The following is a 55654-nucleotide window of genomic DNA, read 5'->3' as shown; positions in this document are numbered from 1 at the left end:
ACGAACCGAAATAAGCTTCGGTTTTTGCTGCAGTTCAAAATCCAAGGTCTTCTGGCGGGGATCGCTAAGAGTTTTCTTCTTTCTTCCCATTGTTGTTCCTCCTTAAAAAAAGGAAATCTCACGAAGAGACTCCCGTTTTTTGAATTCTGGACACAGCCAGGTATATATAATTTTTAGAACGGCAAGTCATCATCACTAACATCGATTGGCTTACCATCTCCGTAATAAGGATCATTCATTTGATTCCGCCCACTAGAATAAGAAGTCCCGGTAGGTCCTCCAAATGGCCCTCCAGTAGGTCCAGCAGATGGTCCACCTGAAGATCCGTTTCTTCGTTCGGATTGGTTATTTCCTCGAGCTTGGCTACTATTGCTAGAGTTGCCACGAGATCCAGAATGAGAGTTCTCATGATGCTCCGGATTTTTGTCTTGTTGAGCTTGATTAGATTCTAAGAAGCGCACGTTGTCGATGATAACCTCAGTGACATAGACCCTCTTACCTTCGTTGTTTTCATAATTACGTACCTGCATTCGTCCTTCAACTGCTACCAATCGTCCCTTTTTCAGATAATTGGCGCATGTTTCTGCAAGCTGTCTCCAGGCTACGATAGGGATGAAATCTGTCTCACGCTCACCATCATTACTTGTGTATGGACGATCAACGGCAAGCGTGAATTGACAGACAGCGACTCCTGCAGGGGTATAACGCAATTCAGGATCACGCGTAAGTCTACCGATTAATATAACTCTATTTAACATATTTTTGTCCTCCTTAATAAATTCACCCTAGGCACTTTGACCAGGAGATTCTTTTATTTCATTCAAATAAGATTCATAGCATGCCTCGACCCACTCACGCACGCCCGCTGCCCACTTCGGTGGTTTATCACCACTTCCGTACGCTTCAAAAGCATCAATAAGCAAATCGTGACCTATTTCCTGCGACATCTCTTTTATTTTTGTGATTGCGATAGGATAAGCATCTACCTTAATTCCATACATGAGATAGCCAAGTGCTTCTCTTTGTTTTTTTCTTAAGAATCCTCTCCATAGTGACCAGACCCAATCTAAGGACTGCTTCCGGTGCCCTGGTTCCAATTGCTGGAATGAAGACGGCCAAGAATCAAATCCTATGAGTTTCAGTTGGGTTGTATATAGGCGTTCCGCTGGATGTTTGCGTGCACGGTTACGCTGGTAATTGGTTTCATTAATACCGGCTGATTCGCGTAGTTCTTTCAAAACCACTTCCCTAGACTTTTTCTCTAGAGTGGTAATGAAATCTAGCGTGCCTCCATTAAGATGGCAAATGAAGCAGCGAAATAGTCCCTTTTCTCGATTGAGTGTTAATTTAAACTTCCCTTTAGAGAGGGTATCCCCGCACCACGGACAAACAAAAAATGTTTGTTTCTCCGATAGGCTATCTCGTCGGACGTTCAAGTTTTTTGAGAGTGCATACTCAACAATATCAGGCAGTATGTTCGTTCCGTTTTGTTGATTCATCTTCGTTCACTCCTGCTTGAGGTATGGGGATTTGCCTCCATTCCTCCGACATTTTTACTTTTCGGTTAATCGAAATGACTGGCGCTGAATCAAGCTCCCGCTTCCACCAAAAAACATCTTTAAGGGTTTGAGCAGCAATTTCAGTGTGCCAGCATGATTTTCGGGTTCTACTTGCTGGGCATTCATGCCCAATTACAATTTGTCCATTTAGTAAGGATGCACCGGTTAAATACATTCCGTTTCCAGAAGATGACGGCAATGAAACGATGATAGAAGTTTGGCCGCTAAGTGTGAACAATGCAGCTGCTATTCGATTTTTATTAACCATGATTTTGGACCACGTTCACCATCCGTGTAATAATCCATTCTTTGGATGGACGTTGCTCGAAAGTCATATTGTATGGTTTTCTAATTTCAAAATCATCACTATCAATGAATTCCAAAATTTCATCAACAGCAAGCGCTTCAAACTCATTGTCGTTATCGACCTGTTTTAAATGGATACGGTAGTATGGAACATCAATACGGTCGAATGTTTCTGCTTTGAGATTTAATATCCTACAGCAAAAATAGCCTTCCTCGGCTTCTTGAGTGCGTTGTTGGCGTTGGACATCGTTACGAGTCTGACGATCTCGTAAACCGCTGTTTCCTGATTTACCTGTATCTCCCGCTGTGTCAGAGACCGAACTAGGTTTATATTCTACAGCTTGGTCGTGTCTGTGCACACTCTCTTTTGACTCGAGCGGAGCGTGATCAATTCCCTTAGAACGGGTTGATTCTTGCTGTTTTTGAGAAGATCTTGATTTTTTCATTTCTTCATCGTAACTACGCGCAAGTAAAATTTCTTCGGCACTGGCTATGCCAGTTCCAAGGAGTCCATACCCCATAAATCCAAGAGCTCTTCCGACCGCATTGGTTTCGACATTTTGAATATCACTTCCGCTCCCACTCCAGTTTTTATTTGCTGCCCACATAGAGTGGCCTGTCGTGGTTCCATACATTTCGGAGGATATGGTACAGACAATGGTGTTTCCCTTGGCTTCAGAAACGATGTCCAGTCTTTTTTTCATTTCTCTATGCTCTTCACGAGCCCAAATGACACGGCCATCAACACCGAGGTAAGGTTCCTGTATTAATACAAAGGTTCCTTTTTCGTTATGTCCCATTTGGTGAGCTCTTGCGTTCTCATCCAGAGGCACATGTTGTGTAGTAAGAATGCGTTCCTTTGGAATTAACGCTAAGTAACCATGGTACTTTTCTGGAACCTGAGTTCGGGCACTTTCATACTTTTTCTGAGTTTCTGAAAGATACACTTTTGCCATTTCTACTAAATAAGATGGGGTTTGTTCATTTTCCATCCTGGTGTCCTCCTCGAAACATTTTTATCTATGTAAACCGATTCTCTCTAGAATAGAGAAGATCCGGACATTTCCTATTTATAATAAAAAAAAGCCAAGATCCCTAGATAGGGTCTTGGCTTTTTGTGTATCATTCCATGGAATGATGATTATTAAAATATTCGTTGTCAATTACAAGCAGATCACTAGCAGTATAGTCTATCATCGTACGCTCACGAAATTTTCGTCTTCGTCAGCAATGAAAGGTTACTTACTACTTATGTTGTCTTCGTCCTGTCGGTAAGTTACGGGATCCGAGAGTTCGTACACAACTTCATCAACGTTTTCCTAGCCTGTGGTAAATTACCCGATACACAAGCGAGTCCTTTTCGTCTCAATAATTCAGGTTATCTTCGTTTGCTAAAACGTTCATAACACAATTGGACGCCAAAGTTGATGCATATAAAAAATATACTTTTATTATATAGGCATCACTTTTGAATTTCAAGAACTAAACCTTCATTTCGTACAATATTATCAAATAATGTAATAAAAAACCGTTTCGATTAACTCGAAACGGTTTAGAAATCTAGCTATCTGAAGCCGGAAGTAATGGTTGATCATTTTCATTCCGAACACTATTCGCATCAGTCTCGACACGTATCTCAAAATGAGCGATGTATTCCTCTTCCCATCCTTCTTTCCCTGCTTTCCAAAAACAATGTGCCAGACTCTCTTTAAGCAAGTTATGATCCGTGGTTACGCGGAAAAAGTCTGACTGCTTCTTCAACTCTAAGAACATATTTGCATCTGGCCAATCGGGAACAACTATAAGTGTTCTCATTTTTTCTTCCATTACCTTTAGATGCTTATAAACACGATCACGCTGGAACTTATCACGTAATACGGCCACCCGAAATTGCATGTCCTGTATATAGAATACACCATCGAATGGATCGGGAAATTCCTCTAGCGTGGTGTTTGGATCCGTTTGATAGAATCGAAGAAACATTTGTGCAACCACAAGTCGCCGAAGCACACCAGATACATTGCTACGTGCCCCCTTTGGCAGTGTCATTAAAGCACGCATTGGATTAGAAAGGGTATAAAAGGATATATACCGACTATTACTGAAGGCTACGAGTTGATGTTGGACCAGATATCCTTTATCACAAAGCGCATCTACATTCTTCTTTCCCTTTCGGAGATTTCCGGGGTTGAGAATCAATGCGAGTTGATTTTTAGTAGCCCATTGCAGAGACTTCAGAACCTCTAATACCTTTTTCTGTCCTGTGTTTAAGAAACGAACCGGGAGAGCTGTATTCTCCGGTGGTTGATGCCCCCATTTTAAAATATAATCATTCCCGTTATTGCTGAATGGCGATACATCATAAGACATTCCTTTGGTTCACCTCTCTTTCCTGTATTTCGCCCAGTTATGTGTCCGTAGGATCTTATGCTAATCCTTACAGCTTGGCTTTGATCTGCCCAGTCATTCGTTTGGTTTCTGTTAGAACCTCACGAATTCGTACCTTTACTTTATCGCCCTTCCGAACTTTTCCCACATTAGGCGCAGGATGCGTGCAGAGTACGTCTACACCAGCCTCGAGATTTACAAATACCCCATAAGCTACAATTCCCGACACTTTACCGCCATACTGGTTGTTTTTTGCGTAACGTCGTGTGCAATCCGGCCAAGGGTTAGTGTACAATGCTTTGGCACTTACCTTCAGCGTACGTTTTTCTTTGTTGACCTCCAAAACTTTAACTTCAATATCGTCTCCCTTGACGTATAAATCGCGGAGATCATCGATCCATTGGTAGGAGACCTCGTCTACGGCGAGCTCAACGTCCAAAGCTCCAACATCCAGGCGCAGAGAACGTGTATTAACTCGGGTTACGGATCCTACTACGATCGTACCTTCACTCACCATATCGAGCGTAAGGCCTTGAAGGTGGTCTTTCGCCTCTTTAACGGAGGCTACAAATGTTGCTGCTTCCTTGTCTAGACCAAGAACTTTAAAATATATTTCCTGGCCTACAGCATCTTTAAGGTATTGGGTTTTTTCAAAGCCCGTTTCTTCGAATGGGATAATTCCTTTGATATGACCGATGTAGACTATAGCGCAGAGCTTATCACCGATAGTTTCTGTGGTGCGAAGTTCTGCCCTTAAGATACTTCTATTTTGGCGGGCGCTATAAACGAGTTGCCACTGCTGAGACTCTCTTTCTTCCTGGATTTCTTTTTCGCTGCGATTGACTATACGGACAAGAACATCTGTTTCGTTTAGAACGGTTGTTTTCATATAAATTCCTCCTGAAATGAGATTATGATTTGCTACTAAATTTACCCCAGAACGCATTCTCCCCTGTGCCAGGCTTTGCCTGTGATGGTTGATGCGGGGATGCTTGTTTAGAAGGAGCGGGTTGTACTTTTTGTTCTGAATTCACATTAATGTCTGGCAATCGTTTAGGCTGTGAGGCACTCTTAACTGTTTGTAAATTCACACGTGGATTGTTCTGCTTTTTCTGGTCTCCCGAAGGTGCTTGAGAGCTTCTGGATGGCGGTCCGTATGGTCGGCTGATATAAGGAGGCTCGGGTGGTAAAGGAGGCAGCCATGACTCATCAGGGACGTTGCGGTTCTCTTCTTCTTTTTGAGTCGTTGAAGAAATTGATTTTCCATGTGATCGATCATTGAAAGGCACCTGCAAGTCTGAATCAGCTGGTGGCAAATCCTCAGTTGGTAAGTCAAAAGTTATAATGAATCCTTTATGTTTCACCTCTGAGACATCCTGATCCGTCTCAGTTCTGGTTGCTTGAAAAGTCTCTTCTACATTCTCGTCAGCAGGAATCAAGCTCACTTCTGCAGGTACTTTGTTTTTATTACCTTTAATCTTATTACGAATCCACTTAATTGCTGAGTGAATATTCTCTTTCCCTTGTTCAGCTGCATCTTGTGCAAACCGCATACGATCGTTCCATCGTTCATTACGATCTTGAATATCGTACTTAAAGTCTTCCCAGGTATATTCCCTTGCAACTGGAGATTGAATATTAGACATTACTTTTAAATACATAAGCATAATTACTATACAGAACAGAAATGCAATAGCAGCTAGTAACCGAGGTACGATTGATTCACTATCTGGACGAAGACGTTCCATTGCACGCGTTAAAAAACTTCCAACCATCCAATCTACAGAGAAGACACATGCCATTAACGAGAGATACCCTACTCGCTTGCGAAAGTAATAGCTGACCAGATGGCCTGTAGCTGCAAAAAGCCAAACAATGAAAGGAATTCCAAAGCCTGATGGCGCAAGATTAAGATACATCATTAAGCAACCGAAAATTGATATAAAAAAGAAAACTGGGTTATATAAGCGTGTTAAGAGCGGGATGTATTTATCAAGATATTTCACTTCATTAACTCAGTCCCCCTTGTTCCTGAATTTCAATTCGGAAGTCCTCTCCTCCAGCTTGAAGCGCTTGAATAATACTGACCCATAGTCCAATACCGGCTCGTAGCTCCTCTTTGAGCGACTTTATTAATATTTCTTGGCTCGAAGTTGATAAGCTAGCGCAACGTGTCGCCAAATCATCATCGTCTGTAAACTCTACCAACTGCTGCAATGGTTGAATAAGGCAACCGTTTGATTCCAATCGGATTCCTCCTTCCTGGTAAATAAAAAGGCGTACATAAGCGAATGAGGATTATTCCACATTGCTTCTATGCACGCCGATGTTTCGGTAGTGTAAGAAAAAGTATTCAGCTAGACGAGGGAGATAGGAGTTGAACCTACACTAGCAACTCTCAACGAATTGCTGTTCTACTTTAAACTACACCCTCTGAGCTCTACAGATTTCCATATAGGATTACACCTATTTGAAAATATATATTCACATTATGATTATATCGATTGCCTGATTTTCTGTCAACGAATAAATACAGTTTTCGGATTATATCGATGAATAATCCTTTACAAGAATAGATAGTTGATGTTCGAATCCATCAATTTCTGCGGTACCTGTAAAGTCAATTTGTTGATTAACGACTAGCTGTTCAATTTTTTCAATATCCTCTGGTGTGTGTGCGAAAATTTTAATCCTTCCTTCGCCAGATTGATCAGAAACGAGAAGGTTCCCTATTTTCTTTCCCGTTATTCGCATGTTGATGATATTTATTTCAGTGATGGTAGCTTTTTTAATATGCATACAACGACTTCTTTTGATTTCATTTAACCGATTATAAGTAGTCATTTGACCCTCCCTTAGTACTGAGCAGTTTGCCGGCTCAGTTCTCTTTGGATAAGCTGGATTTTAAGTGTCGTTTTCTCTCTAACGTCTGGGTTTTGTAGTAACATACGATAAGATATCGGATCAAATCTGCGCAAGGCATTTTCAGCAATACGTTTGCCAAAAACCAAGTCTAGCGCATCGGATGCCATACCTTTAGACCATGTATGGTCAAATGGAATAGAATGTTTTATTAGCTGTTTACGTTGCCCTTCTGACATGGGATTTCGTCTCCAAAATGCTTCTTTTAAGAATAAATTTCGTTGCAGCGATTTTAAAAAGGTTTCAGCTACCCCCTGAGCGTACTCGAGATCCAATGGCTCATGATACAACGGATATAACTTATTATCTGAATGCTCGAATAGAGCCCACCATTCATGAGTACTTTCTTTTAGAAGAAAACAAGCTCTTTTATCACCTAAACCAATATAGTAAGAATTTTCACTTGCCTTTACCCAGCTGAAGATGGTTTTATCAGTAAATAAGCTGACTTCATATGCCATTTGGCCTTGAACTCGATGGGTTTCTTCTTTACGCTTCTGAAATGAGATTACGGATTCATCATCCTGAAGGTCCAGCTGAGTTTGTGTCACATTATCCGTCTCAGGCTTTTCGATTGGAGGGAATAGTTTAGATAGTGTCATAAGGGAATTGGTTTCTGTTACTCCTACAATGTCTAGGATCAGACAATTGGCTTTATCCGGATGTAGTCTTGTTCCCCTACCTACAGACTGAATATATAGACTCTCACTTTTGGTTGGTCTTGCCATGATGATACAGCTGACACTAGGTTCGTCAAATCCCTCCGTTAACATCATACAGTTCACGATGACCCGGTATTCATTTCTTTCAAAACTTGATAGAATGCGTCGGCGCTCTTCATCGTTAAGAGATCCGTCAATGCCAGCTGCCAGAATTCCATGATTACGTAAAGACTCTGCGATCTGATACGTTTGTTTCACACTGGCCGCAAATACGATTGTCTTCCTTCCTTCCGCATGTTCAATATAAGCATCTACTACAGTTTGTATGGCGCTTTCTTGAGACATGACTTCACCGAGTTCCATCTGATTGAAATCGCCAGCAACGATCTTGAGACTTCCCAAATCCAAGGATTCAGCGACAACTCTTTTCGCCTTAATATCACACAAATAACCAGAGACAATCATTTCAATTAACGATTTTTCATAGACTACTTCTTGAAATATATCACCTAGACCTATCTTGTCTGCTCTATTTGGGGTTGCGGTTATTCCCAGGAGAGGAGGACCGTCGGGATCAAAACATCCTAGGCTTGTCAGAATACTTTTTGATCCCTTTGAACCACAATGATGAGCCTCGTCATAAATGACAAGTCCGGGGTCTACTATCTTCCTGCCTCGGACTAAGGTTTGTGTGGAAGCTACGATAATTTCTGCATTTTGATGATTTGCCTGCCCTTTTACTTTGCCAACCTGTACGCCATTCCAAACCAAATTCATTTTTTTTGAGGTTTGCTGGAGAAGTTCTTCCCGATGTGCGATAAATACAATGGGCTTTTCGTTCATAACATTCTGGTAAAATCGCTTTGATATATCGGCAGCTACAACGGTTTTTCCTCCGCCGGTAGGCAATACAATGAGTTGACGCTTGATACCTTCATGCAGCTTCCTGAAAAATGAGTCTGATGCCTCCTGTTGATAATCCCGCAAAGCTATCCCCATGATCATGTTCTCCTTTCATATTGTAATGGTAGATTTAAAAATGAAAAGATAGAAATTAAACAGAATTATTAACCTCCATTTGATCTAGCAAATACCTAATAGCTTGCAACTCATAAAGCGACAAAGCAATTCCTTTTTTTCTGCCATAGTCTTCAATAAAATCATAGAGTTCATGATAAGCTAAGGCATTTTTCCCATCTTGGATTAGAGACTTGCAATGGAGAAAACAATGAATTTGACGAACTGAAAACATATCGTTTCCCCTTATGTGAAATTGCCAGTCAGTGTAGAATTCGATTTTTAGAGGGTCATAATGTACATCAGACAGATTTAATTCGATTAGTATCTCCTTTTTTTTCTGTTCAAGAGCTGACCTTTCTTCATTCATGCAGGCTAAATAGCTTGAGTCATTTCTATGTGCTTCTAGAAACAACTCTCGATTCGTCACTCTTTTATTAAAAAATATGAATCTCACCACACACCTCCTGGATTACTTTTTTATAAAATGTTTAGAATGTTTGTTATATACAAAAAAAGCGTCCGAACACTTCCCATATTAAAAATGGAAAGTGTTTCAAACGCCTTATTTTAAGGTGGTTTGGTTTTTTATGAATTGCATATTCCTACACTATTAGTATACATGGATACCATTTTCGTTGAAAAGTACACTTATGTATACTTTTCAACGAAAATGACCTGTTATTTAACTATAGTTCCGTATGTTACGTTAGGTTCTTTAATGTTATATACAGAATTGAACAGATTGATATCTTTTAAGACAGTTTGTATTTCATTGAGCGTTATTCCAAAGCTCGTGTCATCACCCGATCCAAAGATAATACTAGCTACTTGACCTTTAGAATTAATGACTGGACCTCCTGAATTCCCGTGATATATTAGTTTGTCAAACAGATCGGTTGATAAAAATACTCCCTTAGTTGAATCTGGGATTTTAGTTACTTCTATTGGAAGTACTGGTGAATCAATTTTTTTAGCGGATAATACATCCCAAGTCTTAAGCGTACTGCCATTAAAGAGATTGAAGTTTGTTTCCTTCTTTTCCTCTCCCGGCTGTAGAATGTTATTAGGCACCACTGGATTACCGATAACGGTAACAAAATCACCTTTTTGAAGTGGTTCCGAGCTAAAATCAAAATATGAATGATTCACTTCATTCGTCGACAATACAGCAATGTCCTTGTCAGGGTAAGCTTTTACCAAGGTGGCCGTATTGTATTTACCAGGTGGTTTTTTTCCATCTTTATAATCTTGGTATTGGATAGTTTTTTTCTTACCTGTTCCAGATATTACGTGATAGTTTGTTAGTATGTACCCACCTTTAATGAAGAATCCGGTTCCACCATTTTCCTCTTTCTTATTATGTTTGTAGCCATCTGACTCAATAATAATCTCATCATAAGTGATAATGGTATTGATTCTGGTTACATTATATTTCCATGATTCTATCATCTGGGCTGAAGGAGCGGTTTGAATGAGAGTAGTTGATGTTAGAGATTCTTCTGCTTCTGTTACTGCCGTACTAGCTATTCCCATAATGAACATAGTTGTTAATAGAATTTTTTTTAGCACTTTTAACATCTCCTATTTTCTAATATAAGGTATTAAAGAGTATTATTCCCTCGCTCTTAATTCATTGTAGTATGACTTTTGAAAAAGAAAAGCCCCGGAGGGCTTTTCTGGTTTGTGAAGTATTTTCAATATTATAAATTTTATAGTGCAAAAAAATCACTATCACCAGGATCATCATTAGGATCAATATTATATCGGTTTCTCATTTCATCAAGTTCTTCGGAAAAGTCTGGGTCTCCCCAGCGAATCCGACTTGTATATTTATTTTCTTGATAGTACCAAATTTTATCAATAATGGCCGGATCGAGATAGTCTGATATTACTAAGGCTTTATCCGGATTAAGCCGGCGTACTTCATCAGGAGTCATCGCAGCACGCTCTGCAAAGGATTGCATCTTTTGTTTTGGCATAAATGAGAAGAAGCTCCTTGTTATATTCTCCTGAGCGATTGTTGCCGTTCCGCAAAAGCTTGAGGCATACTCACAGGAAACAAGTGATAATCCTGAAAGAAATACCTTAGTCTTTAGATTGTTTAACAGATTGTTGGCCTTATCTTCTCCATACTTCTGATTGAGCTGTTCAACTCCCTGAAGCCCTATCGCAAGTCCCATACGACGTGAACGAGCAGTTGCAGCGACTGTATCAATTATTGGTATTATTCCGATATTAGCGAACTCATCCAGAAGGAAGAGAACTGGAAATCCATCAATGATATCCTGCAATCGCTGAAGTAACTGCTGATATATGACGGCCATAAGTGGTGCAGCATATAATGACTTTGTTTCTGGCACTGAAACAAAAAGAACAACTGGTTTTTGATTAGTTCCATCTAACCCATGGCGCAAAAATGAAGGATGCAGGTCATTTCGCTCAGCGAATTTTACGATCTTATCATCCATAAAAAGCTGCATATTCGTTGCAATAGTAACCTTAATACTAGCTAGTATTTTTTCGGAGCCAGCTGCTTGTTTAAAAAGATTAAATTCCCGTCTTGCAATCTCCACTTGATCAAAGACCGCTTCCATTTCATCCATATCGAGATAAAGGATTTTCTCCATCGCTTTTCCGATTTTTGGACACCCTGGTTCCATCTTTTTTTCGTACAAAAATGCAGCAACCAGAAGGGGAAGTGACATATTAAGCCAAGTAGCATCTCCCCCACCTTTCCCTTGCATCTCAAACGCCAGTCCACCGTTCATAAGAATGAGTTGTGCTATTTCCTTGATTTCCGCATAATCTTTTGCAACTGCAAGCATGTTATAACCAGGATAAAATCGTTCAAACGGAGCTAATCGTATTGTATCAAAACCACGTGCCCTCAAGTCCGCTCCTGTCTTCCAATACAACTCTCCTTTTGGATCTGTCACTACTGCGGACACGCCTAATGGTAATTCCATCAAATTTGGTATAAAAAATGTGGCCGATTTACCAGAACCTGTTGGTCCTATCAATCCTAGATGTTCGTATGACTTTAGAAGGCTCATTACTGCACCTTTACCGAGAACAAAACCTCCTTTGCCTAGGACTGGCCTTAATGCGCGCTTGTCCTGAATAAGGGACGAGCCCTTATTATTTTTATTTAAGAATCTGGTTGCTCCCATAATTCTCCTCCTAATAGCAGACAAAAAAGGCGTTTGAACACAAAGCTCAGATATTTACTGAGCTTTATGATCAAACGCCTTTTTCGGGTAGCCTGATTTTGTATTTATTTGGTTACAGATAAGTATATACAAACCAGAAAGAAATGAATAGTACACTTAAGTGTACTTAATTATCTAATAATGCACGAAACCACCTTATTGCCGGCTGCCTATTTCACTGAGAATCTCCACGTCCAAATCATCTATCTAGTAGTGAATGGATATCCAGCAGGTCTTTAGATCAGCGAATGCTAATTCGCAGCTGTAAGTAATCCTCTATATATGCATAATGGAAGCGGGTAATATACTCATTTCATTACTGCTTATTATCCTTCAACATAGCTTCTGCATTAATAGATTTTCTTTTGAAAATATTTTTGGACAATTCAACAGTTTCAAGAAGAACAATAAGTGCGATTAGCATAATACCCATATTAACCCAAGGGATTGGACTACCAATAAGCTTTGAAAGTATAACTACACAGATTAAATAGGCAAAATAATTCTTTGAGTAGAAATGTAATTTATCTTTGACCCATGATTTCTTCATCCCTATCACTCCCTCCTTAACCTTAATGAAGACCGATTTTTGGAATCAGATAATACCCAGTCTCAGGTGAGGACTGTATCGGTTGCAACTGTTCGGCTAAACGGAATTCAGTGGATTGCCAGTCAGGACGTGTTCGTAAGATTGAGAAAAGATCATTTGAGAAGTCGGGTGTCTCATTCGAATTTGGATCAGTGTATACAACCCACTGTTCTACAAGCATACCCTTATCCAGAAAATTAAAAAGAACAATATCTGTTCTGTCCGGACCTGCAAATTTCAGGTCGTGTTCATGAGAATGGAATGTGCAATATACTACCCGCTTATCATCGAAACTACTCCCCATATAGACAGGTGTTTGAATTATGATTTTTTCCATTATAAACCCTGCAGCGTTGAATACAGGCTGACCACATTTTTCTCCTGATGAAAAGACATACTCTGCACGTACATTGTTCTTCAAGCATGCTTTGGCTTGTGAGCGCCAAATTTGGTACATGCGTGCATAACCGGTTCCCTTTTCCTTAGAAGTGAATTTCTCAGCTTCTGCCGTTTTGAGAAACTCGCTAAATGTAAAATAGGGGATCCCCATCTCCTGCATTGGTATGAGTTTCAGCTGCATATCTATTTCTTTAAATGCACGAGCATGGGATCTGAATTCTACATTTGGTTCATGTTCAAGTATATTTCGAAGTTGTTTTCGAACTTCTATCTTTTCTTTTGAACGAAGGCTGGCCATCAATAAAAACTCATCATATTCCCAGAATTGTAGCATTGGAGGAACTAATTTTGTCAAATACTCTTTGTTCTTGGAAAGTACGATAAACCGAAGGTCTGCCAGTTCTGACAGATCAGCCATATCCAAGCTGAGATTTGTCTGTACTTCGTAAATTTTGCACAACATCGGGCTAAATACAAGAGTAATGGTCGTCGTTCGGCTATTTATCAAATTGTACTCAACAGATACTACCTTAATTTCCTCAGATTCGGTTATTTCGTTAAAACGAATATTATAACAATCAAGGTGCTGATATATTTTCATGATCTATTCTCCTCTGAATATTATCAGAAGTGAAGATCACCACGAATTATTTTATATTTGTGTAGAGAACGCAACACAATGTGTTCTCTTCCCCTTTGGGGCATTGAGCAGTTTAAGTCATTTTTCGGGCTAGCTTTCATCTTCTATACAAAAAAACTATTTTTGATTCTGTAGAGTTTTTAATATATTCCATGCCTTAGCAAAAACACGCTCTACTTCATCTGTTTCTGAAGAAGTCATCAATGGGTTTTTAAAGTTTTGAAAAAAGTCAAAACAATCGTGAAGCTCGTAAAGAACTTCTGCCATTGCTGGAGCAGCGGCAAACAAATGCGCCAAACGTTGTGCATCTGAATAAGATTGTTGAGTTGAAACTGGCAAGACAGCTACTTGAAATGATTTATCGGGTACTGCTGCTTCATGTGTGTTTTGAAACGTTTCTGCATCAGTTTCAACTAACTTTCGAATGATCGTGTGATTGTCCGGATCGACGGATAATTTAATGGTAGGGATAATGGTGCTCATAGTGTTCCTCCTAAAATGAGTTTTGCCACTTGAATAGTATTACTTAGTGGTCTGGAAAATAGCATACATCCATCTTATAAAAACACAACTTTTTTAAGCCAAAAAGTTGTGAATATCACTCCAGGTTGTAGCTACCATTAGGAGAACGAGTACAATACTACCTGCTAAGTTTATAAGACTCTCTTTACTAGATTCCATCGGCTTACGACGTATAGCTTCCAGTATGAGAAAAAATATACGTCCCCCATCTAGTGCCGGAAACGGAAGAAGATTAAATATCGCTAAGTACATATTTATTATACTTACCCATACCAAGAAGGCTTTAAGACCTTGTTCTTTGACCGTGTAATAACTCTCCATAATTAAACCCGCAGGACCAATAGTTTTATGCTGAATATCATCCCCGATAACCGTTCTTTTGAATCCGTTAATGAATAGGGATTCATGTGAATAAGTTTCTTTTATACCATTTTTTAAAGAATAAGCTGAGCCACTTCCTTCTTGAGATGTAATATTTGTATGTGACTCTAATTTATCCTGTTTAATGACTACCGTCGATTTTTCAGGCATACCAATAGAAAAAAGTATTCCTAATACAATGAAAAAAGAAAATACAAGATTTGCCAATGGTCCTGCTGCAAAAATGCAAATCCGCTGTGAGATGGTTTTGCTTTGAAATAACACATGATCTGGTAGTAGAGGATAACGTGAATTTCTAGCTGTTACAATCGACGCGCTTGGTAGAAACTTTAAAGTATATTCATCTGTTTGATCAAGTGATCTAAAAGTGACGTTCCCTGCTTTAGGATCAACTTTAATGAGATTAACAGGATATGAATTTTTATTTTGCACTTCATAAATATCACTGAGCATCCCGTTAGTATGATGTATGTAAACTGTTTTATTGTACCAATAGGACCAATCATCTCTCCCAGCCATTCGTAGAAATCCGCCAATAGGTAAAATCCTGAATGAATAGTATGTGTTTCTAAAATTGAAACCATAAAGTTTAGGCCCCATACCTACCGAAAACTCGTGACAATATACCCCTGCTCTTTTTGCGAGGATCAGATGTCCAAGCTCATGTAAGGTAACCATACTAAGAAAAAGAAAAATAACAGCGATTACTTCAATCATGATTCACCCTCTATTCTTTAATCGGTTAAATAGGTTGGAAGATTTATTGATTTATGAATTTAAAAGGTCTGGCGGATGATGTTCTTTATCGGATGAATTTAATTCTACCTAATAAATGTTAATGCTGTTAATGATGAAAATTGACTCCCATAATACAACTCCATAAATAAACTCCATAATCAAATACAATAAATGAATACAATAAAACAATACCATTAGGACATTTATGAAACTGCATTTAATCTATGTATGACAAGGGTTTGCGCAACAAGTGTTTTTTTTATTAGAACGAATTCGAGCAAAGTTCCATTAAAGAAAATTTGAATTCATATTTAAGTGATGATTAACCACCTTAGTTATTTATGTATTCAATTCATTATAATCTCTATTAAGAATTTAAAAGCATGAATTAAGATAGTAAAACTAAAAGAACACAAGCAAAAAAACATTATCCACAACCTTAGAAGGCAAAAAAAAGAGTAGAAATACATTACCTGCTTGTAAATTGAAGATAATCAGTGATTTTCTAATTTCATTGGATGAAGATAAGAGTGAGATTGTTGATTTTACATGAACTAAAAAGTAAAATTGCAGCACAAATAACCATACCCCCCATACTAAAAAATCAATAAAGGTACTATGGCATTACTTGTTTGAAATTAGACATCAAATATCCACCCAATTCTCTCATATACCGAGTAGCTGATGAGAAGAACCTATCATTTTGTACAATTTCATCTTTAAATGAGTGCCCAGTTACACATCGATCTAGCCACAATGTTTCGATTTTTCGAAGTTTTTGAAGTTGTATTTTTTTTAGCTCCGTAAAAGCATCAAGTAGTGAATAAGAAGTCTTATTAGACCCGATAGACGTTTTTCCGCTTTGTTTCTCAGTTTCATATTCTATCCGGTTCGTATATTCTTCATAAGTTTCAGTTAAAAATTCCGCGACTTCACGTTCAGCTATTCCTTCTGCCGTTTTCCGGAAATACGCACTTAAAGAATTAAGTGTCGTGGTGTCCTCAGACGCTCCGATCCAGGTCGCTTGTTCAACCCCTTCAGGAACAATATGTGAAAGGTTTCCATCTAGTGCCATCTGACCATATGCCTGGTGAATATCTACATATAGTAAATTACCGAAAGTTGTATCATTTTTGAGTAGAACTAATGTATGGGAGATGATGTGGGAGGCAAGTTCATAACCAAGCTGACGATAATAGTATTCCATTACCTTAGCTAGGGCTTCCAGTCTAGGCTTGGTGATAGCTCCAACATGGTAAGAATGCTTTTGAAGAGCATTACAAATCCAAAGCACATTTCCCTCACTCTCATGTACCCCTAACTCAAGCATTTCTGGTCGAATTCCATATACCTGAACCATTGGTTCTGATTTAGTTGAAATGTGTTTTAGTGATTTAACAATTTTAAGATCTAAAAAAGCAGAGGCTTCTTCAATAACCTTCTTCATTTCACCAATACTACGTATATTAAATAAACCAGTAGTTCTTTCATAATCACTATTATTGAGTATCATATTTCGAAGAGTACAAGTATATACTTTTAGCCCTCTATGCATTTGACAGAGTACATCTAGTACAAAACGCTGTGCTCGAACACTAACACGTTTGAATGCATCAGATGATAGGAATTTATAATGTTTTAGATAATAGTCTTTGTTTTTATCAGCCTTTGAATAATCAACCGATTTAAAGTCTATATATTTCTCCGGATTAGCGTATAACTTATCGTTCCGATAAAACAGAACATTCTGTGTCACAGCTTCAGCGATTGCTCTCTTGGCTGCTAGCCGTCCAACACCAAGTTTTTCGGCTATTTCCTTTACATCTACTGGGATTTCACCGTCATAAGCAGCCAAATCACCAACAAGGCATTTTAATCTTAATAATGTTGGGGTATCGTACTGGGTTTCTGCAGCTGTAAATAAAGAAGTGGAGGCTTTCATGACGCATCCTTTCTGACGCGCACGGGGAAAAAAGGCAGTAAAAAAGAAGGGAACCACTTGGATTAAAAACATAAGTATGATATTATTTATATAACTAATGTTTTTCCTTGTGATCCTGCCATTGTCACATTTTCATCGAGGGCTAAGTTTGGAGACTGCCGACCTCTTTGGAAATGCCCCGGGCTAGGGTCTTTTTTTTATTTATCTATCTATCTAATCTAAAAACACCAAAAACGGCCACACACGCATTATCGCATGTGTGACCGCATCCTGAATAAGGTACGTTAGCACTTTGCCAGAAAATGATATCACGACCCTTAAAGGGACACTAATTCATTCGGCTGACAGGTTAGCGATTTTGCGTCGTAAAAACTAAAACTTTTTCACAGCCTGCCTAAAAACCATTTGAAATTGTCCCATTCCTATTTTATAATAAGGGTATCAATTTCATATGCGATTTTTGCGGATCCTCCTTGTTGGTAGCAAGGGGGATTTTTGCTGTTAAAAAAGAAAATTTCAAAGTGAAAATGGTAGAATTACTTCGACTATAAAACTGATAATATTACATCGTTCTTTATATTTCTATTTAGAGATAATTTTACTCCAAGATTTCTCATTTGTATATCACAACTTATTTTTGTTTGTGAATTTTGTCTGACTGAATATATGTATGTCGCTCTTGAGTTAAATAAGAAATCAATTATAGAATGGATAATTCCCCACTCGTTACATATTGTTATGTATCTAAAAGTCAGTGTCATCTTCAGAAAATTGAACATCATCAGCCAACCATTCTCCTGGTTCCTGCTCGATAAAAGAAACGCGTGCTGTTACAGAACGATCGAAATGTTCATTGGCATCAATACCTTTTTCTTTAAGGTGAACTAACAATACAGCAGATTTTCCTTCTATTTTCAGATCATCTATAGTAGACGTAATCTCATATGGTTCTATTACAATTCTTCGGCCAGCAATAATCGTTTTTGTGCGTTTTGCATTTTCTTTTAAAGCGGTTTGGTAACCCTTAGTAAAGTAACTTAGATCGCCATATCCTGGATACTCTGTATCTTTATACGTGACTGACCGATAGTTCTTAATTAAGGGTGGACCTAAACTCAGAAGAATGTCTTCTTCCTCTTTTATCTTTATAGGGCTTTGAGATGGAACCAAAGTTGCAACTGGTTCTATCTGATTATTTACCTTTTGGGCTTCTTGAATCCCATCTTCTTGTGATGTGGCCGATGGATAGCTTGTCCCTAGCTGGTTTTGAATTAATTCTTTTTGATTGTCTACAGTGGCTTTATCGAGTTCACCAGCAAAAGGACCTTTCAACTGGCATCCTGTCAAGATGACAGTTAAACAGGTAGCTGCTGCCGCATAAGGAAGTACTTTTTTCAGCCTCAATTTGTTTCACCTCTTCACCGCAATACTATCAAAAAATACATTAATCTCTCTTTGATATTGTAAACAATGGTATACAGAAAGTCAAACGATTTTAAAACAGTATTCAATGTAATGCTCCGGACAAGCTGCTTACAAGTACATTAATATACTACATTTCGAACTAATCAAACGTATTTTTTTGAATCATTCCCTCCATTGATTGAACATATCGCATGTATTCCTGATGGGATCACGCATTTAACCGTACCCCTTAAAATCAAAATCCGGTATGCATTTATTCCTTGAAGCTTCAGAATAGATTTTTTTCGGGGATGTAATCTATCAATTTCAATGGCCAATGTAATCCCATCTTTATGTGCGACTATATCAACTCGACCCTTTTTTCCATCACCACGATCGTTAATGAATAATTCATTTTTACAGCTCCAACCTTTTTTCTTTAAAAAACTCGTAATTTTGGTCTGCGTTTCTTTTGCATTTAATGTCGGGTTTAGAGGGGGGGCATTTTCAAAAAGAAATTGAATCTGTAAAGGTAACGGGTTCTGAATAGAATTTAAAACAAACATTTAAGTTCCCCCTCGGATTCATCTTAGATGAGTATATAACATTGTTGGAAGAGGTGAAAATGTCGAATAAATGGAATTAACTGGAAGGACGGTAACGCTTTGTACCATGACTTTGTTCTTTTAATTCGTCACTACATGGAATTTAAATTCTATGTAGTATTACAAAAAGACATCATTACGACTCTCCGGCCGCTACGCTACCTTCGAGTCTAAAAAAAAGCCCCCCTCCCCCTTAATCCCCCTCCCCCCAGTCCTTCAAACCGTCAACGCTCCGATTTTAATATTAGATTCATGCTCCAAGATAAGGCTGCAGCGGTCAGCAACTATCGTTTCTCCGGACTTAGATAGCCTGGTATGGCACCCCTGAGGTTAAGCCACCGGCATTGATTCGCTTAGCAGACCCCAGACTTTCACCTCTTGGTTATTAGATACGCAGCACACATCATTAATTACCTATATGATCGCCTCACATTCAGTAATCATGACGCTTAGTTCTTTTGATAAATCTCGCTCAAAGTATGGATTGAGTTTATTTCCCTCTGCATCCTTAAATACTCTTACTAATGGACGTTGAGGATAATTGTGATCATTTCCAACTACAACTGCTGCTTCATTAGTATTTAGAATAACGGTGACTCCAATCGGATATAACGCTACAGATGCGTGAAATGCTTCTATCACTCTTTTATCAAATTGTGTATGACACCCCGCCCAAATGATCTCTATAGCATCATGTGGAAGCATAGCATTCCTATACACTCTATGTGAGGTTAATGCATCAAAAACATCAGCAACAGCCAAGATACGGCCAAATAGATGGATTTCATCACCTTTTAATCCACGCGGATAACCAGTACCATCCAGCTTTTCGTGATGTTGATATGCACAATGTGCAATGATAGAAGATACTTCGGGTTCTTTTCGAAGAAACTCAAAACCGTATTCGGTATGACGTTTCATTATTTCAAATTCAGCTTCTTCCAATGCCCCCTTCTTGCTGAGTATGTATTGAGGAATGAATAGTTTGCCGATATCATGGAGTAATGCCCCTACCCCAAGATTTTGTAACTGTTTATACGTTAAACCCATCTTTATACCCATAGCAACTGCATAGAGAGTTACATTTAATGAGTGCGTAAATAAACATGTATCTTTAACATTAATCTGAATTAGTAAATTCAATAGCTGTTTTTTTTGACGAAATTCAGCAAGTATCATATCAAATACTTGCTGAATTTCTTTAACCATAAGTCCACGTGTCAGAGTCTTTGATTTATGATTGCCTTCTCTAATAGCACTAAAAGTGTTCTCTATCGTCCGAATTGCTTCTACACGCTTCTGATAAGGAATGTCATCTTCAATAACAATCCCATCAGTGACATAATCCCCGTTAATATATATTGTGTTAATATTTAAAATTTCTAGTCTTTCTATTAATGCATTCGTAAGCTTGGTACTTTCACTTAAAAGCATGTTTCCACGATCATTAAATATCGGTTGGGCCAAAATCATTCCAGGCTCACACCGATTCAAACCTAATAATCTCATTCTCAAATCCCCATTCTAATTGCTTTGATCTTTAACTGAAAGCTAAATGGCTTTCTGAGTCATGCCGGAGGAAGCAATGAGTGAAGATCTGTTTTCTTTGACATCATAGCCTCAAAATCTTTTGCTTGAATTGATACGCTAAAATAGTCACCTTGCATCTCACGGAAGCCCATTTCATATAGCATTTTTGCTTGTTCACGCGTTTGTATTCCTCCGGCGAGCAAACGAAGGTTTAAGCTTTGACTAAGCGAAACGATTGCAGTAGCTATAGCTGCAGTATCCGGATCTGTAGTGATTTCGTCTACGAAGGACCGGTCCATTTTAAGTGTATCAATAGGCATTTTTTTTAAATGCATTAATGTGAAATTTTCTTTCCCAAAATCTGAAATAGTCAATTTAACACCTATATTTTTGAGTTGTTGTAAGCAAGCTATTGTCGTTTCCAGATTTACCATTGCTAAACTATCAGTGATCTCAATCTCTAACAACTCAGGTGCTATTTTTGTCTCTTGGAGCAATTTTGTGAGATTTTTCAAAAATAATGAATCAATTAGTTGAGCCAGCGATATTTTCACACTTATATTAATAGTAGAAAATCCTTTATCCATCCAAGCCTTTCCTTGAATACAGGCTGAACGTAACAACCACCACTCTACTGATGGAACAAGTCCAGATTCTGATGCTAAAAGGTATATTTCTTCTGCATTACGAATCCCTTGGTCCGGTACGTTCCATTGGATTGTTGCTTCTACCCCTGTTATCACTTTTTTCAGAATATCTATTTTAGGTTGAAAAAGAAGTTGTAATTGATTATTTTCAATCGCTCTTGTAAGAAGGCGCTCCATTTTTCTTTTCCTGATATTAGACGAAAGTAATTCTTCATCATAGAAGACATACCCGTTTTTCCCATTTTCTTTTGCCTTGTACATCGCTATATCCGCATTCTCAATAATCTCTTCAGTATGTCTCCCGTGATCCGGATAAATAGCAATCCCTACACTTGCTGAGATTTCCAATTCATGTTCACCAATTTTAAATGGAGTGGCCAAGGCTGCAATGATCTTTTCCGAAAGTGATTTCAAGAGTTGCGGAGATCGGTTATTTGGTAGAATTACCGTAAACTCATCACCGCCTATCCGAAAGAGAAAAAACTCTTCATTTTTACGAAGAGTACACATTCGTGCGCTAACTTGGCATAAAAGATCATCACCATATTGGTGTCCATAAGTATCGTTCACTTGCTTAAAATGATCGAGATCAAGAAACATTAACGCTACTTTTGAATCTGAATTAGAGGCATTTTGAATGGACTGCTCTAAATACTCATAAAACAGCGATCTATTAGGCAATTTGGTTAAAGGATCTTGGTTAGCCTGGTGGAAAACATCTTGTTGATAATCCTTCATTAGATTGAGAATGCTATTTATGGAAGCTCCCATTAAAGTAATTTCATCCTTCTTCAGGGGTAGCGGGAATCGTAAATTGATATTCCCGGTTAATTGAACATGATCGAGATGCTCCCACAAATTTCGTAGTGGCTTAAAAAGAAGAGCATGTAATACAAAAGCTTGTATCACTAGCATTGTTACTCCAACCAAGATCTGCAATGATACCCTACCAGGGATCATTTCATAGATTGCTAAAGCGCAGCTGTTGATAATAAAAATAATAAAAATTATTCGATATTGAAGTTTCATTTCTTATCACCTTCTATGTTGCGTCTTCATTCATCAGATAATGTCTATCTGCAGTATCCCCACCCAAATAAATAAAGCGTCCATCGTGTACTCCCGCTTCCAGGTACTGACAAAGTGCAACATATAACTTTGGCTTACCTGAGATAAAGTATTCCACTTGTTCGCCTTCTTCAGAAAGTGCAGTTGCGAGTTTAATAGCGATTTCACGAGCACTTTTAATTCCTGAACTAAGATAGGTGTCTACTTGTTGGGCATACAAAAAGAAGACAGGTTCAAGCACCGAAGGCTGAGAGAACAAATCCATCTGAAAATATGATTCTTTCATATTCATCCTCCTTATCCCCAAAAATCGATAAACGATTTTAAGAATTGGAAAAGTTACTCTGTTTTAAAAAAAGTGAAATCATTAAACGCTAACAGACCTTCGAACTCTACCTTTCCATCAAACAAAACGTTTCCTTCGTTCGTATATATAACTCCGATACCTAATATCTGATCTCCTGAAATACGCCCCTTAAATGTGGTACCATCAGGAAGTCGTAATTTTCCAGTATCCAAAGTTTGAGTGCCAAAAGTTCCTTCATAAAATACTTTCCCGTGTTCTTTTAATATCCCCCTAACAATACTGGCCTTCTCGAATCTACCTTCTAAGGTTATTCCCCTCTCGGCACTGAGTTCCATCACACCTTCTCCATGGGGAAGTCCATTTATCCATTGCCCTTCATAAAGGATCGTCATATCCTGTGCGAATAATGTTCCATGACCGTTTGGCTCCTTTTCCGTGTTCTGTTCTCCTATGTAGACAGACCCCCAGAAGAAACCAATGCCCATCGTTCCTGGTAATTTTTTAGTCTCGTGTTCAACATAAATTCGAATTGGTTCTAGATGACCATCATCCTGTGGACTTTCAAAATCAATTCGAACTGTTTGATCCTGCGAAACCCATTGATTCGTTGCTCCGATTTCTTTTACGAAGGAAAGCGGGACATAGGTTGTCTTCTTCCGAACAACGACCGGTGCCCCCATGTTTTTTCGCTTTCCATCTAGAACGAGATACCGAGACCCCTCTTCCATATCTTTACCGGCATAGAGCAGTATGGTTTTGTTTCCCTTTCTGATTAATACATGTGCCGTACTATCTTCATATTCAACTTCCATACCTAAATGAGTAACAATCTGTCGTAATGGCACCATAGTTTCACCGTTTAGGCGAAAGGGTGCATAAGAAGAGAAATCTAATTTTTTTCCGTTAATTAGAATATTAATGGGTGTGTTCACCTTCTTCTGAAGAATTGTGGATGATTCGGCTGTACATCCGGCAAGTAACAGGACGGATGTAAGCCCAAATGCAATGCTAATCATTTTCATTAACTTCGACTCCTTTATTTGTCTGTGTAATTTCAGATTCTGAGGATTTCATTGGTTATTTAATTGTAATTTTATTGTACCTGAACGCCCATTTTGTGTAAACAATTGATTACAGTATAACTGTAATCAATATTAGGTAATTTTAAAAAATCAAAAAAATAATTATCATGATCGATTCATGGAACAAATATCACCGCCGAAATACTCTCCTTAAGCAGCATCAGTATATTGAATTTCAATTCCCTGAACTAAACACGATCGTCAAAAGCTGGGTAAGGTGTCCGATTATAAATTGTTTCGTCTGTTCCGTCTGTCCTTCATCTTTTAGAGCATACCGAGTCACATTACAACCACAATGTATGTGGAATGGTGACCAATGCATAATTCTAATTCCGCTCAGTCCCGAGTATCCAAGGAAGCGGGATTACGGCAGCCGAAAATATGACTTCTATATTCTGACTATTGGAGCAAAGTCGAATTTATTTTTGGGTTGCAAACTAAGTATAAGATGCCATTGACTATTCCTTTACTTTCCTTTACCGTGAAGTAAAGTAAAGTAAAGGAAAGTAAAGATTGGAGGGGTACTAATGCCAAAGGTTTCGAGTAAGGGGCAAATCAGATTTCCCGCTCGTTGGCTGAAAATCATGGGCGGAATAAATACTGGGGAATGGGTGTTCTTTCATATCCATAAAGAAGATCAAATCGTTTACGTTACGAAAGATAGCGGTCACAGCAGTTTTTGTACGCAAATGCTTGGGAATAGCGTTCTGACGATCCCTAATGACATTCGCAAATTGTTTAATATTAAGCCGGGGGACGATCTGGAACTCGAATACGATGCTGATAAGGAAGCACTCTACTTCAAAAAACATTCAACGTTGTTGACATGCCCTACATGTGGTGGCCACGGTACTGTAAGCAACTGGAGAAGAAACGCATTATCAAGTATCGATCTCAATCAAAGAACATGAGTTTCAGTAAGTAACGCAAAATCAGGCAAATTGTTGAATAGGAGGATGTCCAATACTTCTTGGACGTGAAATTAGGAGTTTTCCTTGGAGGCGAACATAACCGAGTACTAGTCAACAAATCTATTATACATAAAGAACGTTTATCCGGTCGTCACACACTGACGCATCCAGAATGGCCATCGCAGTGTGTCAGCTTGACAACAAGGATAATTGACCAGGAGATCTATTTGAGCTTCCAAGAAGGGGGATTCGGACTTTCTTAATGGTTTCAGCTAGCATCCGAGCTGAATCGAGACGAAAAGATCGAGCTAACCCACTTTCAAGAAAAGAGATAAACAGATAAAATCGAAAAAACAATGGGCTTAATTAAAGATCGATTTGAAGAGACTTGGATCTTTCAAGCACCAGCTCATTGACTCCAGCAGGTCAAGCTACCGAAAGTGATCGAAGAATAGGGAGACATTATATATAGACCCTCTGGGGCTCCTCAGGGGCCTATTTTTCGTTAACAGAAACTACTCACGAATTTTTTCACAATTTCTTTTTGTTTTCCGGTCTGCAACTGATGAACAAAGTCCAATATCAAGATTGTAATCAGGTCTTCCAAGGTCATTTGAAACGGAGCATACATCTGTTCTAAATCATACAATATGATCTCTGCGCGTAAGGCTACTTTACGAGGTATCTCGAGCTGCAGTTCAAAATATCTACGACGCCGTACCCGCTCCCGCTCTCTAAGCGCATTATGTCCAGGTGCAACCTCCACCCATTCTTTCACTTTTTCTTTCGTCGATAGATATTCTGCTCTTCTGCTCATTAGATTGTTTTTCAATTCTTCCAATTTCGTATTCGTAGATGTTACACGAAGAAAATCTTTTACAAGCAGTGCGGTCAATTCAATCATTGAAACTTCATATTCCCGATCAATAGATTCCATAACATCTTCTAGAAAAACTTCAGCTCGAAGAAGATCATATTCAGGTATTTTTATATTCACTGGGATATATGGATTTTTCTTTGTGGTTGAGGAGAAAATTGTACTAAACAAACTCTTCGTTTGAGATTGTAGTGTTCGAACCTGCATCCCTTCTAATTCTGATCGAATAATAGAGTGTTTCGACATATATATTAACCCCCATAGGAAAAGTTATTTTCGTTTTTACTTATTCTATGAATATGCGTTACTACCCAGGTTTAATTCCTATATTTTTTGGAAATGCTAGAATAGTAAATCGAGTCCATATAGGAGGTTCCATTATGAAGAATCAATCAACATCACTAACGCGCGGTGATGCACTATCATTTGCGAAACTATTGAAATCTTCCCATAGGGAGTTAGGCATAAAGGGTCATATTCTTAAACCAAGCAAAAGCAAAAAAACTACTAAATAGACACAAAAAAGATGTGCCGGACTCTTATAGCCGGCACATCTTTTTTTCATTAGCATGAAGCTAAATTTCTCTACTTATTTTATTTCCTTAAAGAATCACACTACAGTTACAAACAACAACAGCAAGACTTGAACAGATTACAGTACCAAGACAATACCCTATATCATAAAAGAAAAACTATACCATCTTGTTCTTTGTCTCAATCCTATCCAAAATATAAGGAATCAAGGAAATTCCTATAATTATACCGCTACCAATTAAAGAAACCTGCATAGGTAGATCGCTACCCATTATTCTTAAAGCAGTCCCAGCACTCATACTTAAAATAAAAAACATTAGACTGCAAAAAATTCCAAACAATACAATAATCATATTTACCCTCTTTTCAATTGTATTAATATGCTCAATGATAAATATAAGTGAATATCCTCAATCGTTAAGTACCATCCAGTAGCAGGATGCGTGTTACTTTAACTACTGAAGCTATCCCCGCATATTTTGATTGACAGGTACTCTTGGAAAATTAATCAAGCTATTAAGAGCGCTAAATATATTGAATTTTCGGAAACATTCTTATCAATAGCCTTTTCGGATATCATTCCAACGACCTTTATCTGCAAGCCACTCAACAACCATGTCGGAGCTCCATCCCTCAACATCAATCAAACTGTGGATCTGTGCATATAGATCATCAATAACCCTCTCATAGCGCTGCTCAATTTCTTTGTTTGCGCTGTCATTAGGTATAATTCTGGTAATTGACAGGTACTCTCGGGGATTAACCATGCTAGTAAGAGCGTTAAAATATATTGAGTTTTCGGTACCATCCTTATCAGTATCCAGTACGGTAAAGGTTTCAAGGTGCTTTTCGATTCTTCTAAAACCTTCTTTTGTATATTCTAATGTTACAGTTACTGTCCGGAAGAGATCTAATTCTTTATTATCATCTGCTTCCCACTCTTCGATTTGTGAATCTCGAATAGTTTCCTTGTACATTTTTGCCTTATTCTCATCCAAGAAAACTCGTTTAATTCGGTATTCAGAATAACTTCCAGAAGTAACTATGTAGACGGTTGTCATTTTGAAATCTCCTTTATGTTGCAGTTTATTTGTGTCCTGACATAAGGGACTTTTTATTGAAGTAGCCTGTTCATAATATTCCTCAAATGGGGTCTCCTTTTTGATCTGTTAGAGACTGCACTTGATCGAATCCATATCCATTCCTCCATTGTGAATATTTCTTCTAAGGCATACTTAATATTCTACAGGTGTTTATTAATATTCCTGGGGTTAGCAATCTCATGGCTGCCTTTATAAAATTCCTTATTCTCTTCAAGATCTTTCGAAATTAACATTACAAGAAAAGTAATAACTGAAATTAAAACGCCTGTTCCAATTGACACGATAAACAATAATTTGGACAAATGAGGGAGGGTTATATGCTTGAACATGAAGAATGATGTAATTGATGTTAAAAGTGAGGCTATGAAGAAGGTTTTTAGACAGAACCACATTTTTTTCATTATCTCACGCCTTTCTTAAGATAGCTCCTTTTTTTATGCTTTCATACCCTTACACTTCAGACCATTTTAACAATCCCCCTGATGCGCTATTTGTATTGTTCAATACATTAAAGATCACTAGTTTGTTCATGTATTCTCTTCTCCCCTTATACCTCTAGCGTCAAAATAGCTGCAGTACATACGGCATGTGGCAAGTCACTTTACGCATACCGTCCCATGTCGTTGAAAGTCTAAGGTGTGCATACTCTTCTTCCGTTGAATATCTCCATCCAAGAACATCCCTAGCGACAATGATGTCCATCTCTAATCCCGGTTTCATTTCAAAGCATTTCATGTCTCTGCCCCCTTATATGTTCAGTGCAGCCAGTATTCCATTTTTTAGATGGCTTCCGGTGCAGTCAATTCGTGTTAATTCTTCGTACCGCCCTTTATTTCAGCCAAAAATCATAAGTCACCATCGCTATTCCCAAAATCATAAGCACAAATGATAAAGTATCTAGTGTTTTATTCCAAACCTTGACGAAATCATTATCTAACAAGTGAATCATGTCTCCTTCACTATATGTATCAATATGACATTGCATGGACATCAAGTGCATTGCGAAGGCGGGAATTAATATTATTAACGCTCATTGTTTGATAAAGTAAAACATTCATGCTAATATTGTTTTATAAAGTAAAACAAAGAGGGGCCGATCAACATGGAAAAAGAACTGAGAATAAATATCTTACGTATGACCGAAAACGCAAACTGGGCTAAAGAAGTAATGCCTACTATGATAGAAAAAGGTTTGCACGTACTAAATAGTGAGGATGCCCAACAAACTATCAAAGATAAAGGAAGAGATAAAGTAATCTCTTACATCGCATACAAATTGGTTGACCAGTATTATTGATTGATAGATCAACCGACAAGCCGGAGACACCGGATGAGGTCGAAAGGCAACATATAATGAATACGGCTGATGATTACATCAACTCTTTAAACGAAGAGTATGGACTTTCCCTAACAGGACTGAGCCCACATCACGGGACCAAAAAAATCCCAAAAATTTCTACTAGGATCATTGTTAAAGACTTCGGAAACGGTCTTGGTAGAGTTGTGTACGTCGATCTGCAAAATAGACTTATAGCAACAAATGCGGAACCTCTACTTGTCGGACTAGCAGAAGCTGCTGCAATGCTTGAATGGTCTAAGCAACAAGTATCTGTATATATCTCCAGAGATAAATTTCCTGAACCGATAATGAGACTTGCAAGTGGTCCACTATGGACAAATAACCAAATTGAAGTGTTTCGAGATTCCCTAAAATAAGTCCTTCGTTTTTTTAGCATGCCGTATGCGTCAATTACATATCTTAACAAACGGCTGGTTTTCAAAAGTTCCGTAATAGTAGGATTCTAAAGTAAAAGGTAATGACCTATTTTCTTCTTGAATTAGGTATCTAATTGCTTCATCCCATGTTAGATCTTCATAGTCTTCATAACTTACGACTGGCTTCCACTCTCTACATACTCTGAATTGATATTTGTCCGTTTCTTCTTTTTTTATTGTCAGTGTTTCTCCTTTAACTACAAGTTTATCTTCATATAGATAACCTATATTGAACTTACCACTATTCCCTATTTTTTTTGATTCCTCATTTGAATTAGCTGATGAATGAACCAATATTTCCATTTCAAAATTGCCATCATGCAAACCGACTGTAGTAAAAAACTCGTTCATAAAAACACTCCTTATTTCCCGCTAAAATGCTCAGTTTCTTCATATTGTTCAGTAGTGGAATGTCGATTCTAGCAAATCATCCATTTCCTCTTGTGATCCTTCACGCCAAGTGGTTTCAATACGTTGCAGTTTTTCAGCTTGCTCGATTAACCATTTGACATGTGTATCTAAAAGTCCATTATCTTTCTTTTTCTCATGCTGGCCCTTGATGATTTTTAAGGTATCAATCATTTCACTTTCGTGCTTATCTAGAGATTCGTTATTTTGCTGTAATAATTCTATTACCCATTGACATGGATTTTGTCCATTCACTTACTTCACTCCTTCACAGCTTGAGTCTTCATTGAACTGCGATACTGTTTCTTTTTTCTGCAAGTTGTACTTTATCTGTCTATTTCGATATACCTTCTTACTGGGCATTAGTGCTACATTATTCCAAATCATATAGATGTAGAAATTTTTCTTAGCGTACAACTCTAAATCTAAATGATCATATATCTTGTTCTTGATAGTCGAATATAAAATAAGTAGAAATACCGTCAGTATAATCAAGGTTTTCGTCTTCCCAATCTCCAACGTCTGCGCTAGAAGCTAAATATCTTTCTGCGTTTGTTTTATTGCGCATTACCATTACTGAAACGTTCCCCATGCCATTCACTCCTTTATATTTTGCGTCAATCCGGTCCCCAGACCTTGTCTTTGCCGCAGCGTAAGCAATAGCTGTGCCAAATGCCTCTCTTATTGATGATCTTATGTCCTAGCAATTTGCAGATGATTTTGCGCATGAGATACGTACACCTTCCTTAGCTATATGCGTCTTAAATACACCAGCACCTTCAGCTCAGTGATCCCTTGAAACACTATTCTGATACCCTTCCACCAGCTCATACTGAAAGTTCGTACACGTCTCCAGGTACCGGTCAGTTCCATATCCCAACTCATGCTGCAGGAGAATCTTGTTGCGGCCAGAACATACGGGTAATTACTCAAAATGTCTCTTTCAATCTACATTCTTTTTCCTAATAATGATTTCGTTTTCCAATGAAAGCCTGAATATATTCATTTCTTGTATATTTATATTGTGCAACAATAAAAACACTGGTTCATTTCTGTACTGAATAATCACTTCTTCATCACTTATTTGCTTCAAATGTGGCAAGATCTCCTTAATTTCAAGCACGGTTGTACCTTCATTAATTTCGTGTAAATCTTGATATACATTATAGTTGCCAGCTTCATTTTCAAAAATATAATAATCATTTCCAACTTTATGTCCTTTTAAAGCGAAACCATTGTTATTAATTTCCATAAATCATGCGCTCCTTATATTCAATACTGAGATCTCTCCATGGTTGCTTATCATGTGATATGTACCCCATATTACGATTTGAAGGGGATTCGATGAATCCAAAGGATCTATTTTCATTGCGGCTGTCTATACCTCCAGAGAAGCAGCAGGGTCAGTGCAGTACGGTGCGAATTGATGCCATTCTCCGTAATCCGGTTCGTTCTTCGGGCGGTTGAATCACCATCTATTTCTGTAGATGCTATCGAAGTGTTTCTCTGTTCTGCCGATTACAACCTCTACTATGGCATCGTCCAGTTCTAATTCGCTCATAGACTGCGACTGTGTTCATGTCGGGATCTTCATACTGCGTAAAAAAGTATTTAATCTGTATCCTTAGGAAATTTAATTCTAATTCGCTCTATAAAAGATAGTGCTGCAATTACTCCAGTTGCCATTAAAAGAGATAGAATGAATTTCCACACTGTTAAGTCCCCACTTTTAGCAGCTGAAAATATCATAAACGGATACGTTACAACCACAAGTGTAATACAAGCTTTATTGAAAAAATTCATTATGAACACAACCTTTTTTTATCTACTTCTCAGTTTAGATCTACTTTTAATTTCATTAATGCTATTACTTCCAGCTAATCCACTCCTCAGTGACTTCATATAACCAGTAACGGTGACAGCATGAGGAACTACCTCTTCCAACTATCCATCACAAAACATAGAAATAACCTTACACTCGCGTTCCTTTCTTACGGTCCCATTTACCAGGCTCATAAAATGATGGTGCAGATTTGTAGTTTTCATCAACTCGTGCGGATCCGGGAGGTGTCTGGATATCAAACGTCTTACGGAAACCGACTTTAACTGGTTCTGATTTAACAAGATTCGGTCTATACTTTGGTTTCTTCCTAAATAATTTGAACATAAGAACACTCCCAGAATTTATTTACTTCGCTATATGAGTCTTCTAATCCATGTCTTCTAATCCATGTCTTCGCAATGCATCACATAGTATCTAACGAATGTTCGTAATGATTTTACCAATTCGCTCGTCTACCTTATCACGCAAGAACAGTAAGGCTTTTAATGACATTAACTCATTTTTGAGCATTTGGTTTTCTCACTCAGAGACTTCAAATCTTTCTATTTCTCCCAACTGCCCAGAAACATGAATTGTTTTACCAACTTCAAAAAGCTGAGGGTATTCATTAACCACATCATCACTAATCTTATATCGTTTGCCCTTAATCACCAGATATTTATTAGTGAGATAGAAAGCACCAAATAGTCCCCCTTTCTCGCGTGCTACAACTTTCGATTCAATCACACCAACGAAATCAAAACGACTTGCAACTGTTTTTCTATAATCTTTCACAACACAAGTAATGAGCCAAGCCACAATACCCAAAATAATAATTAAAAACATAATAAATATAATAGTTTCTTTGTTTCTGAATAATGATTCTTCTTTTTCCATGTTTATCATCCGATCCTCCTTTGTTGTATGAGTCTACTACTATTTACGAAAGGATAATTTTATTAGTTACTGGCACGACTCCAGCGCAATCACGTTCCTGTTAATCACTGAGTATCATTACACATTGGGATTCCGTGTGAATTCAGTCTAGGAGTATAGGCAGTAGAAGCAGATAAAGCGATATATTGACATCCAGTTTGGTTATCATATAGAACCCACCCTCGTTCACCATCACCCATGTACTCCGTTCTAAATGTCCCTTCCAGGGGTGACTTCTCTTCTTCAACAGAATCACCAGATTGCGAGCTAACTGGATTTACATCGCTTATGCTGCAGGATGATAAAAGCAACATAAATGCAATTAAGAATATTGCTTTAATTGATCTCACTTGATATCCCTCCAACCAGATTCCAATTGAATTAGCGTATCCTCCCACAGTTTGTTGGGTTCTGTGTCTCTATTATGAATTTTGCAATTTCTATACAAGAGTATAAAAGTTCCATTAGATTCAATTACAAAATCAATAACCCACCAAAAATGCAAATTACCCGCAATTCCTAGAACCTCTTTATAATCTCTTGTTTTGTTAATAGTAATCGTCATCTTTTCTTTTTCGCTTAGATTAGCTTCGCTGATTGCATCTCTTATTTTAAATAAAATGTTAAATTTCTCTTTGTATTTCTCCATCTTTTTGTGTGAAATATACTGATCCCAAGTGTAATTTGTAATTTCCAAAGTAAAATCCTCTCCTCCGGCAGCCCGTTTCTAATTCCTCAAAATCTAGATAAACAACCTCGGCTATCCTCTCTCTGCCATACAATATCGTTAATCGGCATTAAATCGTAGTTCATTGGTTATCTCCGTCCTTAACCTTATAGGCGTGGGATCCTTCAAATTCATCTACATGCTGCCATTGTCTGTACCATTCCTGTGCGTGTGTATCAAAAACTGCCTGATGCTCATCGCGATTGTTGACCACCCACGTTTTTTCATGGTAACTATACTCGGGATGTTGGGTTTTCAGATCGTCGATCTTATAACTCCCGCTAAGCTTCCGTTCTCCGACTTTCCATATATTAATTTTTTCGTTCTTAAGAATGACAGAAGCATGCACCTCATGTGGGTAAACATCTAACCAGTGCGGCATCTATTCGCCCTCCTTGGGTGCTGGGGCAGCCGGTTCTACAATTGGTGTCCAATGCGTGAGGTAATCCGGGTAATCAGCATCGAGTGGGGTTCCACAATACGGCGGTTCTTCAATCGGAAAAGTCCACCACAGTACCGTTCCAATATCTTCATGCCAGTCATCTAATGTTCTTGCGGTAGATTGTTGTTTGATCTCTGGTGTGGTTGGCGTATCTGGGAATAGGGTGCTATAATCTGCTGCAATTCGTGCTACGTCCTCATTGTCCTTTGAGGTGCTCATTACCAAACATCCCATTGTATCGCTCAGCAATTCTTTTAGCCGTTGTTCCCGTTCTCCGCGCTCTCTGGCTTCTTGGAGCCAGTAGGGAAGGGCAGTACGGGATTCTGAGATTAAATGACCCACCGGACCCCATCCGACTTCTTGGACTAATACTTCACCATCTCCGTTTACCAAGTCTTGATACTTGGGGTGAATAATCCACGGTCCCTTTGGTGCCGCCTCGCACATCTCCATATCCTTTTTCCAGTCCCTTTGTATCATTGGGCTACCTCCCGTACCTCAAGAGCTTCATCCCACATTTTGGCTTCAGCCTCCTCAGTATCTTTAATTATTTGGTTGTATGCCGCTTTCTCCTCTTCAGATCCCTTGATAAGCTCACAGTCCGAGAAATACTCGAAATCGTTGCCAAACAAATGGTAGATGCTATCCGGTTCTTCGCTTCCCTCTTCAAACATTCCGGCGCATTGGTCTATACCGCCACCCAAATCGTCATCATATTCGAACCATTGAGGAGTCATCATGACGATTTTACCAATAAGGTGGATGGAGTTGTGATCTTTGCACCATCGTTCCCCGAACTTCACGCTGTCTCCGGGTTCGAATTTATTATTTTGATCCATGCTTATATCCTCCTTGTGGGAGAGGAGGGCTATTAACCCTCTATGTCCCTGTATCTCCGAACTGGGTAATATACTTTTACTTTGTTGCTATATCGTTAAATATGACGTATAGCATCCCAGCAAATATAAGTACTGCCATAATGATCGAAAAAATCATGCCTTTCTTATCTATGTCCTGCATTGTTTAAACCTCCTTCCTACGCTGTATGCGTCTAACATTCACTACACACCGCTATATTCATTAAGCATCTTAATGTGTCATATGAATTTCACCTTTAGGATCGAAGTTTTACGTATTTCCTCTTTATGAACCATTTCCGCCTGATAACCCGAAGCCTGAAGTTTTGAAATTAATGTCTCAACCACTTTGCTATTTTCCACAATTTCTTGTGGGGTTGGCTGAATTTCATCTTCATATTTAGCGCGTTTAATCAATTTTTTGATTTGAAGATTTTTTAATTTTTTTTGCCTGAAGTAAAAAGCATCGAAAATAGAATATTTATAAAAATGACGGAGAATAGCTGTTTCAAGATAGAAATGTCCTGTATGATTCCAACGTATAGATATTTCTATCTCTTTTTCACCTCTCTTTAAATTTTGACGTAAATAGTTATTAATATATTCATCATTTATGATTTTGGGGAATTCCACCTCAAAAGCTTCTCTCGCTATCTGTACAACCTCTGCGTGACGTTCAGAAGCTTCTTTCTTAGCGTTGGTAGCTTCTTGGGTTAGATCTTCGTTTTTTTTGATTTTTTCATACATATTTCGATCACCTCCTGGTACTTAAATACATTATTGTTCATAGTTTCTTCGTACCGCGCAACAATTAATTGTCAGAGCGAGCTTCAGCGTTGCTATAAACGCGCAATTCCTCAGCCAAAGGATGCAGCGTACTGCTAACCGAGCGGATGCACTCCTTCAGAACGTTTGGAACATGCGGAGCATGCTCAAGAACCGTGTTGGCCCAGGACCATTGTTCTGACGCATTCCCCATGTGAACCAAAGCTTGGTAGACGTAGTCGTCAAGCATGCCCCGTTCCTTAAACTTGTCGTATCCAGGTTGATGTGCGGCGAACGTTCCGAATTCCGCTTTTTCTCCAAATAAATCCGGTTCCAGTGCTCTCAGCAACCTTTCAGCATCACTAGCATTACCGAGACCGTCAATAACACGCTGCCGCAGATCGTCGTCGATCGGCCCCCAAAGAACAAACCTTTTATTCTGATTATCGTATTCATCACAGTAGCCCTCTCCGAACGCCAGCGCCAGAACGCAAAACGATTCGTCGTCCCCATATTGTCTGATTGTTTCGGAGGTCACTCCGACCTTAGCAAGCTTTTCCCGCACATCATCATTATTATCTACCAACATATAAGCATCGTCTCCGCCCTGCTGATCTACAACCTCAAGACTGTTCAACACGTCTAAAACGGCTTGTTTACTCATTTTCATCGCTCCTCATAATTTTTTTGGTGAACTATATACGTCCACACCCTCATATCGCTGTGTGTGTCTTCAACTCAAATTCATCAATTGAATAGTAATCAAGCAATTCTCCATCTGCTTTTTCAATCTCTTCTATACCTAATTCAAAGCATTTTTCAGCAGTCGGGGCTTCAATGGTAAACCCAAAGTTCTCATTATCCTTTGTATAAAGGAATTTTATTTTCTCCAAGTACCCCACTCCTCTGCTCCCTACTGTGCAGGCGTTAATCATGAAGATTCGATAATTTGTACCACGATGGCTTTGATAGACTTAAATAGTTGTATGGGTTAGGCCATTGTACAAGTGCGGATTTGCCGCTCTTCGAAACGGCAAGCACTGTTCCAAGTCCACGCAATATGTCGATCCTATAACAAACACGATCTCCCTTTTTCATTACATTCACCTTCCTGTGCAGTATGCGTCTACCAATCACTGTCCTCGTAATATGTATAACTCCCGCTCAACATTGATGGCCGTTTTCCTTATAATTCGCGCTCATTACTTGTCCTTTAATACCAGCACACGGACCATCGATTATTTTGTACTCAGTGTGTCATTGGTTATCTCCTTCCTCAATCTTCATTTTTTCGCACTATGCCGAATATACACCAGTAACTCTGTAAATATCTTGATTTGAGGCATACGTTGCATAACAAATTCTAGGCTTGGATTGCACGACTAAAACTTCATAAAACTCCCCTTCAATCTCAATAATGTCGTTAAGTAAAGGTTTATATTTTAAAGTTGCAATGAAGGATTCCGGTCTGTATTTGTGGTACATCTTGATTCCGTATCCCATTTTAATCGCCCTCCTTGGGTGCTGGGGTATCTGGGTAAAGGGTGGACATAATTTCTGATGCACCCATGATCGCCTTCCACGCAATCCACGTTTCGTAACTCTCGTAAGCAGATGGACGATCATTGTAGAATTTACCGAAGAAATATGAGTTTGCTTCTTGGAATGACCATTCTTCATGACCTTCTGGCAAGTTATAATTCATGATAATGCTGCCAAGTGAATTACCTGCCACCAAACATCTACCGATTGCCCGTTTAATCTCTTGTTCCCGTTCTCCACGCTCTTTGGCTTCTTGGAGCCAGTAAGGAAGGGCTTCATGTGCTGTCATGATAAAATCAACCACAAGCTCATTCTCACATTCAGCCACATACTGACATGGTTCATCTGGCATTACTTCGTGTATTATCCATATTCCCGTTCCTTCATCTGTTCCCGTCATCCAATCGTTCTCATGCCACTCTTTAAGCTTTAGACAACTCTCCATATCCTTTTGCCAGTCCCTTTGTGTCATTGAGCTTCCTCCCCTCAATAGCCTGAAAACTCAGGTAATCCGTCAACATATGCTTTGTCCTTTATTGCGATCCGTAGCTTATGAGCTCCTAAAAAGTCATAATCCCCTTCTGGTAATCGTGTGATGTCTAACCCATCCGTCATAAGCATGCAGAACACTTCTCTGACATCCTCATCCATGTGCATGCCCGCATTATCTTCCAAAGTTAAAACAATGTCATAAAGTGCGGTGTTAGGATTCGTACAGATCGGGCCTTCGTTTTCTTCCAGAATCGGTTGATAAGTTTTGATTTTCATCTCTTATATCCTCCTTGTGGGAGAGGAGGGCTATTAACCCTCTCTATCCCTGTATCTTCGTACTACACATCATTTACGGTTATCATTATTTGGTGGATGGAACCACTTTAGGATTACAATATACATAACAGGCACGAAGAGCATAAACATAACCGCCATTATAGCAATCCATATCAATCCGGAATAATTACCGTTTACTAAAAAAATAACTGTGAATATCAGTAAAGCTATTGTCCACCCTCTCATATAAGCCTGAAATACCATATCTTTAAATTTTTTGTGCATTAATTTCCCTCGTTTCCTATTTCGTTATATGCGTCTACGGTCCAGTACTCTCGAACTGCGTAATATCAAAACTCGATTGCTTTTATTAGATTTTTAACAAAGATATTTCTTCTTTCAAATATAGTGTCATGTTTCGACTTTGCTTTAACGGAATTATTTTATTTTCACCAATAAGTTTGTGAATATTTTGTTTAGTGCAATTTAATATTGATGCAGCCTCCTCCGTATAAATGATATTTTCCTGAACAAACTCTCGCCAAGAAACATTAGATTCTAGTTTAAATGACTTTGAATCATTTATTTTTATGGAACCAATATGGTTTGTCTGAATAATGATATTAATTCTTGTCAGTAGGTCTGGTAGTAATATATTCAAACTATTACATACATGCTCCACATTCTGAGCAGTAGCAATTACACTATCTAAATGAAGTAGCGGTAAAAATTCTTCGTTTGAGGAAATTGAATCGATAAATTTAAACTTTTCAGTCTCAGCCTGACTCTTCAAATAATCGATGAGATAGGTTTTCCCCGACGCAATCGGACCTACGACTAGAATCTTCTTCTTTAATCTAAGGAGCCCGAGAACTATACTTCTGCTTAGTTCATATTGTTCAGAAAGCGATAATTTATCAACATTTAATGTAAACATCTATTCCCACTCCTAGTTTAGCTTGTTATTTCGCTATATGCGCCTATGTATCAATCAAAGTCTGACGGCTGGCCTGGCCACGCACCGGGCTTCAGCTTGCCGATACTGCGTCTGCTGCAGTTAATGCCAGACAGTGCCGACACACTCCCGGGAAGCAGCCGGTGGACCCAAATGCCGACCCGCGTTTAGCATTACTTGCACCGATCTGGAAGAACTCCAGACCGGCTGCCTTCTGGGTGTGTATCTCCTGCACAGGAGCTTTCGGACTACGCACTACTTATTGCGTAGGTGGCACCAATGCGGGCTAGTCCTTAACTCACTTGCGGAAATAACGCACCCATTATTTTCACAGTACTTTGCTTTTACCAGTCCTGTGATTTTCCTAGCCTTACGGTAAGTAAGAGCTTCGCCTTCTTTTAGGTTTTCACAGCCATTACATTTCGGCACCGCCATTTGCTCACTCACTTCCCTTGTTTCGCTAAATGCTTCAATCACGAACAATCTCTCCATACTTCCAGCTGATGAGTCCGTCTTCTTCGTCTGAAAACCCGTTCAACTCACGGAATCTTTCAATTTCAGCTTTACGGATTTTTTCTTGGTTAGCTTCTTCTTCACTTTGGCAATCCAGGCATAAGCCCGGTTGAGGTAGATCACAAAAACAAACCACACAAAACGGTTGCAAAGCCATTTTAATTCCTCCTTCGCTATATGCACTAAAGTTATGCCCAATCATCAGAGGGGCTATCTATATGCCCTTCGCCAGTTGAATAATCAATATCTGACATCATGCAGAACTCGCATTGATCGTCTTCGGTTTGCAAATACCGTTCTTCTCTTTCCTCCTTACAGACTGGGCAAATCATGCTAAACCTCCTTTATTACGCCGTATGCGTCTGTTATTTAGAATTCAGCTTGGCTAACGAATCGCTCATTGCACCGATTACTGCAGATATTGCCAACATTGATTTTTCTGCTGTAGCTCGGCCTTCAAGATATTCAATGTTTATTTTAGCGATAACCGTAACAAAATCTGCAAACTGCCATTGCTTTTTCAAATCCATAGGATCCACCTTCTTTTCTGAACAATATGCGTCTCCTATTCAATAAAAAAATTATTACGGCCATTATTTAAAGTTACTTTCCATGTATTTTAAAAATCTAGTCCTCTGTTCAGGAGGTATGCCGCGGACAAACTCAATTTTTTCAGATTTATTCAAACTCTCGAATATCTCTGCAAAGGCTTTCTGATCTTCAGGTTTTAAAGCTAGATTCCCAAATTCATGTGTCTGAATTAAACTTCTAGTCAAATTTATAAGTGAAATCGATGAAATATTTATTTTCCTTGTTTTGCTCATTTTATCTCCTTTAGTAGTCCAATTTCATCGTACTGCGCAACGAAATATTCCTTAAGCATCTTTCGATAAAGGTTGTATCCCTCTTTCTTTAACCATGGTTCTGTATACGTTGATATTTTCCTCTGTTGTCAGCGGAAGATCCATTCTATATGTACTTCAAAATAGAATATAAGTGTCTGGATATCAGTTTGGAGTCCTATATGCGTCTACTCTACTTTCTCTGCCTGTTCATCGCTGGCGCATGCACTACATAAATCATGTTCTTCGTTCATCCAGGAGCAAGGGCCATACTCATTCACGCATGCGTTATTATCTGTACATCCGCATACCTTACATTTGCCAACTGGAAATATGATCATTAAACATACATCCTTTCTTTCTAATTCAAATTAATTTACTTCACCGCAGCCTTAAGATCTTCCGAACCAGGAGTCGTGCACTGTGCATTAACTGACTTCCCGAACCCACAAATTTTTTTTCATTGTTGGGTGCTTATCTGTCCGTTTACGACTCTTACTCCCCCAAGAACCACCTTCACTACTGCGCTCCAATGTAAAATTTGACGCTCTCATTGAAGCACCATTCTCAGATGCTAGTGTATAAGTTATTACTCTTGTATATCCCATAGCCTTAGCTACACGACACGCAGCTGCGTAGAGTATACTAATTCCATTTTTATACACATCTCTCACGCAACAACGCGTAACTTCAAGGGTTAGTCCATTGTCCTGGTGTCTTGATACTGGGCGACCTGCTATAATAACACCCAATATTTTATGACCGTCTGTCAAACCTATTGAAAATTTATGGCCTTGAGGAGCTATATGATGGCGATGTTCCTGGTCTACAAATTTCTGAGCATCTTTTAGTGAGATTGGACGCACTCGTAATCTGATTTTTTTAGCACCATAATATTCATGAGCATAATCTTCTGCAGCAGGGATACTTTTGAATGAATCAGAAATCAATTCATAGTTTTCCTCTTCAAGATTCCAGCGCCCTTCTTCCCGCAGTTGCTCTTCCGATAGCACTATGAAACTATTTGATTGATTAATAAATAGCCAATACCACATACATATCATCCCATTTCCTGCACTATATGAAGTCTCCTAGATCCTTTTGAGTAGAACCTATCTCCATTCATCAGAACCTTCGTTCCTGCACATATATCAGATTGCCATCCTGGTACAGGTCTGTCATGTGAAATCCTATCAATACTGTTGGAAACGGTAATGGACCATATTGGCACGCTTCACAACTGCTGTACTTTACTTCGACTGTGCTCTGTTTCCATTCTGCTGTAGGCAAATTTGGTCTGACGTAATACCAGTAATTTGCTTTATATTGCACATGTTTTATAGACTCTACTACTTTCCGACAGTAATCACATTGGAAGGGCAAAAATCCATCAAAAATATCTCCTTGACCATCTACAGGTCTATCCTGTCTGTACCAGTGAAATCGTTCGTGGTCAATTACCTCATAGACATTACCGTACATCCCTCGGACAAACTCCCACCGCATACCAGATTCCACCTTATTTGCAGATCGTCGTTGCGCTCTTTGATCCGCTCGAACATTAAGCTTGATACCTGTATTCATACATGTGTAGGGCATTCTTCCATTCACATCCTTTCCGAAAGTGTTCCTCAAACTGGACTCACTAATTAGCATTTCTCTCTTAAAGAGCAGCATTCTGAGCCATAGGTGTCAGTGCTATGATTACTTTCACCAACGTGGTATTCCTTATGAAATGGAGACCAATGATAGGAATGTCCGTTTTCACAAATTACATCGGCTCGACTACATCTGCATTGCATTGTAATCTTCCCACCACAAATCCTACAGACTTTTTTTGTGTAGATTGCATATCATTACCTGGCATATCGAAAATTCATCCTTCCTAGTTATCTGAATTATTGCTTTGTAACTGATTGATCCAACGCCAGGTCTACTCTATCATAATTTCATTTCCAAATTTTACAATACGCATGCCATTTCGATATGTCACTCGATTCCCTTTTCCAATCCGGTCGGGGTCGGGGTTTATTTATTTACTCCAAATGCAATACAGTCAAATGAAATAAAATCTTTATTCATTTCAAATAATTCCTTTAAAATACCTCGAATTAATTGATTTAGGGTAATTTCTTTATAACCATCAATGGGATAAACCGGGATTTTCAATAAAGGTATTTCTACAATCTTTTTACTCGGATCGCAAACTTCACATTTAAATATATTTTCTTCATTAAGTATTTTTGATTCTTCATTTTGTATATGATAAAAAGTATTTTGGTTAAGATCAAAAATTACTGTTCCTAATTTCATTTCACTTACAATATCCATTGCGTCTTCATCATCTTTCGCATCAATTACACAGACAATCACATTAATAAGATATTCATTATATTGATACACTCCATAAACGTTGACTTTCGTCATTACTAGCACTCCTTATAATCTAATAATCATTTAATTACCATAAGACCGCTAATTCAGATTCATGAAACCAATTAAAGTCTTTTTTTAATAGGGCGTTCAGCCGCTCACCTGTCATATTAATTTCAGAAGACTCAGGCCCTAACGGGTCGCGCTTATCTTTAATTAAATGTTTGCACTTTGGATAATCATGAAACAAAACAACTTGAATTGAACTATCATCTATTTTACGAAGAAAGAAGGGACATCCATTAAATACTCTCTCAAGATTCTCCTCCATGTTAATCTTACTATCAGGTATGTTAAGACTAAGGTAAAACTTCCGCTTAAGTTCGGTCTTCAACTCTGTACCGCATAGAGCACAATATGCAGCCTTATCTTCATGTTTGCTTTTATTGCAATTGGGACAATATTTTCGCAGCCCTTCATTCATATAAATAGCCATCCCCTCTGACAACCTAGTATTCAATACGATGTATTCTGACCTCGGGCAATACGAATAATTGATACCGCTTGTTGGTACATTTCTAATGTAATTCCTGTTACTTGAGAAACTACTTCAAACGGCTTGATGTTACCAAAAGAGTCGAGTAAATCCCTAACAGTTATCTTCGAATCCACTGCCTCCAAGGGCTTAATATAACTGCCTGATCTATTTTTCGGATCTATTTGAACAATTTCTCCACCGATTTTGTTTGCAGATAAAACTATCAAATTTTTGTCCATTCTAATGCACGCTCCCTATTCATTGAAGAATTGCTTCAAATTATACGAATAATACTCATTACCAGGGCAACAACGATAGCCATCCCAAGCAGCTCACTCACGGTAATGTGGGTACCGCCAAAATTAAGAATCAAGAAATTGTCACGCCTCGAAGTCTCATAGCGACTTCCTATTGTAAAAATGGTATTTCCCGCAATTTTGACATCATACAGTGATCTAATTTCTAATGCTGCCAAATCACTTAATGCATCCTGAATAGAGCTTTCAACTTCCTTGTCTTTGAAATAATTCAAAACACTTTTGATACCCATCTTTGTTGTTTCAATGATTTCATGTATTTCAAATTCAGAAGGTTTAAATACACGTTTCCTTCCCCTTACGTCTGCCACTTTGGCCAACATTAATCCACTCTGCGTAATACGTGAGTATTCAATCGATCTTTCTCGCGTATCGAAGTAGTTCTTAAATTTCACCGCCAATGCCCCCAGCTCCTAACCGTCCGAATGATCGAATCTATTCATTATGTATCATTTCACTTATTAAATAATTGCTCTAGATGTTTATCAGATTCTTTCTTTAAGTTCCATATTTGATCTTTTAATTCGGCATCTTCTACCTTGTCTCTTAAAATGATACACAGAGCTGAGATCTGACCTAATTTTAATATTGCTACACGTTCATCAATTTTTGGAGACAAGTCACCGTTAAGTTGGCTTAAAGTATCTTCTACTAATTCATCAATAACACTTTTCAAATCTTCAATTTTGATTAACATTGAGGACTTCCTTTCATAAACCGAATTATTCAATATGTCTCGAGTTTATATTCCTGATCCAGATAAGTTGCAAGATGAGGCAGCACCTCGATTACGATTTTTTTCTCTTCCAAAATGCTTTGAATCATTTTATCGTCTCCAAAGACAAACGGTTGCTCGTTATGTTTTTCAATAACTGCTTGGAATTTTTCATTCATACATGAACCTTCCTAAAAGATACTTAATATTCAATCCCGGGTGTGAAGGTAGTATTGAGGATCAAGTTTGAAATACTCACACATCATTTTATATAGATTAGAGAGATTAGGATTATCCAATCCCATTCCTTTAAGAACTAAATCAATGTCATTTAAAGATACACCTAGTTTTTGCGCAAATTCCTCTTTACTTATTCCTTCATCGTTTAAAATCTGAAAAATGATTCCACGCAAATTCCGTGATGTACACTCCGGATACTTGTCCTCTGCTTTCGTAATCAGTTGCTCTTTTTCTTCTATGGATTCATTACAAAGTTTAAGTAGCTCTTGAATAGATAACTCCGACGAATATTTTTCTGATAGATATATCAAACGATTTCGGTCCTCAACCGTTTCTGCTAGTGAATCGGTCAATGGAACAACCTTATTTACAGTCTCCAGAAATGACATGACCATTATTACTTCCTCCTATACAACTTTATATTCATACGGTGTTCATTCTAATATTGGAACAAAGAATAAAAATACAGAAATTAAAAGCAGCAGCGCATTAATAAAACTATTTCTGGAACCTTTATTTTTATGTTTAGTATTTCTGTACATAAGTACACTCATAGAAATTGCAGAAACAAGTAAGCATATAAATAACTTCACTTTTCCACTCCCTATACAACTTAATATCCAGTCGGTGTTCATTTATCCAGTTCAAATATTCAGTTCAAAAATTCTGAGTCCTCTCGGATGTGGTCCAATTTTCATGACTTTTTGTATAAATCTTTCAACTGTATTAATAATCAATGGTTCGATTTCGTTTAGATCTTCTTCAAGATGAAAGTTAATTACAGCGGGTTGTCGAATATCGAAATCACCAACATTATATTTTGTTGTCCGCGCTATCGCATCCGTAAAGGAATAGCTATGTCCCTGTTGAGAACCAAGAGTTAGAGTATACAGATCCTCTTCATCCATCACACTCAATGTTTTCACCATTACAAATGGAATCCAATTATGAGGTCGCTTAAATAGATGCAAACCAAATTGATGATCCTCGAACAAGCTTTCCAAACAGTATTTTAAATTTTCGTCATAAAATTCCACTGTAACAGTTAGAGAGTGCAGTTTTTTACACCTTGCTTCATCGTCATTTGGATGTATATATTTTTTAGCAGTAACTAAAAATTTTGGTTCCATGTGATACCTCCATACAACTTAATATTCATTGAAGATCATTGCTCTCATAGGCGTGATTTAACTATTCTCCGTCTTTAGTTGAAAGAACATCAGTTCCGCAATCATGTTGACTGAATCGATTATATTCATTCGTCCAAACTTGACAGCGTAGACACCACATTGTTACGACTTGTATTCTTTTTATTTTTGCTATCGCTCCGCACCGGCAATGAAAAAACTGGGTTCCATCCAGGTATTCTATTTGTGATGGTTTGTCAAAAATGTGATAGTGCTTACCTGTCAATTTTTCAAGCAGCTCATAGAGCCATTCTTTCATATGAACACTCCATATTCAGATTGTGTTCCTTTTAGATTTAATCTTTTCAAACAAATATCCTAATAGTAATAAAACAATCATAAAAAATGAAAGTGCACTGACCAGGAGAAATATCATACCGAACAGAAGTACCTTCTCCATCATGAAGTAAGCTACAGATGAAGAAAATAACCACAATAATAGTAATGTTGCGAATAGTTTATAAAATTGTTTACGCTCCAATTTATTACCTCCTCTTAAAAACTTAATATTCATAATAGTGCGTCTACTATCATTAGACACTGTTATATTCAATATTTTTCTTCCAGGTTTGAGGTAACAACCGTGTGATATCCTCTTGCATGTTCGGGCAAATTATCATTTTCAAGTTTATCCATTTCGGCTGCATACTTTAAGGCAATATCTTTTTTTGTGAAGGTTTTTTCTACAGAGCTATATATCTGAAAATGTCTCAAAACAATATGTATTTCATCATTTTCGAGTTGTTGAATCTCTCCTTATGAAGTGATTTATTCATTGAAGATCATTACGATAGTGATTTATAAAATTCACTTTCTCCACCATACCTTACTGCATAAAAACAATTATCAGTAGCTTGTACAATCTCATGATCAGGATTTTTCGGATGAGGTTTTAATACTTTAAGACATCCATTTTGGAAATCAATGTTTAAAGCAATCAAGTCACTTTGATCCAAAAAAATCTCCAAGTCTTCAATCTCTCCACCATCGTTAATTTCAACATTCCAAGCCCCTACTACAAATTTCCCATCGAGTCCGTTAATATTCATTTCTTTCATGTTTCATCAACCTTTCTAAAAAAACTGCTTTATTCATTTTGATGTATTGATAGATTCCGAGAGTTTTCTTACAAATGTAGTATTGGAGCCTTTCAAGCTGTTGTTCAATTTCTTCATACTTTTGTTTTAGCATTTCATATTCATTGAGTGCATCCAAATATTCGGGCAACATGCCCTCATTTTTAAGGATAAAACGCGAATATTCAATCGACGTATCCAACATCCGATTAATGGAGGATTTAGAAAAAAAAACTTTCATTACCTCAAGATTATATTACCTCACACACTTATTTCTGTAAACGATTGTATACATAATAAAGTGTATTAGTTTGGCTAATTTTAATTTGATAAGAAAATGATTGGATTTGTTGATATGATGGAATTTATAGTTAGACAATCCTCAGCTTTTTTAGATGACTCAAGAGTAGCCGGTTCTCACTCACGCAGCGCCACCTACAATAGAGATTTGTAATACAATCGACTTTGAAAGTAGTATTTTGAATTGAGATTGATAACCATTTATTTCATAATAGAAAATATCTCAATAAACAAATGGAGTGATAATCTTTGATAATATTCCCTTTAGATGTTATTAAGCGCGTCTTTCACGATATGACAGTGTTTCAACATGAAGAAATACTTTTAAAACTGTTCAAGTTATGTACTAATGATCAGGAGGATAAATCCCTGAAGGAAAAGGTAGAGTTATATCATTCCAGTTGGGGATATACACTTTTAGATTTGTACAAGACCCACTTCCCCCACGAAGTTCCAACAGAAATCCAAATAAAATTTGAATTAACTCCATTCACTCATTTTTTCGCTTCTGAGTTAGCCGAAGATATTACAAATGAATTCAATTTAAAAAATGAAGATCTGATATATATTGAAGATCTCTATGACTCTATAGAACTAGAAGAACAGTTGCTCCCTTCCGAAGACGACTTTACCAACTATATTCTTCAAATTATGCTTTTTCCTCCGCTGATTCAATTGAATGATTTTTTCTCCAAAGCGTACCGATGGCAGGCGCAAAGTGCAAAATCACTGTTAAATACAGTCAATTTCAATGATGTTGAGATGCCCAAATATGAGATTAATTTTGGTCTTTATTTAGCTACTTCCTTTATCAGCCAAGAGACTTATAAGGCAATGGGAGAAATGGATGGATTGATAAACTCGCCTGAACTGGCTCCGATGGCTGTAGAGCTAGAGAAGCTAAAAAACTCTATTCCAAACACCATGCCAATAGACAAAGAATTTATCTGCCCGCATTGTGGTATACCTCATGGAGATGTATCGCTTAACCATAATAATGTTTTCTACGTACACCTTACCAAAGCACATCTGGATCTTCATGTTCAAGTCGGATTCTACCTCTATAAACAATTCAGACAAGGAATATCTATCCGTTTAAATGATATTTTCCAAAACATTACTTTAACCATAAACACGGTCAAAAACAGTAAATGCATCATTCTTGTCGAAGGCACATCGGAAGAAGCTGCACTTCCTGTTATGGCTATTCGAATTGGGAAACCGTTAGCCAGTCGGAATATCCTCGTTATGAATTGCAAATCAAAACAAAAGGTCCTGGAGAATTTTAAATTATTTCGCAATAACTTTCCGAATGTGAAAATCTGTGTTCTTCTTGATAGTGATGCTGAAAAGGAGAAGCGGGAGATTGAGAAAATGATCGAAGGAAGCCTTGACCGATTCAGCTTATCTTTCATCCCCAAAGGTGAATTTGAAGATCTGGTACCACTTCAAATCGTAGCCCAAGCGTTAAATGAGTTGTATCCGACGGGGGGAAACGTTTCAGCTTCGAATTTTGATGAAAATCGAGGAATTATCGGACAAATCAATTATGTACTACATTCTTTCAACTCAAAATTAGATAAGGTTCGTTTCAATAAAAAAGCCTCAGAGTTAATGCATGCTGATGAAGTTCCGGATCTTATTAAGAATCTCATTAATGATGCGTACAAATTATGTGGGATAAAGTAAAATATTCATTTGAAACTACTTACTATGGATGACGCAGCAATTATCGATTTTTTTTTTACTTTTGATCTGATCGGCATCTGGTCATTCGGCGGACCATATTCTTAATAAAAGCTCAATAAGCAATATAAGTTATTCTTTAATCATATAGAAAAAAGCCTGTTATACTTTCGTATAACAGGCTTCCGTTTAATGAAACGCATATGGCATAGATGGCCAGAGTTCTGGTTTATAGTATCTCATTGTCATCACTGCTCCTAGTTTGAAACATTGACCATTAACTGAGAATTCAATTCTTCTATATCAAAAATGATGACATTGTAATGAAGCTGATTTCCTCCAACCATGGTTGGACAGCAGACTCCCATATATCCCCGATTAATTACCTCTTCACCAAACATGAGTAGTCCGGAGCGATCGCAGACAAAGGGCACTCCAAATATACTCATACATGGTCCAGCTCCTTTTTCCATCTGGCGAAGCGTATCAATTAATTCCCCAGCGTACAAATGATAAAAACAATTTTCATCCAATTCAAACTCCACTAAACCGGAAGAGATGATTGATTTAACTTGAGTTGTTGCAAATATCGCTCCATCTTCAAGAATGAATCCTTGATTTAAAATCAGATTCTTTTCTTTTGTAGAGGTCATATAGTTCAGGAACAAAATCTTTCCCTCCTTGTACAAACTAAATGTGTTTGATAATCAACTCTTTGTTACCAAGTCATTAGCTGCAGCATTTTAATCTCGGTAATCTTGGCATTAGAAAATCCGGTTTATTTGTGGAGATACCGTACACTCTGCGCATTACATCTTCACCTGATTCTTCAACAAGTTGAAGATAACAACCGAAAGCACATATACAGGCTTTTAGATTTCCAACTTCCATATAAACATCAATTGTCCGATACGGTACCCCATATTCTTTTAATTGGGTCTGCAAATCCCTAAATGCGTGTTCTCGAACTTTCTCAGATGGGTCGCCAGCTTGTATTATCAACTGCTCTAACTGCCGCTGAAGAACTATTTTCAGTTGCCTCATTTCTACTCGCTCGTTAAATAGCAGCTGCCTTGTTGATCCCTCCCTATCAAGGAGATTGTATCGATCCATAAGCTTTCCTAAAACAACCTTAAATATCGGAAGGGTTCCCGCTTCGAAACCAATCAAACTGGCTGCCTTTCGGTAGGCAGCCTCTGGCGTATCCATTTCTTCACCTACAAAATAGATGATTTGATCAGTCAATACTTGCATCATTGAACATCCGACGTCAGATTTTCGTTTTTTATACAGCATCAATTATCCCTCCCGAACTTTATCTGAAATTTCCGTAGACAGAATCATTTCCTTTGCATTCTTGGAGTAAAAACTCACCTTTTCTTTCCGATTTGTTCTTGTCTTCCAGATACACCATAACAAGGCGCAGAGGGCTATTAGAATTCCGTTGTACTCAATCCCACTTACTTTGGTTGAGAAGTCCAATAGAATTTCTATCTTTGCGATAATCTGTGTTGGCATCGTAATGAAAACCATTATAGGAACTAAACATTTTTTGATATTCATACTTACAGGCCCTCTGTTCCGAACTTCAATTGTATTCTCATCCACCATAAAAATTTTGACTTTTCACTTTGTTTTTTCTCATTCGATGTTGTCATATTTACTTTTTTCCGCTCCCTCGTATTCCGAATGTAAGTTCGGGTATGGTATTTAATATAGAAAAAGGCACAGCCCTCTATGGGCTGCGCCTAATCTCTTGTAGTTGTTCGCAGGGTAAGCGACTCTATATTATTTTCTATTAAGCCACGCCTCCAAAAATTGGATCTGATGGTCCGGCGAAAGGGGCTTGCTGAGGTTTCTCCGCTTCCTCTGAAATGGATCCTCGGTAGAAGGATTGATTTTCTAACATAAATAGCTTCGGTGTCCATTCTTCCTCAGGTCTCATCATCATAAATGCATCTTCAATTCCCTGGAGTCTTGAATCCATCATATCGACGTAATGGATAGCTACCGCTTCGGGTAACCTCGGTTGTACCGGACTCCCGTGCTCAGCTTTATTATGATGTGCGAGGACAACGTGCATTAGATCCTCCACTACATGATCATATATGTCAAAACCATAATGAAAACAGGCTTCACTGATCCACAATGTTGCTATTGCAATATGACCAAGGAGTTTACCACGCCGGCTATAATCCGAACAGATCCCCAGCTCGACAAGCAATTCTTCCACTTTGGCGATGTCATGAATGAGCCAGCCAGTTACCATTAAATCCAGATTCAAAAATGGGCGCTGCTCACCATAAAATTCAATGGCTTCAAGACCACGCCACTTATGATATAGCAAACCTCCGAAGTATGCGTGATGAAGATTCTTTGCTGCAGGAAACTCGATTATTTTTTTCCCTGCCTTTTCATAGCAAAATAAAGCAATGTTTCTTAAGACTGGATCACTCACATCTTGAAGACGTTCTTTAATGGCTACAAGCACCTCGTCAAGCTGGATAGGGGCTGATCGCACGAACTCTTGTCGTTTGTAACCATCTGTCCGCTCTGCAAGTCGATGCTGAATTAATTTCAGCTGTAAAATTGGTGCCTTATTGGCCGGCTTATAAAGCTGTACCAAAGCCTTTACTTTTAGAAGACGAAACTTTCTATATCGGTTTTCATAATCTTCTTTCTCCTTTGGAGATAATCCCCAAACTTTAGCCTGAAGCTCTCCCGTTTCATCCATCAAATGAATTGTCATGTACTCAGCTGCAGGCCGATTGGTTGTAGCATCGGTTTTATTAAAGCTGATATCTTTGATCAAATAGAAGCTGGTAATCTCTTCCCCTTCCCGAAGGCTAATAATGCGTCGTCTATCGGGTTGGTACGGATTAACTTCATTCATCATTTCGTCATCCCTTCTTATTAGGAAACACAAAAAAAGACCCTTTTGAATACGAGTCTCTTTTCGCGCTCCATCCGTTATTTTTCTCATACTTTAGCTGGGCCAGTATATAGAAAAAGCCCCAACTCGAGAATTTTTCGAGTTAGAGCTTGTATTTGTCGATAAATTTATGGTGTTTCATCTCAAGGAGGGCGGTGGGCTGGGATGATCAAAATTTGATTGGCCATCTACTCAGTTAACCTAACTCATGTCTGCTGTCTTCATGAATAGGGTAACTTAATTAGCCTACATGTACACAGCAACTCCTTACACTTCTGATGGATATTATTCATCAGTCCGCCGTATTCAATAAATTCCTATCTTCATGTTTACACGTGCATAGGTTATTGAATACTTGTAAGTTGTAATTATTTGTATATACTCCTATTATACCTTTAAATCTGAAGCTCTTCAATAATAACTATCATCATGTCAACGAAATGTTCAGATCCAGGGAAGATTGATGGTACATACAATTAATAACCTAAACGACCTGTCTCAGTTTAAGCCAATCCAGAATTACAGCTAATCAGCGGAAACTATTGAACTCAAAAGACTGCCCACGATTTTGCATTGATTATTTATTGTTTTCTCCTGACAACTTGGATAATTATTAAATAGATATGGTATACTATTGGCATAAGAACATAAAATAATGACGCGATGCTGTAACATCGCGCCTCAGACAAAGGCCGGTGGGCGACCACGGCGAGATTGTCTACAAGAGAAAAACCACCGGATCAGGAGCCAACCTATTGCCGGTGGTTTTTCTTGTTACGTGCTTTTTTCCAGCTGTTTCGCAAAGTCAATAAACCAGTCGTAATGCTGACCATCTTCACGAATACTTCCAGAATTTTAAGACACAGTTCAAGAAGCGACATGGCGTCACCCCCTTTCGGGTTTGCCATGTCTTTCCCACCGGTAACTTTATCTCACTTAATTATATCATGTAAAAAATAGAAGAAAACTGCTTATAACAGCCTCCAAACTATTATTTTTTATCCCCTACTTCTATCTCCAATACTATTATAGGATTCTATCAATTCTCCTAGCAATTACTCAAAATACTCACTCATCAACAGAAAATAAAGTGTGTGACTGACATAAACGCCCTAACCTACAGCATACATTTAGGAGCGGTTAAGACTCTATAAATCTACTAGCTGCATCGCTCAGCCTTAGAAGGTAAATCAGGGATTTATCCTAGGTCTTCCTCTTTTGGGCTTTTCTTTAGCTTGGTGTATCAAAGTCTTAAATCCATTTATCTTTTTTATATCATCTGGATCTTTTCTTACGTTTCCTATTAAGGCATCACTTAACCAATAATATAGATAAGAACCATTTCCTTCTGCTGTAATCCAATCAAGCAGATCCTTTTGATAAGCGGTAATTCGATGGTGCCTGCTTTCGTTTAATTCAAGTTCATTCACTCGCTTTGTATCATCAGATATATCATAATTACTTCGTTTTTTCTTAGAGACACGGTTTAAACTAGCGTGAATTCGTTCATTTGTCACACTTTTCACTTCCCGATCCTCGCATTTTTTGCTAACTTCTCCATTTTACCATAATTCGTATACGATTAAATTCTATTATAGGAATCCCGGACAAACCGGTACATCCAGGGGGTGAAATCCTATATGAAAATGATTCGTATTCGATCGGCAATGCTGAAGTGTGTCTTATGGGTAACTTTGTTATTCTTCAAATCTTCAGGGAGAGTTAAAGAAGTAACGTGTATTATCCAAAAAAACAATTGATCCTTTCCAGTGCAGTCGGTTATCCATTCTAAGAGGTGGTCTGGAGAGCAAATAAAACCCGGCCTCCGTTACCTGTGACCGAGCCGAACAATAAAAATACCCTCACCAGAATTCCTGGCAAGGGTATTTTTATTGTTTATTTATTGGACTTCGACAGTACTCGTAACATATTCGCCGTAAGTACTTGCTCCATGTTTGCCGCGGACCTTAATCGTATACGTCCCCGTAACAGTTGTTGTAATTGACTTTTTGTAAGTGTAGACAATACGGTCTCCAATTACCTTCCCTATGCCTGAAGCGATTTTCTTTCCGTTTGGATCGTATACCTCGAAGGAATACTTTTCAGCTAAACCATTCACATCATTGATAACCGAAGAGGTAAAGGCATTGTAATTCCCATCAACCTCTACAGTCGCCTGTAGGTCTTGAGGAATTGGTGCTTCCACCATATAGGTCGCGACAGTGACGGTTTGAGTAGCACTGTAAGATGATACTTTTTCAGCCGAATTGTACGTCTCCATCCGGATAGTGTAATCGCCAGCAAGATTGAATACGTAAGTCTTTTCAATGCCATTCGTAACTGCTAAACGAGCAAGTTGTACGCCGGATGCTTTTTTAATGACCATGTACTGATTATATCCCTCAGTACCTTGTCCAACAAAATGAAGGACACCTTCTCCATCTACATCCAATTGTGTTATCGAAGGCGCTGGAGGAACCTCTACCTGAAGAGTACTCGCCTGAATGATACTGACTTCACCGAAAGCACCGAACTTATTCTTAGCAGCAAGACGATACGTATTGGTCGTATTCAGATCAAGTGATGAATCATTGTACGAACTCACCGTCGACAAGTTGACAGTCTTTTCAACTATACCGTCTTCGTTAACTCGCTCCAATCTGTAACCGATCGCACCAGGTACTTTTATCCATTCCAGTGTGATGCTGTTTTTTGTCTGAGTCTTAGTTTTGAAACCTGAGACATTCATTGCTGGGTCAGTCGGCTGCGGCTTTGGTTCTTCAACCGGAGGTGTTTCTCCTTCAGCGAGTGTACGGACCTTATAAACAACTGGTTCCCCTGACAGCGTACCGTACTTCACTGTGATACGGTATTCATATTCTGTTTTCTCTTGCAGGCCTGTGTCACTGTATCCATCCGAGGAAGATACTAGTGAAACTGTCTTTTCGACTGTTCCATTCAGTACTCGTTCCACTTTGAATGTGGTTACGTTGGCTGGAGCTGTCCAAGTAATACGCAATGATGTGGCCTTTTGATTTGTGACACCCAAGTTCGTAACAACCATAGAAGAACTTGTAAGACTATCCTGTACCACTTTAAGTCTGTTCAGCAGATTTGTTTTCTCAGCACCGGTGTTCAACGCATCAACCAAGGTCTTTGCTAAATTGATTGCCTCCTGAGTTTTAAGTCTCTCAGCTCCTTCAACTGCTACTTTAGCATCGATGAGCTTTGTAGCATTAGCAGCTGCCAAATCCAGTGTTTCCTTCAAAGATGCAAGTCGTCCTTCCAAGCTTGTTTTCTGATCACTTGAATTAAGTGGATTGACTTTAGCAATTGCATATTTGTAATCTGCTAACGTTTTTGACGTTTCTGCCTTCAATACAGCCTGAGTCGCTTCACTGATAGCTGTACCCTCGCTCAGTTTTACGAGAATCGCTTGCAATTGCTCGACCAATTCATTCTTAGCATTACTTGCTGGCAATTGGTTTACCAGATCACGTGCAGCAGTATAGGTCACATTATTGGTGTTTTCTGCCGCTTTCTGGACTGCAGCTCGCGCTTCATCAAATTTCAATTGGTTTGCAATAACGGCGTTGACTACTGCTTGAACAACATTCAGACGAGATGAGAGAGCATTTTTTAGCGTACCTTCATCCAACTTCTCTATAAGAGCAAGAGCAGTCGCAACGTCTTCCGCCTTTTCGCTTCCTTCTGCCTTAATAACCGCAGCATAGGCTTGACCAATCAAATCACTATAATCCAGGAGTTTCTGCACAGCATCAAGGCGCTGATTCAACTTGTCTTTCATAGAAAGATCTTTCAATTGATCGACAAGAGCTCGGGCAGTATTGACATCTGATTGAGATTTGGAAACTTCGGCTTTCAGCACCGCTTGCGTAGCGGCTTGGTTTGATGTTGTACTGTCGATGATCTCCTGGACCGCATCCAACCGTTCTGTAAGTGATGTTTTATCGATGCCTTTTAGTCCATTTACTAAAACTCGAGCGGCTGTCACATCTGTTTGTAAGAAGGTGTCTTCTGCTTTTTCGACTGCTGCAGTTGCGATTTTAACCTTAGCATTATAGTCAATACCTTCCTGAATAGCATCTAAACGGGAGTTTAGTTCTGTCTTTTCTGCTTCGTTGAGTGCTCCCACCAAGCTTCTTGCGGCCGTTACATCTGCCTGGAGCTTAGATTCCTCAGCTTTCACTACTGCATCCGTTGCCTTCTTAACTTTGGCCAAATAATCGACTGCCTTCTGAATTCCATCGAGGCGTGTATTCAGAGCATCTTTGTCTTCAGTATGAAGGTCGTTTACCAAAATTCTTGCTGCATTAATATCAACTTGCAATTTCGTACTTTCAGCTTTATCTACTGCGGTAGTTGCTGCTCGAACTTTTACGTTATAATCTACGATTTCCTGTACCTTACTAAGTCTGGAATTCAGTGCATCTTTTTCTGCTGAATTCAACGCATTCACCAATAAACGGGCTGTATCCACATCACCTTGAAGCAGGGATCCTTCCGCTTTTACTACCGCTGCTGTGGCGGCAGTAACTTTCGCCGCATAGTCGATTGCCGCTTGCACTATA

Annotated in this window: 77 protein-coding genes and 1 tRNA gene (1 of these 78 cut by a window edge); 6 read left to right on the top strand and 72 right to left on the bottom strand. The window is 38.4% G+C overall.

The features are described 5' to 3' along the window. The 26 genes from CA598_RS06255 to CA598_RS06135 all read right to left on the bottom strand — a co-directional run. Positions 1–90, bottom strand: partial view of a hypothetical protein gene (locus tag CA598_RS06255; RefSeq protein WP_094875941.1) — the beginning only. The gene continues 336 nt to the left of window position 1, outside the view; 90 of the gene's 426 nt are visible here — the first part of the coding sequence; the start codon lies at positions 88–90; its stop codon lies off the left edge, out of view. A gap of 83 nt (positions 91–173) precedes the next feature. Further along, positions 174–758, bottom strand: a complete 585-nt coding sequence (locus tag CA598_RS06250; protein WP_094875940.1) for a single-stranded DNA-binding protein — start codon at positions 756–758, stop codon at positions 174–176. 27 nt (positions 759–785) lie between these two features. Continuing rightward, on the bottom strand, positions 786–1499 hold the full coding sequence (locus CA598_RS06245; protein WP_094875939.1) for a hypothetical protein: 714 nt from the start codon (positions 1497–1499) through the stop codon (positions 786–788). Further along, on the bottom strand, positions 1465–1827 hold the full coding sequence (locus CA598_RS06240; protein ID WP_094875938.1) for a hypothetical protein: 363 nt from the start codon (positions 1825–1827) through the stop codon (positions 1465–1467). Before CA598_RS06240 ends, CA598_RS06245 begins: the two co-directional genes overlap by 35 nt. Then, entirely contained in the window at positions 1820–2857 is a 1038-nt protein-coding gene (locus CA598_RS06235) for a hypothetical protein (protein WP_094875937.1), read from the bottom strand. Before CA598_RS06235 ends, CA598_RS06240 begins: the two co-directional genes overlap by 8 nt. Before the next feature lie 568 nt (positions 2858–3425). Further along, the gene (locus tag CA598_RS06230) at positions 3426–4235 is read right to left on the bottom strand and encodes a hypothetical protein (RefSeq protein ID WP_094875936.1); all 810 of its coding nucleotides are present in this window, start codon (positions 4233–4235) and stop codon (positions 3426–3428) included. A gap of 67 nt (positions 4236–4302) precedes the next feature. Further along, entirely contained in the window at positions 4303–5142 is an 840-nt protein-coding gene (locus tag CA598_RS06225) for a S1 RNA-binding domain-containing protein (RefSeq protein WP_094875935.1), read from the bottom strand. A 22-nt stretch (positions 5143–5164) separates the two neighbouring features. After that, positions 5165–6259, bottom strand: a complete 1095-nt coding sequence (locus tag CA598_RS06220; protein ID WP_094875934.1) for a hypothetical protein — start codon at positions 6257–6259, stop codon at positions 5165–5167. A 4-nt stretch (positions 6260–6263) separates the two neighbouring features. Continuing rightward, a complete protein-coding gene (locus tag CA598_RS06215) occupies positions 6264–6500 on the bottom strand; it encodes a hypothetical protein (protein WP_094875933.1) in 237 nt (78 codons plus the stop codon). 115 nt (positions 6501–6615) lie between these two features. Further along, positions 6616–6687, bottom strand: a tRNA-Ser gene (locus CA598_RS32175). A 110-nt stretch (positions 6688–6797) separates the two neighbouring features. Further along, positions 6798–7097, bottom strand: a complete 300-nt coding sequence (locus CA598_RS06210; RefSeq protein ID WP_094875932.1) for a hypothetical protein — start codon at positions 7095–7097, stop codon at positions 6798–6800. Positions 7098–7108: 11 nt separating this feature from the next. Further along, positions 7109–8836 (bottom strand): DEAD/DEAH box helicase, encoded by a 1728-nt coding sequence (locus CA598_RS06205; RefSeq protein WP_179283603.1) that lies wholly within the window; start codon positions 8834–8836, stop codon positions 7109–7111. A 55-nt stretch (positions 8837–8891) separates the two neighbouring features. Further along, positions 8892–9311, bottom strand: coding sequence for a hypothetical protein (locus CA598_RS06200; protein WP_094875930.1), 420 nt, complete (start codon positions 9309–9311; stop codon positions 8892–8894). Positions 9312–9535: 224 nt separating this feature from the next. Beyond that, positions 9536–10426, bottom strand: coding sequence for a S1 family peptidase (locus CA598_RS06195; protein WP_179283602.1), 891 nt, complete (start codon positions 10424–10426; stop codon positions 9536–9538). A 140-nt stretch (positions 10427–10566) separates the two neighbouring features. Further along, on the bottom strand, positions 10567–12027 hold the full coding sequence (locus CA598_RS06190; RefSeq protein WP_094875928.1) for a type IV secretory system conjugative DNA transfer family protein: 1461 nt from the start codon (positions 12025–12027) through the stop codon (positions 10567–10569). 355 nt (positions 12028–12382) lie between these two features. Further along, entirely contained in the window at positions 12383–12616 is a 234-nt protein-coding gene (locus tag CA598_RS06185; protein ID WP_094875927.1) for a hypothetical protein, read from the bottom strand. Positions 12617–12638: 22 nt separating this feature from the next. Then, positions 12639–13655 (bottom strand): hypothetical protein, encoded by a 1017-nt coding sequence (locus tag CA598_RS06180; RefSeq protein WP_094875926.1) that lies wholly within the window; start codon positions 13653–13655, stop codon positions 12639–12641. A gap of 156 nt (positions 13656–13811) precedes the next feature. Continuing rightward, positions 13812–14177: a hypothetical protein gene (locus tag CA598_RS06175; protein ID WP_094875925.1), complete on the bottom strand. Its 366-nt coding sequence runs from the start codon at positions 14175–14177 to the stop codon at positions 13812–13814. Positions 14178–14270: 93 nt separating this feature from the next. Further along, positions 14271–15314: a site-2 protease family protein gene (locus tag CA598_RS06170; protein ID WP_094875924.1), complete on the bottom strand. Its 1044-nt coding sequence runs from the start codon at positions 15312–15314 to the stop codon at positions 14271–14273. A gap of 637 nt (positions 15315–15951) precedes the next feature. Beyond that, on the bottom strand, positions 15952–17277 hold the full coding sequence (locus tag CA598_RS06165) for a hypothetical protein (protein WP_094875923.1): 1326 nt from the start codon (positions 17275–17277) through the stop codon (positions 15952–15954). A 744-nt stretch (positions 17278–18021) separates the two neighbouring features. Next, positions 18022–18681 (bottom strand): hypothetical protein, encoded by a 660-nt coding sequence (locus CA598_RS06160; protein ID WP_094875922.1) that lies wholly within the window; start codon positions 18679–18681, stop codon positions 18022–18024. A 164-nt stretch (positions 18682–18845) separates the two neighbouring features. Beyond that, positions 18846–19247: a hypothetical protein gene (locus CA598_RS06155; RefSeq protein ID WP_094875921.1), complete on the bottom strand. Its 402-nt coding sequence runs from the start codon at positions 19245–19247 to the stop codon at positions 18846–18848. A gap of 453 nt (positions 19248–19700) precedes the next feature. Next, positions 19701–20795 (bottom strand): HD-GYP domain-containing protein, encoded by a 1095-nt coding sequence (locus CA598_RS06150; RefSeq protein ID WP_094875920.1) that lies wholly within the window; start codon positions 20793–20795, stop codon positions 19701–19703. 59 nt (positions 20796–20854) lie between these two features. Continuing rightward, the gene (locus CA598_RS06145) at positions 20855–22492 is read right to left on the bottom strand and encodes a putative bifunctional diguanylate cyclase/phosphodiesterase (protein ID WP_094875919.1); all 1638 of its coding nucleotides are present in this window, start codon (positions 22490–22492) and stop codon (positions 20855–20857) included. Between the two features lie 13 nt (positions 22493–22505). Further along, complete coding sequence (locus CA598_RS06140) at positions 22506–22817, bottom strand: hypothetical protein (protein ID WP_094875918.1); 312 nt, start codon at positions 22815–22817, stop codon at positions 22506–22508. Positions 22818–22870: 53 nt separating this feature from the next. Further along, positions 22871–23860 (bottom strand): stalk domain-containing protein, encoded by a 990-nt coding sequence (locus CA598_RS06135; RefSeq protein ID WP_094875916.1) that lies wholly within the window; start codon positions 23858–23860, stop codon positions 22871–22873. Positions 23861–24447: 587 nt separating this feature from the next. Between CA598_RS06135 and CA598_RS06130 the strand changes: the two genes are divergently transcribed. Next, a complete protein-coding gene (locus tag CA598_RS06130) occupies positions 24448–24831 on the top strand; it encodes an AbrB/MazE/SpoVT family DNA-binding domain-containing protein (RefSeq protein WP_094875914.1) in 384 nt (127 codons plus the stop codon). Positions 24832–25336: 505 nt separating this feature from the next. Here the strand turns inward: CA598_RS06130 and CA598_RS06125 are convergent. The 4 genes from CA598_RS06125 to CA598_RS32170 form a co-directional block, all read right to left on the bottom strand. Beyond that, entirely contained in the window at positions 25337–25954 is a 618-nt protein-coding gene (locus CA598_RS06125; protein WP_094875913.1) for a hypothetical protein, read from the bottom strand. A 446-nt stretch (positions 25955–26400) separates the two neighbouring features. Next, positions 26401–26595 (bottom strand): hypothetical protein, encoded by a 195-nt coding sequence (locus CA598_RS06120; RefSeq protein WP_094875911.1) that lies wholly within the window; start codon positions 26593–26595, stop codon positions 26401–26403. Positions 26596–26799: 204 nt separating this feature from the next. Further along, entirely contained in the window at positions 26800–27303 is a 504-nt protein-coding gene (locus CA598_RS06115; protein WP_094875910.1) for a hypothetical protein, read from the bottom strand. A gap of 603 nt (positions 27304–27906) precedes the next feature. Continuing rightward, a complete protein-coding gene (locus tag CA598_RS32170) occupies positions 27907–28080 on the bottom strand; it encodes a hypothetical protein (protein ID WP_179283601.1) in 174 nt (57 codons plus the stop codon). 367 nt (positions 28081–28447) lie between these two features. On the opposite strand from CA598_RS32170, the gene CA598_RS06105 reads away from it, so the two are divergent. Continuing rightward, positions 28448–28642 carry a hypothetical protein gene (locus tag CA598_RS06105; protein ID WP_094875906.1) on the top strand — a complete coding sequence of 65 codons (195 nt, stop codon included), beginning with the start codon at positions 28448–28450 and terminating at the stop codon, positions 28640–28642. Next, positions 28639–29061 carry a hypothetical protein gene (locus CA598_RS06100; RefSeq protein ID WP_094875904.1) on the top strand — a complete coding sequence of 141 codons (423 nt, stop codon included), beginning with the start codon at positions 28639–28641 and terminating at the stop codon, positions 29059–29061. Before CA598_RS06105 ends, CA598_RS06100 begins: the two co-directional genes overlap by 4 nt. Before the next feature lie 30 nt (positions 29062–29091). Here CA598_RS06100 and CA598_RS06095 read toward each other — a convergent pair whose 3' ends face one another. From CA598_RS06095 to CA598_RS06085, 4 genes are all read right to left on the bottom strand, one after another. Then, positions 29092–29472, bottom strand: coding sequence for a hypothetical protein (locus CA598_RS06095; RefSeq protein ID WP_094875902.1), 381 nt, complete (start codon positions 29470–29472; stop codon positions 29092–29094). A 48-nt stretch (positions 29473–29520) separates the two neighbouring features. Further along, positions 29521–29784, bottom strand: a complete 264-nt coding sequence (locus tag CA598_RS06090) for a hypothetical protein (protein WP_094875901.1) — start codon at positions 29782–29784, stop codon at positions 29521–29523. A gap of 178 nt (positions 29785–29962) precedes the next feature. Further along, positions 29963–30121, bottom strand: coding sequence for a hypothetical protein (locus CA598_RS32165; protein WP_179283600.1), 159 nt, complete (start codon positions 30119–30121; stop codon positions 29963–29965). A 351-nt stretch (positions 30122–30472) separates the two neighbouring features. After that, complete coding sequence (locus tag CA598_RS06085) at positions 30473–30781, bottom strand: hypothetical protein (RefSeq protein ID WP_094875899.1); 309 nt, start codon at positions 30779–30781, stop codon at positions 30473–30475. A 92-nt stretch (positions 30782–30873) separates the two neighbouring features. On the opposite strand from CA598_RS06085, the gene CA598_RS32890 reads away from it, so the two are divergent. Beyond that, complete coding sequence (locus tag CA598_RS32890) at positions 30874–30996, top strand: hypothetical protein (protein ID WP_256990372.1); 123 nt, start codon at positions 30874–30876, stop codon at positions 30994–30996. Between the two features lie 895 nt (positions 30997–31891). Here the strand turns inward: CA598_RS32890 and CA598_RS06070 are convergent. The 14 genes from CA598_RS06070 to CA598_RS06005 form a co-directional block, all read right to left on the bottom strand. Further along, positions 31892–32248 (bottom strand): hypothetical protein, encoded by a 357-nt coding sequence (locus CA598_RS06070; RefSeq protein WP_143812393.1) that lies wholly within the window; start codon positions 32246–32248, stop codon positions 31892–31894. Between the two features lie 104 nt (positions 32249–32352). Further along, the gene (locus tag CA598_RS06065) at positions 32353–32637 is read right to left on the bottom strand and encodes a hypothetical protein (RefSeq protein WP_094875892.1); all 285 of its coding nucleotides are present in this window, start codon (positions 32635–32637) and stop codon (positions 32353–32355) included. Continuing rightward, on the bottom strand, positions 32634–32984 hold the full coding sequence (locus tag CA598_RS06060; protein ID WP_094875890.1) for a hypothetical protein: 351 nt from the start codon (positions 32982–32984) through the stop codon (positions 32634–32636). The genes CA598_RS06065 and CA598_RS06060 overlap by 4 nt, the downstream gene beginning before the upstream one ends. 112 nt (positions 32985–33096) lie before the next feature. Then, a complete protein-coding gene (locus tag CA598_RS06055) occupies positions 33097–33396 on the bottom strand; it encodes a hypothetical protein (RefSeq protein ID WP_094875888.1) in 300 nt (99 codons plus the stop codon). Further along, positions 33397–33936 carry a hypothetical protein gene (locus CA598_RS06050; RefSeq protein WP_094875886.1) on the bottom strand — a complete coding sequence of 180 codons (540 nt, stop codon included), beginning with the start codon at positions 33934–33936 and terminating at the stop codon, positions 33397–33399. Continuing rightward, positions 33933–34295: a hypothetical protein gene (locus tag CA598_RS06045; RefSeq protein WP_094875884.1), complete on the bottom strand. Its 363-nt coding sequence runs from the start codon at positions 34293–34295 to the stop codon at positions 33933–33935. Before CA598_RS06045 ends, CA598_RS06050 begins: the two co-directional genes overlap by 4 nt. 258 nt (positions 34296–34553) lie before the next feature. Next, positions 34554–35060: a hypothetical protein gene (locus CA598_RS06040; protein ID WP_094875882.1), complete on the bottom strand. Its 507-nt coding sequence runs from the start codon at positions 35058–35060 to the stop codon at positions 34554–34556. 64 nt (positions 35061–35124) lie between these two features. Beyond that, the gene (locus CA598_RS32160) at positions 35125–35718 is read right to left on the bottom strand and encodes a hypothetical protein (protein ID WP_179283599.1); all 594 of its coding nucleotides are present in this window, start codon (positions 35716–35718) and stop codon (positions 35125–35127) included. 73 nt (positions 35719–35791) lie between these two features. Next, positions 35792–35971: a hypothetical protein gene (locus tag CA598_RS06030; protein ID WP_094875880.1), complete on the bottom strand. Its 180-nt coding sequence runs from the start codon at positions 35969–35971 to the stop codon at positions 35792–35794. 34 nt (positions 35972–36005) lie between these two features. After that, a complete protein-coding gene (locus CA598_RS32155) occupies positions 36006–36176 on the bottom strand; it encodes a hypothetical protein (RefSeq protein ID WP_179283598.1) in 171 nt (56 codons plus the stop codon). Between the two features lie 198 nt (positions 36177–36374). Further along, positions 36375–36581, bottom strand: coding sequence for a hypothetical protein (locus CA598_RS06025; RefSeq protein WP_094875878.1), 207 nt, complete (start codon positions 36579–36581; stop codon positions 36375–36377). A gap of 1 nt (position 36582) precedes the next feature. Next, positions 36583–37092: a hypothetical protein gene (locus CA598_RS06020; RefSeq protein WP_094875876.1), complete on the bottom strand. Its 510-nt coding sequence runs from the start codon at positions 37090–37092 to the stop codon at positions 36583–36585. A gap of 14 nt (positions 37093–37106) precedes the next feature. Continuing rightward, positions 37107–37388, bottom strand: coding sequence for a hypothetical protein (locus CA598_RS06015; RefSeq protein WP_094875874.1), 282 nt, complete (start codon positions 37386–37388; stop codon positions 37107–37109). 370 nt (positions 37389–37758) lie between these two features. Continuing rightward, positions 37759–38325, bottom strand: coding sequence for a hypothetical protein (locus CA598_RS06005; RefSeq protein ID WP_094875871.1), 567 nt, complete (start codon positions 38323–38325; stop codon positions 37759–37761). A gap of 161 nt (positions 38326–38486) precedes the next feature. Here CA598_RS06005 and CA598_RS32150 point away from each other — a divergent pair, with 161 nt between their 5' ends. Beyond that, positions 38487–38633: a hypothetical protein gene (locus tag CA598_RS32150; RefSeq protein WP_179283597.1), complete on the top strand. Its 147-nt coding sequence runs from the start codon at positions 38487–38489 to the stop codon at positions 38631–38633. Positions 38634–38812: 179 nt separating this feature from the next. Here CA598_RS32150 and CA598_RS05995 read toward each other — a convergent pair whose 3' ends face one another. The 17 genes from CA598_RS05995 to CA598_RS05930 all read right to left on the bottom strand — a co-directional run bounded on the left by CA598_RS05995 (position 38813) and on the right by CA598_RS05930 (position 46126). Next, positions 38813–39013, bottom strand: coding sequence for a hypothetical protein (locus tag CA598_RS05995; protein WP_094875867.1), 201 nt, complete (start codon positions 39011–39013; stop codon positions 38813–38815). Positions 39014–39044: 31 nt separating this feature from the next. Continuing rightward, entirely contained in the window at positions 39045–39188 is a 144-nt protein-coding gene (locus CA598_RS32145; protein WP_179283596.1) for a hypothetical protein, read from the bottom strand. A 33-nt stretch (positions 39189–39221) separates the two neighbouring features. Next, positions 39222–39386 (bottom strand): hypothetical protein, encoded by a 165-nt coding sequence (locus CA598_RS32140; protein WP_179283595.1) that lies wholly within the window; start codon positions 39384–39386, stop codon positions 39222–39224. Between the two features lie 63 nt (positions 39387–39449). Then, positions 39450–39680, bottom strand: a complete 231-nt coding sequence (locus CA598_RS05990) for a magnesium and cobalt transport protein CorA (RefSeq protein WP_094875865.1) — start codon at positions 39678–39680, stop codon at positions 39450–39452. 206 nt (positions 39681–39886) lie between these two features. Then, positions 39887–40039, bottom strand: coding sequence for a paraquat-inducible protein A (locus tag CA598_RS31950; RefSeq protein ID WP_143812392.1), 153 nt, complete (start codon positions 40037–40039; stop codon positions 39887–39889). A gap of 87 nt (positions 40040–40126) precedes the next feature. Continuing rightward, a complete protein-coding gene (locus CA598_RS05985; RefSeq protein WP_218832585.1) occupies positions 40127–40753 on the bottom strand; it encodes an XF1762 family protein in 627 nt (208 codons plus the stop codon). A 70-nt stretch (positions 40754–40823) separates the two neighbouring features. After that, positions 40824–41204 carry a hypothetical protein gene (locus CA598_RS05980; protein WP_143812391.1) on the bottom strand — a complete coding sequence of 127 codons (381 nt, stop codon included), beginning with the start codon at positions 41202–41204 and terminating at the stop codon, positions 40824–40826. A 522-nt stretch (positions 41205–41726) separates the two neighbouring features. Further along, the gene (locus tag CA598_RS05975) at positions 41727–42125 is read right to left on the bottom strand and encodes a hypothetical protein (RefSeq protein ID WP_094875861.1); all 399 of its coding nucleotides are present in this window, start codon (positions 42123–42125) and stop codon (positions 41727–41729) included. 34 nt (positions 42126–42159) lie between these two features. Next, complete coding sequence (locus CA598_RS05970) at positions 42160–42555, bottom strand: hypothetical protein (RefSeq protein WP_094875860.1); 396 nt, start codon at positions 42553–42555, stop codon at positions 42160–42162. Between the two features lie 32 nt (positions 42556–42587). Then, positions 42588–42848, bottom strand: a complete 261-nt coding sequence (locus tag CA598_RS05965; protein ID WP_094875858.1) for a hypothetical protein — start codon at positions 42846–42848, stop codon at positions 42588–42590. 35 nt (positions 42849–42883) lie between these two features. After that, the gene (locus CA598_RS05960) at positions 42884–43327 is read right to left on the bottom strand and encodes a hypothetical protein (RefSeq protein WP_094875856.1); all 444 of its coding nucleotides are present in this window, start codon (positions 43325–43327) and stop codon (positions 42884–42886) included. Positions 43328–43380: 53 nt separating this feature from the next. Next, a complete protein-coding gene (locus tag CA598_RS05955) occupies positions 43381–43623 on the bottom strand; it encodes a hypothetical protein (protein ID WP_094875854.1) in 243 nt (80 codons plus the stop codon). Positions 43624–43652: 29 nt separating this feature from the next. After that, the gene (locus CA598_RS32135; protein ID WP_179283594.1) at positions 43653–43820 is read right to left on the bottom strand and encodes a hypothetical protein; all 168 of its coding nucleotides are present in this window, start codon (positions 43818–43820) and stop codon (positions 43653–43655) included. A 30-nt stretch (positions 43821–43850) separates the two neighbouring features. Further along, entirely contained in the window at positions 43851–44276 is a 426-nt protein-coding gene (locus CA598_RS05950; RefSeq protein WP_094875852.1) for a hypothetical protein, read from the bottom strand. A gap of 249 nt (positions 44277–44525) precedes the next feature. After that, the gene (locus CA598_RS05945) at positions 44526–45011 is read right to left on the bottom strand and encodes a hypothetical protein (RefSeq protein WP_094875851.1); all 486 of its coding nucleotides are present in this window, start codon (positions 45009–45011) and stop codon (positions 44526–44528) included. 61 nt (positions 45012–45072) lie between these two features. Then, the gene (locus tag CA598_RS05940) at positions 45073–45327 is read right to left on the bottom strand and encodes a hypothetical protein (protein WP_094875849.1); all 255 of its coding nucleotides are present in this window, start codon (positions 45325–45327) and stop codon (positions 45073–45075) included. Between the two features lie 526 nt (positions 45328–45853). Continuing rightward, entirely contained in the window at positions 45854–46126 is a 273-nt protein-coding gene (locus CA598_RS05930; protein ID WP_094875845.1) for a hypothetical protein, read from the bottom strand. A gap of 567 nt (positions 46127–46693) precedes the next feature. Here CA598_RS05930 and CA598_RS05920 point away from each other — a divergent pair. Beyond that, positions 46694–48133 (top strand): TOPRIM nucleotidyl transferase/hydrolase domain-containing protein, encoded by a 1440-nt coding sequence (locus CA598_RS05920; RefSeq protein ID WP_094875841.1) that lies wholly within the window; start codon positions 46694–46696, stop codon positions 48131–48133. A gap of 254 nt (positions 48134–48387) precedes the next feature. On the opposite strand, the gene CA598_RS05915 is transcribed toward CA598_RS05920, so the two are convergent. From CA598_RS05915 to CA598_RS05890, 7 genes are all read right to left on the bottom strand, one after another. Continuing rightward, positions 48388–48798 (bottom strand): hypothetical protein, encoded by a 411-nt coding sequence (locus CA598_RS05915; RefSeq protein WP_094875839.1) that lies wholly within the window; start codon positions 48796–48798, stop codon positions 48388–48390. A 61-nt stretch (positions 48799–48859) separates the two neighbouring features. Continuing rightward, the gene (locus CA598_RS05910; protein ID WP_094875837.1) at positions 48860–49426 is read right to left on the bottom strand and encodes a hypothetical protein; all 567 of its coding nucleotides are present in this window, start codon (positions 49424–49426) and stop codon (positions 48860–48862) included. Positions 49427–49429: 3 nt separating this feature from the next. Further along, a complete protein-coding gene (locus tag CA598_RS05905) occupies positions 49430–49693 on the bottom strand; it encodes a hypothetical protein (RefSeq protein WP_094875836.1) in 264 nt (87 codons plus the stop codon). A 235-nt stretch (positions 49694–49928) separates the two neighbouring features. Beyond that, positions 49929–51026: a hypothetical protein gene (locus CA598_RS05900; protein ID WP_094875834.1), complete on the bottom strand. Its 1098-nt coding sequence runs from the start codon at positions 51024–51026 to the stop codon at positions 49929–49931. 788 nt (positions 51027–51814) lie between these two features. Further along, entirely contained in the window at positions 51815–51943 is a 129-nt protein-coding gene (locus CA598_RS32885; protein ID WP_256990371.1) for a hypothetical protein, read from the bottom strand. Between the two features lie 309 nt (positions 51944–52252). Then, the gene (locus CA598_RS05895) at positions 52253–52579 is read right to left on the bottom strand and encodes a hypothetical protein (RefSeq protein WP_094875832.1); all 327 of its coding nucleotides are present in this window, start codon (positions 52577–52579) and stop codon (positions 52253–52255) included. Between the two features lie 383 nt (positions 52580–52962). Then, positions 52963–55654, bottom strand: a 2692-nt coding sequence (locus CA598_RS05890; RefSeq protein WP_179283593.1) for a fibronectin type III domain-containing protein, incomplete at its 5' end; no start/stop codon positions are given.

This window comes from Paenibacillus sp. VTT E-133291 (genome assembly GCF_002264395.1).
Taxonomy (GTDB): domain Bacteria; phylum Bacillota; class Bacilli; order Paenibacillales; family Paenibacillaceae; genus Paenibacillus_AQ; species Paenibacillus_AQ nitricinens.
The sequence above is the reverse complement of the archived record's forward strand: the minus strand, read 5'-3'. Positions and strand labels throughout refer to the sequence as shown.

Excerpts from the sequence above, each read along its gene's own strand:
- CA598_RS06250 (WP_094875940.1), bottom strand. The coding sequence starts at position 758 with ATGTTAAATAGAGTTATATTAATCGGTAGACTTACGCGTGATCCTGAA.
- CA598_RS06245 (WP_094875939.1), bottom strand. The coding sequence starts at position 1,499 with ATGAATCAACAAAACGGAACGAACATACTGCCTGATATTGTTGAGTAT.
- CA598_RS06240 (WP_094875938.1), bottom strand. The coding sequence starts at position 1,827 with ATGGTTAATAAAAATCGAATAGCAGCTGCATTGTTCACACTTAGCGGC.
- CA598_RS06235 (WP_094875937.1), bottom strand. The coding sequence starts at position 2,857 with ATGGAAAATGAACAAACCCCATCTTATTTAGTAGAAATGGCAAAAGTG.
- CA598_RS06230 (WP_094875936.1), bottom strand. The coding sequence starts at position 4,235 with ATGTCTTATGATGTATCGCCATTCAGCAATAACGGGAATGATTATATT.
- CA598_RS06225 (WP_094875935.1), bottom strand. The coding sequence starts at position 5,142 with ATGAAAACAACCGTTCTAAACGAAACAGATGTTCTTGTCCGTATAGTC.
- CA598_RS06210 (WP_094875932.1), bottom strand. The coding sequence starts at position 7,097 with ATGACTACTTATAATCGGTTAAATGAAATCAAAAGAAGTCGTTGTATG.
- CA598_RS06205 (WP_179283603.1), bottom strand. The coding sequence starts at position 8,836 with ATGGGGATAGCTTTGCGGGATTATCAACAGGAGGCATCAGACTCATTT.
- CA598_RS06190 (WP_094875928.1), bottom strand. The coding sequence starts at position 12,027 with ATGGGAGCAACCAGATTCTTAAATAAAAATAATAAGGGCTCGTCCCTT.
- CA598_RS06185 (WP_094875927.1), bottom strand. The coding sequence starts at position 12,616 with ATGAAGAAATCATGGGTCAAAGATAAATTACATTTCTACTCAAAGAAT.
- CA598_RS06180 (WP_094875926.1), bottom strand. The coding sequence starts at position 13,655 with ATGAAAATATATCAGCACCTTGATTGTTATAATATTCGTTTTAACGAA.
- CA598_RS06175 (WP_094875925.1), bottom strand. The coding sequence starts at position 14,177 with ATGAGCACCATTATCCCTACCATTAAATTATCCGTCGATCCGGACAAT.
- CA598_RS06170 (WP_094875924.1), bottom strand. The coding sequence starts at position 15,314 with ATGATTGAAGTAATCGCTGTTATTTTTCTTTTTCTTAGTATGGTTACC.
- CA598_RS06165 (WP_094875923.1), bottom strand. The coding sequence starts at position 17,277 with ATGAAAGCCTCCACTTCTTTATTTACAGCTGCAGAAACCCAGTACGAT.
- CA598_RS06155 (WP_094875921.1), bottom strand. The coding sequence starts at position 19,247 with ATGTTTGTTTTAAATTCTATTCAGAACCCGTTACCTTTACAGATTCAA.
- CA598_RS06150 (WP_094875920.1), bottom strand. The coding sequence starts at position 20,795 with ATGAGATTATTAGGTTTGAATCGGTGTGAGCCTGGAATGATTTTGGCC.
- CA598_RS06145 (WP_094875919.1), bottom strand. The coding sequence starts at position 22,492 with ATGAAACTTCAATATCGAATAATTTTTATTATTTTTATTATCAACAGC.
- CA598_RS06140 (WP_094875918.1), bottom strand. The coding sequence starts at position 22,817 with ATGAAAGAATCATATTTTCAGATGGATTTGTTCTCTCAGCCTTCGGTG.
- CA598_RS06135 (WP_094875916.1), bottom strand. The coding sequence starts at position 23,860 with ATGAAAATGATTAGCATTGCATTTGGGCTTACATCCGTCCTGTTACTT.
- CA598_RS06130 (WP_094875914.1), top strand. The coding sequence starts at position 24,448 with ATGCCAAAGGTTTCGAGTAAGGGGCAAATCAGATTTCCCGCTCGTTGG.
- CA598_RS06125 (WP_094875913.1), bottom strand. The coding sequence starts at position 25,954 with ATGTCGAAACACTCTATTATTCGATCAGAATTAGAAGGGATGCAGGTT.
- CA598_RS06120 (WP_094875911.1), bottom strand. The coding sequence starts at position 26,595 with ATGATTATTGTATTGTTTGGAATTTTTTGCAGTCTAATGTTTTTTATT.
- CA598_RS06115 (WP_094875910.1), bottom strand. The coding sequence starts at position 27,303 with ATGACAACCGTCTACATAGTTACTTCTGGAAGTTATTCTGAATACCGA.
- CA598_RS32170 (WP_179283601.1), bottom strand. The coding sequence starts at position 28,080 with ATGAAATGCTTTGAAATGAAACCGGGATTAGAGATGGACATCATTGTC.
- CA598_RS06105 (WP_094875906.1), top strand. The coding sequence starts at position 28,448 with ATGGAAAAAGAACTGAGAATAAATATCTTACGTATGACCGAAAACGCA.
- CA598_RS06095 (WP_094875902.1), bottom strand. The coding sequence starts at position 29,472 with ATGAACGAGTTTTTTACTACAGTCGGTTTGCATGATGGCAATTTTGAA.
- CA598_RS32165 (WP_179283600.1), bottom strand. The coding sequence starts at position 30,121 with ATGGGGAACGTTTCAGTAATGGTAATGCGCAATAAAACAAACGCAGAA.
- CA598_RS06085 (WP_094875899.1), bottom strand. The coding sequence starts at position 30,781 with ATGGAAATTAATAACAATGGTTTCGCTTTAAAAGGACATAAAGTTGGA.
- CA598_RS32890 (WP_256990372.1), top strand. The coding sequence starts at position 30,874 with ATGAATCCAAAGGATCTATTTTCATTGCGGCTGTCTATACCTCCAGAG.
- CA598_RS06070 (WP_143812393.1), bottom strand. The coding sequence starts at position 32,248 with ATGGAAAAAGAAGAATCATTATTCAGAAACAAAGAAACTATTATATTT.
- CA598_RS06055 (WP_094875888.1), bottom strand. The coding sequence starts at position 33,396 with ATGCCGCACTGGTTAGATGTTTACCCACATGAGGTGCATGCTTCTGTC.
- CA598_RS06050 (WP_094875886.1), bottom strand. The coding sequence starts at position 33,936 with ATGATACAAAGGGACTGGAAAAAGGATATGGAGATGTGCGAGGCGGCA.
- CA598_RS06045 (WP_094875884.1), bottom strand. The coding sequence starts at position 34,295 with ATGGATCAAAATAATAAATTCGAACCCGGAGACAGCGTGAAGTTCGGG.
- CA598_RS06040 (WP_094875882.1), bottom strand. The coding sequence starts at position 35,060 with ATGTATGAAAAAATCAAAAAAAACGAAGATCTAACCCAAGAAGCTACC.
- CA598_RS32155 (WP_179283598.1), bottom strand. The coding sequence starts at position 36,176 with ATGAAAAAGGGAGATCGTGTTTGTTATAGGATCGACATATTGCGTGGA.
- CA598_RS06025 (WP_094875878.1), bottom strand. The coding sequence starts at position 36,581 with ATGGGATACGGAATCAAGATGTACCACAAATACAGACCGGAATCCTTC.
- CA598_RS06020 (WP_094875876.1), bottom strand. The coding sequence starts at position 37,092 with ATGACACAAAGGGACTGGCAAAAGGATATGGAGAGTTGTCTAAAGCTT.
- CA598_RS06015 (WP_094875874.1), bottom strand. The coding sequence starts at position 37,388 with ATGAAAATCAAAACTTATCAACCGATTCTGGAAGAAAACGAAGGCCCG.
- CA598_RS06005 (WP_094875871.1), bottom strand. The coding sequence starts at position 38,325 with ATGTTTACATTAAATGTTGATAAATTATCGCTTTCTGAACAATATGAA.
- CA598_RS05995 (WP_094875867.1), bottom strand. The coding sequence starts at position 39,013 with ATGGCTTTGCAACCGTTTTGTGTGGTTTGTTTTTGTGATCTACCTCAA.
- CA598_RS32145 (WP_179283596.1), bottom strand. The coding sequence starts at position 39,188 with ATGATTTGCCCAGTCTGTAAGGAGGAAAGAGAAGAACGGTATTTGCAA.
- CA598_RS32140 (WP_179283595.1), bottom strand. The coding sequence starts at position 39,386 with ATGGATTTGAAAAAGCAATGGCAGTTTGCAGATTTTGTTACGGTTATC.
- CA598_RS05990 (WP_094875865.1), bottom strand. The coding sequence starts at position 39,680 with ATGAGCAAAACAAGGAAAATAAATATTTCATCGATTTCACTTATAAAT.
- CA598_RS31950 (WP_143812392.1), bottom strand. The coding sequence starts at position 40,039 with ATGATCATATTTCCAGTTGGCAAATGTAAGGTATGCGGATGTACAGAT.
- CA598_RS05985 (WP_218832585.1), bottom strand. The coding sequence starts at position 40,753 with ATGTGGTATTGGCTATTTATTAATCAATCAAATAGTTTCATAGTGCTA.
- CA598_RS05980 (WP_143812391.1), bottom strand. The coding sequence starts at position 41,204 with ATGCGGTGGGAGTTTGTCCGAGGGATGTACGGTAATGTCTATGAGGTA.
- CA598_RS05975 (WP_094875861.1), bottom strand. The coding sequence starts at position 42,125 with ATGACGAAAGTCAACGTTTATGGAGTGTATCAATATAATGAATATCTT.
- CA598_RS05970 (WP_094875860.1), bottom strand. The coding sequence starts at position 42,555 with ATGAATGAAGGGCTGCGAAAATATTGTCCCAATTGCAATAAAAGCAAA.
- CA598_RS05965 (WP_094875858.1), bottom strand. The coding sequence starts at position 42,848 with ATGGACAAAAATTTGATAGTTTTATCTGCAAACAAAATCGGTGGAGAA.
- CA598_RS05955 (WP_094875854.1), bottom strand. The coding sequence starts at position 43,623 with ATGTTAATCAAAATTGAAGATTTGAAAAGTGTTATTGATGAATTAGTA.
- CA598_RS32135 (WP_179283594.1), bottom strand. The coding sequence starts at position 43,820 with ATGAATGAAAAATTCCAAGCAGTTATTGAAAAACATAACGAGCAACCG.
- CA598_RS05950 (WP_094875852.1), bottom strand. The coding sequence starts at position 44,276 with ATGGTCATGTCATTTCTGGAGACTGTAAATAAGGTTGTTCCATTGACC.
- CA598_RS05945 (WP_094875851.1), bottom strand. The coding sequence starts at position 45,011 with ATGGAACCAAAATTTTTAGTTACTGCTAAAAAATATATACATCCAAAT.
- CA598_RS05940 (WP_094875849.1), bottom strand. The coding sequence starts at position 45,327 with ATGAAAGAATGGCTCTATGAGCTGCTTGAAAAATTGACAGGTAAGCAC.
- CA598_RS05930 (WP_094875845.1), bottom strand. The coding sequence starts at position 46,126 with ATGAAAGAAATGAATATTAACGGACTCGATGGGAAATTTGTAGTAGGG.
- CA598_RS05910 (WP_094875837.1), bottom strand. The coding sequence starts at position 49,426 with ATGCTGTATAAAAAACGAAAATCTGACGTCGGATGTTCAATGATGCAA.
- CA598_RS05905 (WP_094875836.1), bottom strand. The coding sequence starts at position 49,693 with ATGAATATCAAAAAATGTTTAGTTCCTATAATGGTTTTCATTACGATG.
- CA598_RS05900 (WP_094875834.1), bottom strand. The coding sequence starts at position 51,026 with ATGATGAATGAAGTTAATCCGTACCAACCCGATAGACGACGCATTATT.
- CA598_RS32885 (WP_256990371.1), bottom strand. The coding sequence starts at position 51,943 with ATGTCGCTTCTTGAACTGTGTCTTAAAATTCTGGAAGTATTCGTGAAG.